This is a genomic window from Dysgonomonas sp. 216 (assembly GCF_010501065.1).
Classification (GTDB): domain Bacteria; phylum Bacteroidota; class Bacteroidia; order Bacteroidales; family Dysgonomonadaceae; genus QVMM01.
This window is the reverse complement of sequence record NZ_QVMM01000004.1, coordinates 1-57,671: the sequence shown is the minus strand read 5'-3', so window position 1 is coordinate 57,671 and position 57,671 is coordinate 1. Positions and strand designations below refer to the sequence as shown.

Here is a 57,671-nt window from a genome sequence, read left to right as displayed (position 1 = left end):
GATAAAGACGATGAGTTTGTGCCGAATGCAACAATAAGGGTTGTGGGTAAGGATGGAACGAATGAAAAATTTCAGGGTAAAGTTGATGGAACTTATCGTTTGCAGGTAGATAGAGGAGTAGATTATGTTTTATTGGCTAATGCTCCGGGATATTTGAACTCGAAAATGGATTTATCGACAATCGACTTAGAAAAAGATACCTTGTATTATGTCGATTTTGTGTTGTATTCGATAAATAAGCCGAATATAATTGAAAATATATTTTACGATTTCGACAAAGCTACTTTGCGCCCAGAATCAATGGTTGCTTTGGATGAATTAATAGAACTATTAAATCTTAATCCGAATGTAACAATTGAATTATCGGCTCATACCGACAGAAAAGGGTCGGACGAGTATAACCAGCGTTTATCTTTACGTCGGGCGCAGTCGGTGATTGATTATCTGATAAAAAAAGGTATAGCAACCGACCGTTTAGTTGCAGTAGGCTATGGGGAGTCTCAACCTAAGGTTGTTACAAAAAATTTGGTAAAAAAGAACGATTTCCTGAAGGAAGGAGATATTCTGAATGAAGAGTTTATAGATACCTTAACACCGGAACAACAAGAAATAGCCGATCAGATAAATCGGCGGACAGAGTTTAAGGTGTTAAGTGTTACGTATGGTCTAAAATAAAATGTGTATGCTAAAATATATTTTAATTATATTATTTTCCTTTTTTGTACTTTCGTCTCAGATTGTTAAGGCGCAGGAACTTAATGCAAAAGTTACAATTAATAGTGCTAAGATTCAGGGGGTAGATAAAGAGGTGTTTACATCGTTGGAAGGAGCTTTGATGCAATTGCTGAACGAAAAGCAGTGGACTAGCAACACCTTTAGTATGAACGAACGTATTGATTGCAACTTTGTTTTTACTTTGAATTCGGTTTCGGATGGTAGTACTTATCTTGCCGAATTGCAGGTTAACTCACGACGTCCGGTGTATAATGCTACTTATGCTACACCTATGTTTAATTACAAGGATGTAGATGTTGAATTTAGTTATACTCAGGGTGAACAATTGGAGTATAATGAAAATATGATAGAGAATAATCTGGTTGCAATTGTAGCATTTTATGCAAATATTATTCTTGGTATCGACTTCGATTCGTTTTCGTTGAATGGTGGCAAAACTTATTTTCAAACGGCTATGAATATCGTAAACATATCGCAGTCTCTAAACACTAAGGGTTGGACTCCATTCGAAAACGACCGTAACCGTTATGCTTTGGCGTTGGCCTTGAGTGAGGATGGCTCTGTTTTTCATCAGATGTGGTACGATTACCATCGGTTGGGTTTAGACGAAATGTCGTCGAATGTTAGCCGTGGGCGAACTAAAATATTGACATCGTTAGGCGAATTACAGAAAATATATTCGTCACGTCCATCTTCTCCCATATTTCTATTTTATGGAGATGCCAAATTAAAGGAAATAGTTGATATTTGCTCAGAGTCATCTAATGAAGAAAAAAAGACAGTATACGAACAACTTCGTAAGATATATCCAACCCGTACGTCAGAATTGAATAAATTAAAAAATTAGAACCTTTATTATCTGAATGGAAATGAAGAAGAAAAAAAGCCTTGTAAGTAATATTATTGTATTTATTGTTCCTGTATTATGTGTGTTCTTCGCATCTTATTTTACTTATATAATTTGGACTAATTTGGATAAAAAAGAATTTGACACTGACACATATAATCAACCGGATAATTCTGTTATTGAGCCGGAGGTAAATGAATATCCGGATTTAGAATCGTTATTGCCTGATGATGATTCTGTGATGCCTTATGTTCAAGTAGATGTAATGCCTCAGTTTCGGGGAGGACATGAGGCACTCCTTAAATTTATTGGTCGTAACCTTAAATATCCCCAAGAATCTATTGAAAAGGGTATTGAAGGGCGAGTGATTGTGAGGTTTGTTGTATCTGCCGAGGGTAAGGTTACTGATATCGTAGTTATGAGGGGTTTGGATAAGGCTTGCGATGCCGAAGCTATACGTGTAGTGGAAGCAATGCCCGACTGGATTCCGGGTATGCAAGATGGTAAGCCTGTGCCTGTATACTTTACGTTGCCTGTTTTGTACAAGCTAACAAAATAATTTGTTTCCTGCTTCAGAAAAGTATTTCAATAATATATTTAGTTTAAATAATAAAAAAAGTAATTATTTATTTGTAAATCTACGAAAGTTTCGTAGATTTGTGATGAAATAATAGTTTCGCTATGGAAAAGTTAACAAATCAGGAGGAAGGGATAATGTTGCACATCTGGCAACTAAAGGAATGCATTGTAAAAGATATTGTAAATATAATGGAAGAGCCCCGACCTCCATATACTACTGTGGCTTCGGTGGTTCGCAATTTGGAGAAAAAAGGCTACCTGAATGCGAAGCGGTATGCAAATGTTTATGTGTATTCGCCCAAGATAAAGGAAGACGATTATAAAAAAGCATTTATGTCGGGGGTGGTTAAGAGTTACTTCGAGAACTCGTATAAGGAGTTGGTTTCTTTTTTTGCCAAAGAACAAAAAATATCGACAGAAGAGCTTGAGGACATTATTAAAATGATTGAAAAGCAAAAATAAATTGTAATACCATGGAAACAACAATTATACTGTATGTACTGAAAGTGAATATGGCTATAATGCTTGTATATGGCTTTTATTATATATTTCTGCGAAAGGATACCTTTTTCAACTTGAAAAGAGCTTATTTTTTAGGAGGAATTACAATATCGTTAGTATATCCGTTTGTTATATTCGATTTGCCATCGAGTTATAGTCCGTCGGAAATTGTTCAGGCTTTAGTGTATCAGATAACATTGAGCCCGGTTGAAGTAGTTCATAATCAACAAGCTTCACAGTTGTTTGGTGTGCGGCAAATAATTTCAATGGTTTTACTTCTGGTTTCCGTTGTATTATTAATCAGGCTTATAATTCAATGCTTAAGTATAATATATCTGGTTATTAAATATAATAACCGAAGGCAGATTATTTCGGAGGTCGAATTTTTTGATCTAAACGATAGGGAAATAGCTCCATTTTCTTTTTTTAAATGGATTTTTATCAATAAGGAAAAACACGAACCAACAGAATTGGAAGAAATAGTTCTTCACGAGAAGGTTCATGCCAGACAATATCATTCTATGGACGTACTCATTTGTGAGATGTTATGTGTATTGTTTTGGTGGAACCCCATGGTTTGGATGTTAAGAAAAGATTTAAGATTGAATCTCGAATATGTTGTTGACAACAATATTTTGTTAAATGGCATAGATGCTAAACAGTATCAATATCATCTTGTAAAATTATCATTTGGAAAAAACACTGCAGTTGTAAATAATTTTAATGTATCACAATTAAAAAAGCGAATAACTATGATGAATAAAGAAAGGACCATAAGGTCTGGTGTTGCGAAATATATTTTCGTGTTTCCGGCAGTATTTTTATTGATAACAGCAAACTGTATTTTTACCGCATGTGGCGGATCGGATACTACAAGTATGATTGAAGAACAGGCTGTTGTGAAAGTAACAGGAGGCGAATCGAAGGAAGGCGCGGAAAGCCCCGTGTTGCCCGAGATAGAGGCTACGGCAAAAGGTGAAACAGAAGCCGATGCTGAAAAACAACCATTGACAGCCGTAGAAAAAATGCCGGAATTTAAAGGTGGGCAAAAAGAATTGATGATGTACATTGGCAATAACCTGAAATATCCAGAAGATGCTATTAAAAGGAATATAGAAGGACGAGTTATTGTAAGGTTTGTAGTGACAGCAACAGGAAAAGTAACGGACGTAAAAGTTGTCAGAAGTTTAGACGAGGCTTGCGATGCCGAAGCTATTCGTGTAGTGAAAGCAATGCCCGACTGGACGCCCGGTATGCAAGATGGCAAGGCTGTTCCTGTATTTTTCACTTTACCAATAGCGTATAAATTACAGCACAAATAATTTCTTCTTTAATTTAACTCAAAAAGGGCTTTCTGGTTTATCTGCCATGAAAGCCTCTTTTATATAAAAAAACGAAACCGCCCCTGATTACCCATCAGAAACGGCCTCAAACCAACCAACACTAATAATAAAACTTACTTATGAAAATAACCTTTATTAATATCTAAACTAAAAACCAAATTAACTCTTTTTCTTATGTCCTAAAAACTAAAAAAATCTTTTTACCTTAAAAGCTAATATCTGTTTTATTAAGATATATAATTGCACTTTCTACTATATAAGACAAATAAGTAGCATAAGTTGTTCACTCAATAAGTGAAATTTATTGATTTATTTTCTGACAAAATATGCAGTATGTGTGTAAATTGTTAATTAATAGCTTTTTAAATAAAACGCAGTACTTGTATACTGCGTTTTACCTACCAAACAAAAGCAAAGTTGTGTAATACAGGAGTTTGGTTAAACCTCGTAAAAAAGATAAAAACCAAGCATCCAATGACCTCTCAAATACATTGTAAATGTATCTAAATACTTGATAATTCTCTCATAAATATATGTCTGTGTAGGTTAACCCTAAACCCTGAAGTAACTATTTGTGGGTCAGTAACGGCATATCAATTGTGCGAACGGGTAATTTTTCCGTTTGCAATAAAGTCTCTGACTCTTATTGAAATGATGATTCTCTTTTTTTCGGTTTTCAGAAATAATGGTTTTCTGTTGTGTGTAATTTGTCAGTATAGGTTTTTTAGGAGCAGGGTTGTGTTTTCTTTAATTTTATGGAGATGGCTACAAATCTGAAATTCTCTTTTCCTTAGCTTTTGTTATTTGTTGATAATGAGGTGTGTTGTCGGTTTTGTCAGCATTTTATGTTGAGATCAATCAGCACTTTTCTTATTTGCTCGAAAGTTGTTATGCGTGTAGGGACAAGAGGTAAACGCAATTTGTTTTGTATGTATCCCATCATGCTGAGCATACTTTTTACACCTGCAGGATTGCCATCGACAAACAGGAGCTTGAACAATTCACTAAAACTGTGGTGTATAGTTAGCGAACTTTGATAATCGCCCTCAAGTGCCAGTCTTACCATCCGGCTAAATTCTTTAGGAAAGGCGTTGCCTATAACCGAAATAACACCGATAGCGCCTAATGTTATCAAGGGGAAAGTTACCCCGTCGTCACCCGATATAACATCAAAATTATCGGGTTTTCTTTTAATAATATCGTCCATCTGGGTTATATCGCCCGATGCCTCTTTTATTGCAATTACATTCTTAAATTCATTTGCTATACGAAGTGTGGTTTCGGCAGTCATATTAACCCCTGTCCGTCCCGGCACATTGTATAAAACAACAGGAAGAGGCGAAGCTTCGGCTATAGCTTTGTAATGCTGATACATACCTTCTTGCGAAGGTTTGTTATAATAAGGTACAACGGATAATATACCATCTATACCCCCGAAATCGTCGTTTTTAAGCTTATCGACAATAGAACGGGTGTTATTGCCTCCAACGCCCAATATAATTGGTACACGTCCTTGAACCCGGTCGATAGTCAGTTGCACTATCTTTTTTTTCTCATCTTCGGTCAGGGTAGGGGTTTCGGCTGTAGTTCCAAGAGCCACAATATAGTCTGTCCCATTCTGTATCTGATAATCGATGAGCTTGCCAAGAGCATCATAATCTACACTCTCGTCTTCATTAAATGGAGTTATCATTGCAACTCCCATTCCTTTAAGGTTCAGTCTTGGCATAAAAACATAATTTCAAGTGAATGCAAAAGTATAAATTATTGACGAATTTCAATCGGTTTTTGATACTAAAACTAACAATTTTATAAAGTTGTTACCCCAAATGTTTCAAAAATATTATTTACGGGCAAAATAGTTTACATATTAGAACGGAAATAATAGAGGCAATGCAATAATCATAACTATTCCCATTAATATTTGTAGCGGAAGCCCCACCTTTATGTAGTCCATAAAAGTATAGCGTCCGGCAGACATAACTAATGCATTGGGCGGTGTTGAAAAAGGACTGGCAAAACACATGCTGGCGGCAACTGCAACGGCAAATAAAAACGGATACGGACTAAGTCCCATTCCCATAGCTGCTTGCAAAGCAATAGGGGAGAATAATACGGCTGTAGCTGTGTTGCTTACAAACATAGTGAGTAATGAGGTCGCAAAATATATTCCGGCCAGAAGTATATATGGCCCATATCCCCCAAGTTTTCCAATCAATTGCCCGGAGATAAGAGTGTCTACTCCTGTGTTCTCAAATGCAGTAGCCATTGGTAACATTGCTGCAATAAGCACTACGCTTTCCCAATTAATCCTGCTATAAGCTTCTTCCACGTTTCGCAAACAGCCTGTCACAACCATTAATACTGCTGCTAAAAGTATTGCAATAACAGAGGGCACAATTTCGAACACCATAGCTATAATCATAAGTATCATGATAGCTGCGGCAACAGGTGCTTTTTGATCTAAAGTAACTTTTGCAGCCTCTTGCAGTGGTTGCCCAACCAGTACCATATCGTCCTGACTATCGGCCAGTTTTGCAATGTTATCCCACGAACCCTGAATGAGTAAGGCATCTCCCGAATGCAATTTTAAGTTTTTAAAGTTTTGCATACTGTATTCGTTTTGACGTTGAATGCCCAGTACGTTCACATTATATTCTTCTCTGAATAGTATTTCTTCTATTGTTCTGTTTATCAGTTTCGAGTTAGGCATGATAAAAACTTCGGCAATACCCGACTCCTGAAAATCGAAAAAGTGTTCAGCTTCTGTCTTTTTCTCCATAAAGAGATTATTTTCTTCAATAAACTTCTCTATATTCTCTTGTTCGCCATGACAATAAAGAGTATCGTCGAAAGAAATTACCGATTTTGGTCCAGCTATCTCTTCTGTCAATACCTTGCGGAATCTTACTTTTTCTTTTTTTACTATCTTGCTGATACTAACCCCGTAGTTTGTTGCGATCTTTAAATCGGCAAGAGTTTTTCCTATCAGGGGCGACGAACTGTTGTTTACTTCAACTTTATACGATTGTTGTAATAGCTGATATTCTTTGGCAAGCTCTTCGAGTGTTTTTCCATTTTTCTTTTTTGATGATGAAGAGTCTGTTTTCGACACTAAGAATTTGCTTAGGAAAAATAAAACAACAACTCCCACACTAAGGGCTATGGCTCCAACCGGTGCAAAAGAAAAAAATGATAGGGCTTCGTATCCGGCATTAACCAAGGTGTTTTGTATCACAAGGTTAGGTGGGGTACTTATCAATGTAAACATACCCATACTGCTGGCAAAGGCTAAAGGCATAAGATAACGGCGCGAATCGATGTTAGAACTGGCAGCCATACTCACAATAATAGGTAGCATCACAGCCACAGTTCCAGTATTACTCACAAAAGCTCCAATGCTGGCAGTTACAAGCATAACCAATATAAATAGTTTGTTTTCGCTATTTCCTGCCAAGGCTAGTATTTTACTACTTATCATTTTGGCTAATCCTGTACGGAAAATTCCACCACCTACAACAAATAAACCTACCATCATTATAACAACCGAGTTTGAAAAGCCTGCTAAAGCTTCGGTCGGGGTTAGGATTCCGGTCAAAGTGAGTGCAAGTAATGAACATACAGCAACAAGATCGGAGCGTACTTTTCCCTGCATGAAGAAAAATGCAGATACTACTAAGATAATGAGAGTAATGTTGGTGTCGGTAAGTAAATTTGATAACATAATTCCTTCTTTTTTTATTTTCCCTAACAAAGATAACCCTTACAAATATAGAATAGTTCATTTTTTTGGCAAAGTATTTGTATATATAGATATAAAAAATGTTTAAAAACACCTGCCATTAGTGGTGGAGGCTGTTTTATTGAAGGAAATATAGATAAACTAAGATATGGAAGAAAAGAAAAACGAAGAGGCATTTGTACCGGAAGAGGAAACTAAAGACAATAATCTGACAAATGAACAGACTGAAACAAAAGCTGAGGATTCTGCAAGTGACAATCTGTCTGAATCGGACGAAGTAAACTGGAAAGAGAAGTACGATGAGTTAAACGATTCGTATCTGCGGTTATATGCCGAATTCGATAATTTCAGGCGTCGGACATTAAAAGAAAAATCGGAACTGATGAAAACAGCCTCCGAAAAAGTGATGGTTGATATTTTGCCGGTTGTAGATGATTTTGAGCGTGCTTTGGAAAATATTGCAAAATCGACAGATGTTGATTCTGCAAAACAAGGGGTCGAGCTTATCTACGATAAGTTTGTGAATTTTCTTTTGAAAAACGGAGTGAAAAAAATGGATGTTTTAGGAGAAGTTTTCGACACCGAAAAGCATGAAGCTCTGACAACTATTCCGGCACAAAACGATGATATGAAAGACAAAATTATAGATTGCATTCAATCCGGATACGAACTTGGAGACAAAGTGATTCGTTTTCCTAAAGTTGTTGTTGCAAAATAAGAAGGGTATACAATGGCAGAAAAAAGAGATTATTATGAGGTTTTGGGAGTTGATAAAAGCGCCAGTGCCGACGAAATAAAAAAAGCTTATCGCAAAAAAGCTATTCAGTTTCATCCCGATAAAAATCCGGATGATAAGGAAGCTGAGGAAAAGTTTAAGGAAGCAGCCGAAGCTTATGAGGTGTTGAGTGATGAACAAAAAAGAGCTCAATACGACAGGTACGGGCATAATATACCCGGAGGCTTTGGTGGTTTTAGCAGTTCTCATGGCGATATAGACCTCGAAGATATATTCTCGCAATTTGGTGATATTTTCGGAGGGCATTTTGGTGGCTTTGGCGGTTTCGGAGGCTTTAGTGGTTTCGGAGGAGGTGGACGCCAGCGCGTAAACCGGGGATCTGACATAAAGGTGAGGGTTAAACTCAACCTGAAAGAGATAGCTAATGGAGCCGATAAAAAAATCAAAGTAAAAAAAGATGTGGCATGTACACACTGTAACGGAACAGGAGCCGATGAAGGAACGGCGTTTACCACATGTTCTACATGTAAGGGTGCCGGGGCTGTTACGCGCGTTGTGAATACAATGCTTGGCCAGATGCAGACTCAAACCACATGTCCGACATGTAACGGTGAAGGAAAAACCATAACTAAAAAATGTACATATTGTGGTGGCGAGGGCGTTAACAAGGAAGATGATGTTATTGAATTGAAAATTCCGGCAGGTGTTGCGCAAGGTATGCAACTGTCTGTAAGTGGAAAAGGAAATGCTGCTCATCATGGAGGGGTAAATGGCGATCTGATACTTGTTATTGAGGAAGAAAAACATCCCGAGTTATTTCGGGATCAGAACGATTTGATATATAATTTGTTATTGTCGTTTCCTACGGCAGCGATGGGTGGGAGTGCCGAAATACCAACTATAGAAGGCAAGGTAAAAGTTAAAATAGAACCGGGTACTCAACCGGGTAAGATCATGCGTTTAAAAGGTAAAGGATTGCCCAGCCTGCAAGGACGCGATATGGGCGACCTTGTTGTTAATGTAAGTATTTATGTTCCCGAAAACCTGACAGATGCTGAAAAATCGACATTGACAGGAATGGAAAATTCGCCAAGTTTTCAGCCAAGTAAATCAATAAAAGAAAAAATATTCAGGCATTTTCGTCGAATGTTCGACTAACTGAATATTTGATTATACAAAATAGGAGAGAAGCTGTTGAAAAAACAGCTTCTTTTTTTGTGTATATTCTTGGGTGCAATATTAGTTATTTATAATGTTTGGTTTATCTATATTACAGGGTACTATTTATTGGTACAGGATAGTATCAAATGTAAGTTTTCAGAAAAGTGAAAATATTGTCAGAAGTGTCAGGTTTTGCAATTTTAGTCTTTTTAGATAGTTTTCGACAAGGGGTAATTCTATGTTGGTAGAATTAATAAACGTACAAGTGTTCTTTAAAATTATACTACAATTGCGCCGAATCAAAAAAAAATAACTTGCAGTTAAAACTGCTCAAACAGCTTTTAATTTTTTAATGCCTTTGCTGCTTGTATGCCTTGTCTGTCGAAGCTAAGGCCGCTCCCGGAAAATGCTTCGCGAAAAAGTTTCTCCATTGGGAAGATATAGAATGCCGAGAAAAATCAAAAACCGTCAGGTATGTCAGGTTTTGCAAAAACATTCGTTTTGATATATTATAAGCGACCATTAATTCTACACAAGTAGAATTGGCAGTGAAAATAGACCATTTATAGCGAACAAGATTTAATACTCTAGTACGACTGAAAATATATTTATACCTTTACCTTTTCTAAAATAATAATCGCATGATTAACAATAAGGAGAAGGATATTGCCCGATGGGCTGTAGAATATGCATTGAAAAACGGATGCTCTGCCGCCAGAGTTGCGATACTTAAATCGGACAGTAATTCGTTCGAATACAGAGATAAACAATTAGATAGACTACATCAGAGTAGCGAAAATAAATTATATATAGAACTCTTTACTGATGGCAGATATGGATCTTTTTCGACCAATAGGTTGGAAAAAAATGAACTCCAGTATTTTATAAAAGAAGGAATATTGTCGACACAGTTTCTTGCGCAGGACTTATGTCGTCAATTACCTGACCCTAAAAGGTATTATAAATCGGCAGGAGAGGATTTAGATTTATACGATAATTCGTTTTACAATATTGATACTCAAAATAAAATTGAGTTAGCCCGACAGACGGTAGATGAAGTTTATGGTAAGCGAGCAGATATAATATCGGTAACAGCTTCGTACGGCGATGCTTGCTCTGATGAATATATGGTTGCGAGTAACGGATTTGAAGGAGAAAACCGGGACACTGCTTTTAGTATAACAGCCGAAGTAACATTAAAAACAGAGGGAGATGCCCGTCCCGAATCGTATTGGTACGATAGTTCTGTGTATTGGAACGATCTTATTAAAAAAGGAATTGCATCTGAAGCGTTAAACAGAGTTTTAAGGAAAGTTGGGCAAATAAAAATACAATCGGGCAAATACAATATGTTATTAGATAACAGTGTTTCGTCTCGTTTACTTTCGCCAATGTTGTCGGCGTTGAGAGGCAATGCGCTTCATCAAAAAAATAGTTTCCTGATAAATAAGATAGGACAAAAAATAACATCAGATAAATTCACTTTAATCGATAGTCCGCATATGCATCGTAGTTTTGGTGCCCGTTGGTTCGATGGCGAGGGTGTTGCAACTTCTGATCGGACAATAATTGAGAATGGAATACTTAAATTTTACTATATCGACACATATAGTTCGTTAAAGCTGAATATGCTTCCTACTGTTACTTCTCCTTCGATATTAGTGGCAAATACAGGGAGCTCGAATTTCGACAGCCTGCTTAAATCGATGGATAAAGGGATATGGGTTACGGGTTTTAACGGAGGAAATTGTAATCCAACAACGGGAGATTTCTCTTTCGGAGTTGAAGGTATATATGTCGAAAAAGGAGAATGTACTCAACCAATAGGCGAAATGAATATTACAGGAAATATTCTCGAATTGTGGGCAAACCTTATTGAAACAGGAAACGACCCCCGAAATAATTCTGCAGCACGTATTCCGTCACTTTTGTTTGGCGATGTAAATTTTAGTGGATTGTAAGAAAACAAAGAGGCTTTATCTTTGTCGATAAAGCCTCGAATTTTTTATATCACAATCTTGTTTAGTTCTTATTTTTCAACAAGTCTCTGATTTCTGTTAATAATTGTTCTTCTTTCGATGGAGCAGGAGGTGTAGCAGGTTCAGCCGGTTTTTCGTCCTCCTTCTTTTTAAATTTATTGATTCCTTTTATTACGAAGAATATAACAGTAGAAATTATAAGGAAATCGATTAATACTTGTATAAAATTACCATAGTTAACTGTTACTGCCGGGGTTACTTCTTGTCCTGCTTCAACAACAGCACTTTTCAGTACAAACTTAAGATCGGTAAAATCAACACCGCTCAATAACACTCCAACAGGAGGCATTATAACATCGCTTACCAACGAGGATACTATTTTACCAAATGCGCCACCAATTATAACCCCTACAGCCATGTCTACAACATTGCCACGGGTCATAAACTCTTTCAATTCTTTTACTACTGACATTTCTCTTATTTTTATTATTAATTATTCTTCCGATACTTGTTCCAACAACTCAAATATACGTATTGTTTAAAGATTTGTTAATATTTAATGGATAAACTTCGGCTAAAACCCTTTACCGCCGAAAAAGATTTATCTTTACATAAAAGCAACTATTTGAACGGTACAAATATATGAGAACTTTATTAAAAAAGGAATTAACAAATCTTTTCTGTTCTTCTTATTTTATATTTTTTTCTGTCATCTTTCTGCTGTCTGCCGGATTGATGAATTGGTATATTCCCGGTAGTTTCAATATTCCGGATGGAAGCTATGCAAACTTAAACAGTTTTTTTAGTTTAGCCGCCATTTTATTACTTATCCTTATTCCGGCATTAACAATGCGTTCGTTTTCGGAAGAAAAGAAAAATAAAACATTGGATGTATTGCGGACATATCCTGTAAAATTAAGTTCTGTTTATGTGTCTAAATTTATCGCTCTTAGCATTGTTGTATTCTTAACTCTTGTTTCTACTATTATATACATATATGTTTTATATGAACTAGCTAATACTGTAGGGAATATTAACTTTAACGAAATCATACTTTCTTATATAGTCCTTTGGTTTCTTTCCTTTATATTTATTGCTGTAGGGCTTTTTTCATCGTCAATAACTAACAATCAGGTAATATCACTTATATCTGCAATTGTTATAAACTTTGTTATATTCTTTGGCTTCGATTTAGTAAGTACTCTGTTCGATAGTGGCAGCCTGCAACTATTAATAGCTTCGTTTGGCATCGTCAAACATTACAACTTAATGCAAAAGGCAGTGGTCGGAATCGATGATGTTTTACTCATATTTAACTACATATCTATTTTTTCGATTCTAGCTATTTACTTTCTAAATTTTAAAGACAAACGAAATGCACGCTTTTTGGCTATATCTGCCATTACTGTTTTCTTGATAAACATTATAGTGGTATTTACTCCAAACACCCGATTCGATTTCACAGCCGACAAACGCTATACATTGAGCGATTATTCGATCGGACAACTGAAAACCATTGCAGATAAAAACGAACAATTAAACGTAAAAATATACCTTGAAGGCGATTTAAATTCAGGATTTCAACACTTGCAAAATTCAATAAAAGATCTTACTGACAATTTTAATCGGTATGCAAACGGAAATATAAAAGTCGAATATATAAATCCGAATACACTGGCTTCGCGCGAACGTTTATATGAATTGATGAGTGAGAAGAACATGAGGGGAATTACACTAAACGAAGTAAGTATTGATGGTAAAACCAGTCAGAAAATCATCTATCCTTATGCCGAAGTTATATCAGACAAAGATACCCTCAATGTTAGTCTTCTGAAAAGCATTGCTGGATATTCGGCAGAAGAAAACATTAATGCCTCTATCGAAAATCTCGAATTTGAATTCATGGATGCCATACGTATACTAAATGCGAATGAACCTACAGATATTGCGTTTATTGATGGACATGGCGAAATACCACGTGCATATGTTTTTGATGCCGAAGAATTATTATCGAAGTATTATTTTGTGAACAGGGGGCAGATAACAGATAATATTTCTATACTTGACTCTTTTAAAGCGGTTATTATTGCTGGAACAACCGAAAAATTTAACGAAAAAGAGAAGTATATCCTCGACCAATACATAATGTCAGGAGGCAAGGTACTTTGGCTTATTGACGGAGCTTATTTGTCGCATGAAATGATGGCTTCGGAAGGAGAATCGCCAAGTATGAAAAACGAAACAAATTTGGATAATTTATTATTCACATACGGAATACGTATAAATCCCGACTTATTACAGGATACACAATGTACATCTGTAATGCTTACTAGTGGAGATAATGAAAATAACAACTTTATTGAGGCACCTTTTTATTTCGCACCTTTATTGCTTCCATCAATATCGCATCCTGTAACAAAGGATATTTCGTTGGTGAAATCGAGATTTGTCAGTTCGATAGATGTCACGGGTAGCAATCCTGATGTGAATAAAACAGTGTTGTTAACAACATCTACACAGAGTCATATTGTTAAAGTCCCCGAAATGGTAGATTTTAGCAATTCTCAAATCCAAAATCCAAGAGAATATTTCAACTTATCTTTTATACCAACAGCCATAGCCTTAGAGGGTAAGTTTGTTTCTGCCTATAAAAATCGCACAGCTCCGGATGGTATAAATACAGAGAACAAATTGCAAAAGGATATTAGTGAACATACGAAAATGATAGTAATATCATCGTCCGATATAATTCGGAACGAAATAACTAGTCAAAACGGACAAAATGTGATGATTCCAATGGGGTTCGATAGATTATCGGGGCAACAATATGGAAATAGGGACTTTATAGTTAATGCTGTCAATTGGTTAGTTAACGACGACGAGTGGTTTTCGTTACGCTCGAAGCAACAACAAATAAGACTGCTAAATAAACAGATTGCTTATACAAAAAAGAATAGCTATGCATTTGTAAACATAGCTATTCCTCTAGTTTTTATATTTTTGATAACAGGCTCTTTTTATACCTTGCGTAAATTCAGATACGAAAAATAGCCTTTCTCTCTTCTTTATTACCAGATAGAAGCTCTTTTATCGACAGGAACGTATAATGAATCATTCTCTGTAATACCGAAAGCTTCGTACCATGCGTTAATATGAGGTAGAGCTCCATTAACACGCCAACGGCCTAAAGAGTGCGGATCGAGCTTTGTAAGGCGAAGTATCTCTTCATCTCTTATGTTACCCGCCCATAAGTTTGCATACGACAGGAAGAATCGTTGCTGAGGCGTAAGTCCGTCAATTGCTTCATTATCTTTAGCCTGAGCTGTTTTCAGGAAAGCATTGTACGACACTTGCAAACCTCCATGATCGGCAATGTTTTCGCCTAAAGTGAATGTTCCGTTTGCATGTATAGTATCTATTACAACAATATTATCAAAAAAGTCTATTAATACCTGAGCACGCTCTTCAAAACGCTTAGCATCATCTTCGGTCCACCAGTCGGTCATGTTTCCGTTTTTATCATATTTACGTCCCTGATCGTCAAAACCATGAGTCATTTCGTGACCTATAACTACTCCTATAGCTCCATAATTTAATGCATCATCAGCATCCATGTAAAAAAATGGAGGTTGCAATATTCCGGCTGGGAAACAAATTTCGTTAGTTGTAGGGTTATAATAAGCATTTACTGTTTGAGGAGACATTAACCATTCCGATTTATCGACTGTTTTGCCCAGCTTGTTCATCATATCGTTAAATTCAAACTCCATCGATCTTACTATATTTGCCCAATAATGGTCTTCCGGTTTAATCTTCAATTCGGAACAATCGCGCCATTTATCGGGGTATCCGATTTTCACGATAAACGAACTTAATTTCTCATGTGCCTTTCCTTTTGTTTCTTTGCTCATCCACCCCAGTTTGTTTATGCGCTCACCCAACGATACTTCCAGATTCTTAACCAAGTCGAGCATACGTTGTTTTGCTTGTGGTGGAAAGTATTTTTGAACATACATTTGTCCAACTTCCTCGCCCAGTGATCCGTTAATAGTGCTTACAGTGCGTTTCCATCGAGGTTGTAAAACCTTACGTCCACTCAGTTGTTTACCGTAAAAATCAAAATTGGCATTCACAAAGTCGTCACTCAAATAATTTGCCGCACTGTTTATCAAACACCATGACAGGTATACTTTGGAATCTTCAACAGGTGTTGACATTATTAATTTTGCTGCAGCAGCAACCGGTTCTACCTGAGCAACGTTAAGTTCTTTGATTCCTTTTGCTCCTACAGTATTGAAGAATAATGGCCAATCGAAACGGGCAACAGAATCGTTCAATTGACTAACTGGTAATTTATGATAGTTTAATTCCGGTATACGAGTTTTTTCCTTCTCGAAATGAGATTTAGCTAATTCAGTTTCCATCCTCAGAACTATTTTTGCTGCTTTTTCAGCTTTTTCCTGATTGTAGCCTGCATTTAAGAACTGAGTGACAATTAAACGAGCATAGCCATCTCTTAAATCTTTACTCTTCTCGTCATTTGCCAGATAGTAATCTTTTTCGCCAAGCCCTAAACCTGCCTGATAAATGTGGGCAATATTCATAGAGCTATTTGTGTCGTCTGCGCCTATGTACAACCCAAAGAATGGAGCCGATGCATAATAACGAAGACGGGCTGCAAGTTTTACGATATCGCTTACAGATGAAGCAGAGTCTATTTCAGCTAATTGTTTCGCAATAGGTTCAGCCTTGTCTGTATTAAGTTTAACACTGTCCATCCCTTGTTTATAGAGATCTCCAATTTTTTGAGCTACACTTCCCGCTTCATTTTCCTGCGAGCTCAAAGTCTCGATAAGTTCCCGTATTTGATCCTGATTGTTTTCGTACAATTTTTCAAATGCACCATATCTCCCGTATTCGTCCGGAATAGGGTTTGCATCAGACCAGCCTCCCGTTGCATAACGGTAGAAATCTGTTCCCGGAGCCATAGTCGTATCCATATTGGCTATATTCAAGCCCTTATCGGTTGGTTGATTTCCACCACTTTTTTCATTACAAGCCGATGTAAACATAAGCATAGCTATTGGCAAAAAGTAAATTTTTTTCATTTCGTTATATAATTAAAATACTGTAATCAAAAATCAGCCACAATCTTAAAATTGATTTGCCGTCCTGTTAAATAATTAGGAACAGCGTATTGGGTATTAAAAATGTCGGTAATCCAATAGTAAGAATTGGTGTTCTTTATATCGAACAGATTAAATAAATCGACTCCCAACCATATATTTTTAAAAGCTCCTACAAAAGAACTCCGATTGCGGATACTATAATCTTCGCCTAGCAATTCCCACGAAAAACCAAGGTCGACCCGTTTATAACTAGGCATACGGAAAACGTTGCTGTCGTATCCGGTATGGGGTGCTGTTGTTGGCAGTCCTTGCGACAAGTGTGCCATAAGGCTCATCTTTAAACGTTCGCGTCCGGGTAAATAATCCTGAAAATACAACGACAGATTATACCTCTGATCGGTTGGAAGTGGTGCACTTACCCCATTTATTTTTTGTTGGGCTTTCAGTATTGCAAAACTTATCCAGCTATCTGTTCCCGGCACAAACTCGCCGAATAATTTAGCTTCAATTCCTGTAACGTACCCCGAAGCCGAATTTTCGCCGGAATACCGTATTTTTACATTGTCAACTGTATAAGGAACTAAATCCGACAGTTTTTTATAATAAATTTCGCTTGTAAGCTTAAAGTTCCTATCGCCAATCGCCTTAAACTTATAATCACCACCGGCAACAAAATGTATCGATTTTTGAGACTTTATATCTTTGTTTAATTCTATAACTGTTGTTCCGCTTTTATCAACAGCCTTTTGGTATTCTTTATAGAATGGTGCCTGATAATAAATTCCTGTTGCAAAACGAAAGGTTAATCCTTTTTCTCCGGCAGGAATAAAACCTAGCGATACACGCGGGCTAAATATAAATTCCTTATTAAAAGACCAATAGCTGCCACGTACTCCTGCTGTCAGGGTAAATAAATTACCATTACGGTTAAAGCGATAAGTATCCTGCAAGTACCCTGATATTCGGGTCGTATTTGTGCTGTTATCTGAAACCAGACTCGAATATACACTAACTATTTCCCCAGTATTAGGTAACGAATATCCTGCCGAATCGCGCATCTCCCATTCTCTTATCTTGTCTTCTATCTTTTCCTTCTGGAACGACATACCCCACTTTACAAGATGGTTGTCGAGTTTTAAGGACCCAAAATGAGACAAATTCATCACATCCGAACTCAGCCTATTGCGAGCATAATCGTGATAAGTTCCTATACCTAACATATTTCCGGCTTCACCTTCACCTCCTTCACTTTCCAGATTTGAGTCGGTAAGTTCGTATTCTCCGTTTATATCATAACGTTCGCGTTCGTACGACGAAAAAGCCGATGCCTGAATACCAATATTAAGCTTATCGTTGACGCTGCCTTTCAGAGTAAAAGCACCAAAGCTTGTTAAAAATTTATCATGCTCCCATCCATCGAAATAAACTAAAAAACTTCGGGCTTCGGTCATCGTTCCGAAATTTGTTCTACGCGTAATGGGTGTGAACTTAAAATCGTTACTTTGAAAATTTCCTAAAAAGTTGATTTCCCATTTAGGAAACAGTTCGAAAGTCATAAATGTTTGAAGGTCTATAAAGGTAGGATCGTATTCTGCATCGGTATCCATTGTGCCTAACAACGATTTTGTTGTTTTATAACGAATACCTGTTATCTGAGTAAACTTTTTGGTAACACTTCCCACATATGCACTTGCTCCAAGCATACTGGCAGAAGTCGAGGCTTCGAACTCTGTCGGTTTCTTGTATGTAATGTCTAAAACCGAAGCCATTTTATCGCCATAAGCCGCATCAAATCCTCCTGATGAAAATCCTACCGATTCTGTCATATTAGGATTAATAACACTTAATCCTTCCTGCTGACCCGATCTGATAAGTAGAGGACGATATACCTCAACACCATTTATGTATACAATATTTTCGTCATAACTACCTCCCCTTACCGAGTATTGGTTACTAAGTTCGTTAGTCTTACTCACACTGGCTTCGGCCGATATTAATGTTTCTATGCTTCCTCCTGTAGGGTCGGCCAATAGCTTTGTTTTTCCGGCATCTATTTTGGTCATAGTTCCTGTTTGGGCTTTTTCGCCTACTACCACCGCTTGATCCAGCTCTGTGGCATTTTCGCGAAGCATAATGTTTAATACAATTTCTTTTCGACCTTCCGGCACGGAAATTGTTCGCTCCGCTGTTTGATAACTCATCAGTTTAAATTCAATAACTATCGAATCTCCGGCAGGAACAGTTAGCTGATACAAACCATTGCTATTAGTAAATGTTGCATTTATAGTTCCTTTTTGTGCTACAATAACACCACCCACCGGTTTGTTATCAAAATCGGAAACAGTACCCGAAACCTTTACACGCTGAGCATTCGCCGTTGCAGACACAAATAAAAAACAAAGAAGTATATATATATAATTTTTCGACATTTGCAGAAGTATAAGAAATACAAGAATTTAACCTTTTATATAACACTCCAAATTCATACCGGAAAAAGTTGACGAATTTACGCATTATTTTTACTAAACGGAAAAAGAACTATTATATTTCATGTTTACCCATCCTTTTTTAAGTAAACTATTCTGCAAATATCAACCGATTACATACATATAAAACAAACAAGAAATAAAGAGTGCAAGACTTAAACAGATTCTTATTACCTTTACAGAGTCAATTTATAGATAAAATAACATAAAAAAGCTTCGGAATTATGCAAATTGTAAAATATCCAGCAAAAAAAGATTGGTCCGAAATTTTAAAACGTCCAGAGTTTGACATTTCATCTTTACACCAAAAAGTAAACGATATTCTCATTAATATAAAAAAACATGGGGATAAAGCATTATTTGAATATTGCTCGCTTTTTGACAAAGTTGAATTAAAAAACCTGAAGGTTTCTGATGACGAAATAAACGAAGCCGAAAAGTATGTCTCAGACGAACTAAAAAACGCAATTGAAGAAGCAAAAAAGAATATAGAGATTTTCCATAAATCTCAGATTTTTGAATCGAAAAAAATAGAAACAACACAAGGTGTTGTGTGTTGGCAAAAAGCAGTTGCCATAGAAAAAGTAGGTTTATATGTACCGGGAGGAACAGCGCCTCTGTTTTCTACGGTACTTATGCTGGCTATTCCCGCAAAAATAGCTGGATGCAAAGAAATAGTACTTTGTTCGCCTCCCAACAAAGAAGGCAAAATACACCCGGCTATATTATATGCAGCCAAAATAGCGGGGGTGAATAAAATATTTAAAGCAGGAGGAGCACAAGCTATTGCAGCAATGGCGTACGGAACAGAATCGGTACCTAAAGTGTATAAAATATTCGGACCCGGAAACCAATATGTAACAGCAGCAAAACAGTTACTTAGTTTGCGTGATGTTGCTATAGATATGCCCGCCGGACCATCGGAAGTACAAGTTATTGCAGACGATACGGCAAATGCAGCATTTGTTGCCGCCGATCTGTTATCTCAAGCCGAGCATGGAGTCGACAGTCAAGCTATACTTACAACTACCAGCGACCGCTTAATATCGGAAGTCATTACCGAAATTGAAAAGCAATTGGAGAGGCTTCCCCGTAAAGAGATGACGGCAAAATCGTTATTGAACAGCAAATTGATTTTGCTGAAAAACGAGGATGAAATTATAGAAATAACAAATGAATATGCCCCCGAACACCTGATTATCGAAACCAATAATTACATGCAGATAGCAAACCGTATTGTTAATGCAGGTTCGGTATTTCTCGGTCATTATACACCGGAAAGTGCGGGCGATTATGCTTCGGGAACAAATCATACATTACCCACAAACGGTTATGCAAAAGCATATAGTGGAGTAAACCTCGATAGTTTTATCAAAAAAATTACGTTTCAGGAAATAACCGAACAAGGCATTCGTAATTTAGGACGTACAATTGAGGTTATGGCCGAAAACGAACAACTCGACGCCCATAAAAACGCAGTCACTCTCAGGAAAGGGTAGTACAAGATAAATGATTATAATTTTTAGTATCTTTGCATTTTAAAACCAAAGATAGAACCATGCCATTAACTTTACCTGATAATTTACCGGCTATTGAATTGCTGAAAAAGGAGAATATATTTGTAATGACACAGCTTCGTGCCAGTACTCAGGATATTCGCCCTTTGAAGGTATTGGTTTTAAATCTGATGCCAATGAAAATTGCAGCAGAAACAGATATTATTCGTCTTTTATCGAATAGCCCTTTGCAAATAGAACTGGATTTCTTGAAACTTTCGACACATCAGTCGAAAAATACGCCTCAGGAACATATGCAGGCTTTTTATAAAGAGTTTAGCGAAGTTAGCAAACACAACTATGACGGACTTATAGTTACAGGTGCTCCTGTAGAAATGTTGGACTACGAACAAGTTGATTATTGGGACGAAGTATCGGCTGTTTTCGATTGGGCACGTAAACATGTAACCTCTACCATATATATATGTTGGGCTGCGCAAGCTGCATTGTATCGTTTTTACGGTGTGCCCAAACATCCGTTACCCGATAAAATGTTTGGCGTTTTTCGTCATACTATAAACGATCGTAGTTTTCCTTTATTCAGAGGTTTCGATGATGAATTCTTTGCGCCTCACAGTCGACATACCGAAATAAGAAGAGAAGACATAGAAATACATCCCGAACTAAAATTACTATCAGAATCGGATGAAGCCGGTGTGTATATTGTTGTAGGACGAGGAGGACGCGAGTTTTATGTTACAGGGCATTCAGAATATTCGCTGTATACTTTACATCAAGAATATGTACGTGATGTAGAAAAAGGATTGCCAATAAATGTGCCTAAACATTATTATAAGCACGACGATCCTTTGCAAAAGCCAATATCGCGCTGGACAGGTCATGGAAACCTGCTATTTAATAACTGGATGAATTACTATCTATATCAGGAAACTCCTTTCGACTTATCGAAAATCGAAGAACTAGGTTCAATAAAACCAATATTGAACCAATAAGATTTTAGTCGAATATTTCATTCTACTAAAAACTCGGTGGAGTATAACTTTTCTACATCCCGAAATGGTGTTTCCTTTATAATATAGCATAACCTGCATAAACCATACGGCTTAATAATAAGGTTAAGTATATCCGAAAAAGGCTTTTCTATCAGCTTATCTTCCATTGGCAGCAAAACTCTCAGATTGCGGGCCTTATGCTTATCTATTCGGTGTTTAAATATATCAGGAAGAATAAGCACCCATTCGTCTCCGAGTTTCTCTTCCATCGATACCGAATAATACAATATACTGTCACACTTATTAGCCAAGTGTAAATATAGTGTATCCGATTCCGAAAAGACATCAGGAATATCGTCTATTAGCACCCTGCCAATAGAATCGCATGCTAAAGTATCCTTGTTTTGAGATATAAGCCCGGATACGAATAAAGGGATAAACAACAAGCAAATTAATGCCGTTGTTTTACTCATCATCTTCCTCTTCCTCGTATTTATCCAGTTCGCTTTCGTAAAAAGCTAAAGCCTGTTGAGTTAAGTCGTCAACAATATCATCCGCCTCAGGTTCGGGTCCGAACCATTTAATTTCTTCGCTGTCGACATCAATAACAAAACGGGGTTTTTGAGTATGCACAACATAAGCATTCTCAGGGAAGTCCGAATTATCGGCTATCAGAAATTTAGGTAAATCCATTTTCTTTTTTAAATTAACAATACTAAGTTCGCAAAGATTAAAATTATTCGTGAATTTTACAATACGTTAATAACAAAAATTGAAATGGTTTGTTCAAATTTTAGTCAAAAAAAATATTTGATAACCGATTCTAAGAAGCGCAGGACTTAACCAACCCAAATCAGAGATAGGGTACAGCTAAGTCCGCAACTTTTTTCTTATATAATAATTGTGTTAATCTTTAGTTTCGAGATATACAACATGAGTCTGTAAATACTCTTCTAAACCATGTTTGCCGTCTGCGCCTCCAATACCCGATTTACGCCATCCGGCATGGAAACCTTGCATAGCTTCAAAGTTTTCGCGGTTGATGTACGTTTCTCCAAACTTCAACCCACGAACCAATTTCACAGCTGTATCAAGATTTTGTGTATAAACCGAAGATGTCAATCCGAATTCCGAATCGTTAGCTAAAGCTAAAACTTCGTCTATCTCTGAAAATTCTACTACAGGCAATACCGGTCCAAATGTTTCTTCTTGTATTATATCCATTTTATTTGTCACATTTACAAGAACTGTAGGCTCGAAGAAATAACCTTTTGTCCCGATACGTTTACCACCACAAAGTAGTTTTGCCCCTTGTTTGAGAGCTTTCTCTACTTTCTCTTCAATTGAAGCAAGAGCTTTCGCCTCAACTAATGGCCCCATATCCAAGTCTTTCACCTCTGCCGGATTACCTACTTTAACAGCCTTCATTCCGGCTACCAGTTTTTCGATAAATATATCTTTTACTTTTTTGTGTACATAAACCCTTTCAGCACAGTTACATACCTGCCCTGTATTTATAACACGTGAAGCAACAATCGATTTTACAGCCAAATCTATATCAGCATCAGGCATAACAATTGCCGGAGCTTTTCCTCCAAGCTCAAGCGATACCTTTGTAATATTTGGAGCTGCTGCAGCCATTGTTTGTTGCCCGGCGGCAACGCTTCCGGTAAGGCTTACCATTCCTACTTTCGGGTTAGCAGCTAACTCATGCCCAATAACCGAACCTCGCCCATTAATCAGGTTAAATACACCTTTAGGCAAACCTGTTTCTTCCACTATCTGAGCAAACACATAGGCATTTATGGGTGTTATTTGACTAGGTTTTACTACTATTGTATTACCTGTAACTAATGCCGGTGCCGCTTTACGAGCAATTAGGAAAAACGGAAAATTCCAAGGGAGTATACCTGTTGTTACACCTATTGGTTTTTTGAATAAGAAAATGTTTTCGTTTGGACGGTCGCTTTGTATAATTTCTCCTTCATAGCGTCGAGCCCATCCTGCCATATACTCTAAATAATCGGCAGTAAACAGTACTTCTACATTTGCCAATCCCTGAGTTTTACCTCCTTCGCTGACAATAATGTCGGTCAATTCTTTTTCACGCTTTCTTATACCTTCTGCCATTTTTATAAGGTACGAAGCACGCTCTACAGCCGGAATCTTTTCCCATTTAGCCTGAGCTACTTCAGCTGCATCAATTGCTACTTTTGCATCATCTACAGAGCCGTCAGGCATTCGGGCTATAACTTCTTCGGTTGAAGGGTTTAATACATCAATCCATTTGCCCGACTTGTTTTCGACAAACTTACCATCAATAAACATTTTCAACTCTTTCATAGTGTACTCGTTTTAAGTTATTAAAATATTAGCTAAGATTATATTTTGCCAAAAGCAGATAACCTTCTTTCAAAACAGAAAGAATTGTGGGAAAGTTTTGGGAGAAACCAAATTTAAGAAAAAAAGATAAGGAAATAGCCTGATTGTTAATACAAAAAAACTGTTATTTAGCAGCTTTTTTCAATATGTAATATTTTACGCTTTCAATAAATACATCCATTATTTTTACTTTATATATATAAGCTGTATTCTATTTGTGTAGAATTAATGGTCGCTTATAATATGTCCAAACGAATGTTTTCGCAAAACCTGACACATCTGACGGTTTTTGATGTATTCTCGGCATTCTATGTCTCCCTAATGGAGAGGCTTTTTCGCGAAGCATTTTCCGGGAGCGGCCTTAGCTTCGACAGACAAGGCATACAGGCGACAAAAATTTAAAAGCTGTTTGAGCAGCTTTAGCTGCAAGCTATTTTTTTTTGATTCGGCGCAATTCGTAGTATAATTTTAAAGAACACTTGTATGTTTATTAATTCTATCAACGTAGAATTACCCCTTGTCGAAAACTATCTAAAAAGACTAAAACTGCAAAACCTGACACATCTGACAATATTTTCACTTTTCTGAAAACTTACAGTTAATGATAATCTATGTCAATAAATAATACCCTGTTGTATAGATAAATTATCAGGGTATTTTACCATAGTATCTGGTTAAAGATTCAATACTTTTTTCAACGCTTTATATCCTGTGATACTAACTTTTACCCGTACGTTATTTTTGAGGATAAGCATTTGTGTTTGTTTTTCGTACGATTCTATGCTGGCAATAAAGTCGATGTTTACAATTCCCGATCGGTGCACCCTGACAAATTTATTCGAAGGTAAGTGTGAATCGAAATACTTCATTGTTTGTTCTTTTAAAAATTTGCCTTTAGTACTATGTATCATCACATAGTCGCCTTCGGCTTTTAGATATATAATATCGGGGATGAGTATAACATCTATTTTTTGTCCGTTTTTAACTGCAATATGCTCCAAAATTTCAACAGGTGGTTCTTCTTCGCTTTTTGTATTGTTTTCGACTAGCGGAACTTCTTCTTCAATATCTTTTTCTTCAGACGTTTCGGACTCGTTATCTTTTTGTTTGATAGTCATATATTCGTAAAATATAACTGATATTCCGAAAAACAGTAAAGATATTATTATTCGTACAGCCAATGTAGGATATACTATATCGACTATATTTTCGATAGGGAAAACAATCTGTAATATGTAATATTCGGTAACAACAGTTCCTAAAATAAATAAAACCGATAGTGCAGTATAATTAATAACCTGTTGCATTATTGAGAAAGATCGATAATTGGCATATTTTACAATATCTTTTAAAAGGAGGCTTAATATGCCGAACAATATTCCAGACATTAGGCTGTCACAAATCTTTACATGCACAGGTAAATCCATTATCGGATTCATCGATATGTAAAACATTGCAGCAACAATTATGGCTATTATGGTGCAAATAATGTATTCGGGACTTTTCATCCGTAGTATATTCATTTAAACATTAATGAAAATTTAGTCTCTGATCTCTATACTTCCGAATAAACTGGAGCCTTTTATTTTGAACACTGGAGCATTCGGGTCGGTGCTGTTGGTTAAACCTATTCGTTTATCCTGAACAGAACCGAATAACGATTCGCGTTTTATGTGCAATTTCCAGTTTGCGGGTACATAAATAATTATTGAACCGAACAGCGAGTTTGCTTCGAGGTAAGGCAATGGCTCGTATGACAGAGAAGATCTGCGTAAATCTAGTTTTATTTCTCCAAACATAACGTTTATATCGCCACCTTCGAATTTGTCGGAAAATATGATTCGTTCGCTACTTCCAAATATAACATTCTCTTCAACTTTGTTGTTGCTGTTATATCCGCCTTGTATATCTTCGTATTCTCTTGTGTTTTTTTTACTATCAGATATTGTATCGTATTCATCATTGTAGTTGTGTCTGTTCGACGAGCGTTTTATTAATAAGGCTATCCCTATAGCTATAAGGATAATAGGCCACAATATAGAGATGTTGATATGTATGCCTCCTAAAAAGTCGGGAAATATCCGGCCTATTTTAGGTAGAAGAAATATACCTCCTATAAGTATGAGTACTAATCCGCCTGTAGGTTGTTTCTTTAAAAAGCTACCTATACCCAAAGCAATAAGTAACATTTGCCAGGATATTATTATGCTTTTTAGTATCGGAGGAATAATTCCCATATTAAAAGCGAGAAATATGCCTCCTATCAAAATCAGTAATAAAGCCATTCCGGTTTTATTATTGTTGTTATGTTTGCGGTGTTTTTTTAGATCTTTATTCATCGTTTTTGAATTTTATTGATAGTTCGTTGCTTTATACAAAGATAGTCTTGCAGATACCTAATGTACAAGTATTAATCGATAAAACTAATGTATTCCCCGATAAACGGATTGTTTTTTTACTTACTTTTGTTGTTTCGTAATATTAAGAAGGTTACAGTGTTGAAAGCGAGGATAAAATGGATTGATTGTGCAAGAGGGCTGGTTATTTGCTGGTTGTGATAGGGTACGTCAATTCGGGACTAATGCATTCGGCACGGTTTTGTCGATAATTTTCTATTAAAGTCTAAAAACATCTTATACATTGGAAATTTCATCGTTACAACAGCTTTTCGAGTTGCACAAAAATATAAATGCGTCAGTAGGTTTATTGGATAAATATCGCAATATCCAGATTAAGGGGCTTTTGGGTTCTTCGTCGGCAGTATATGCCGCTGCCTTATTCAATAAAACAAAACAAGCTTTTCTCTACATTTTGGATGATGCCGAGAGTGCAGGCTATTTTTATCACGATCTGACTCAGATTTTAGGTTCGGATAATGTTTTGTTCTTTCCGTCGGCTTATAAACGGGCGGTAAAATACGGGCAAATTGATGCGGCCAACGAAATACTGAGAACGGAGGTTCTGAGCCGTATGCAGACCGATGACGAGCACTTTGTTGTAGTTTCTTATCCCGAAGCTCTGGCAGAACGGGTAGTGTCGAAAGAAGCATTGAAAGATAATACTCTCCGCATAAATATAAACGAGCATATTAATCCTTCGTTTGTGTCGGAAGTTTTAGATTCGTATGGTTTCGAGTATGTCGACTATGTATATGAGCCGGGGCAGTATGCTATAAGGGGAAGTATTGTTGATGTATTTTCTTTTTCGAACGAATATCCGTACCGTATCGATTTCTTCGGCGATGAAGTGGAAACTATCCGTACGTTTGAAGTAGAAAGCCAGTTGTCGAAGGACAGATTGAAGTACATACAGATTATTCCCGAAATGAAAGCTTCGGGGTTGCAACGTGAGTCATTCCTGAATGTTTTGCCCGAATCGACCATTGTAGGTTATAACGATTACTCGTGGATACAAGGGCGAATGATTGCGATATACAACGATGTCCCCGTATTGGATAATCCCGAATATGAGTCGGATATACAAAGTAAACTTATCGACGAATCCACTTTTAGTACACAGCTGTTTGCATTCAGAAATATACAAATGGGAAACAAGGCGCATGGTACGCCTGCGGCTACACTCGAGTTCGGTATAAGTTTACAGCCTGTATTCCATAAAAATTTCGACTTGGTTAGTGAAGCCTTACACGACTATATAAATAAGGGATACACTATATACATACTAAGCGACAGCGAAAAACAAAATAAACGTATAAAAGCAATATTTGAGGATCGGGGGGACAATATATTATTTACCCCTGTAAATAAAACACTTCACGAAGGATTTTCGGATGATACGTTGAAAATATGTTGTTTTACCGATCATCAAATATTCGATCGTTTTCATAAATATAACCTGAAATCGGAAAAAGCCCGTTCGGGGAAGATAGCACTATCTCTGAAGGAATTAAATCAATTTCAAATTGGCGATTATGTAGTACATGTCGATCATGGGGTAGGTAAATTCGGTGGACTTGTCCGTTCCGATATGAACGGGAATATTCAAGAGCTTATAAAACTGACATACTCCAATAACGATGCAATATTTGTGTCGATTCACTCGCTGCATAAGATCTCGAAATACAGGGGCAAAGATGGTGAACCGCCTCGTATCAACAAGCTGGGAAGCGGTGCATGGGAACGGATGAAGGAGAAAACAAAATCGAAGGTAAAGGATATTGCCCGCGATTTAATTCTCTTATATTCGAAGCGTAAGGAAGAGAAAGGTTTTAAATTCTCGCCCGACTCTTTTTTGCAGAACGAGCTGGAAGCTTCTTTTATATATGAAGATACGCCCGATCAGGTAAAGGCAACGGCTGATGTTAAAGTTGATATGGAGAACGAAAAGCCAATGGACAGGCTTATTTGCGGCGATGTTGGTTTCGGTAAAACCGAAGTAGCCATACGTGCGGCGTTTAAAGCTGTGACCGATAATAAACAGGTTGCGGTATTGGTTCCAACAACCGTGTTGGCAGCACAACACTATCATACATTTAAAGAAAGGCTTAAGGGCTTTCCGTGCAGGGTCGAATATATAAGCCGTGCCCGAAAGGCTTCTGATATAAAGCAAGTATTAAAGGACTTGAGCGAACGAAAAGTAGATATACTTATTGGTACGCATCGTATAGTAAGTAAGGATGTGAAGTTTGCTGATTTGGGATTGCTTGTTATCGACGAAGAGCAGAAATTCGGTGTGTCGGTTAAAGAAAAACTAAAACAGATGCGGACAAATGTCGATACCCTGACTATGACGGCAACACCTATTCCCCGTACATTGCAATTTTCGTTGATGGGGGCTCGGGACTTATCGACAATAACTACGCCTCCTCCCAATCGTTACCCTATACAGACCGAAGTGCATACATTTGATGGCGAGATAATACGCGAAGCCATTAATTTCGAAATGAGCCGTAACGGTCAGGTATTTTTCATAAATAACCGTATAAACAGCATATACGAACTACAAAATCTTATACAAAGAGAAGTGCCCGATGCTCGTATAGCAGTTGGTCATGGGCAGATTGAACCTGCAAAGCTGGAAGAAATTATTACCGACTTTGTAAATCACGAATATGACGTGCTTATTGCAACATCAATTATAGAGTCGGGAATTGATATCCCCAATGCAAATACCATAATTGTAAACAATGCCCAGAATTTCGGGCTGAGCGATTTGCATCAGCTAAGGGGTAGGGTAGGGCGAAGCAACCGTAAGGCATTTTGCTATTTACTTGCTCCTCCGTTACATACGCTTAGTGCTGAGTCGAGGCGACGATTACAAGCAATAGAAAATTTCTCGGAGTTGGGGAGTGGTATACACATTGCTATGCAAGACTTGGATATTCGTGGGGCAGGAAATCTTTTGGGGGCCGAACAAAGTGGATTTATAGCCGATTTAGGTTACGAAACGTATCAAAAGATTTTGGCAGAGGCTGTAAACGAATTGAAAAACGATGAATTCGCCGATCTTTATCATGAAGCCGAAGATGGCAGTAAAATATCGGGCGACAACTTTGTTGACGATGTATTAGTAGAGAGCGACTTGGAGTTGCTTTTCCCTGCAACATATATTCCGAACGATTCGGAACGGATAACCTTATATCGCGAGCTGGATAACATGGAAGAAGAACGCGATATTGTTAAGTTTGTGGAACGGTTGGAAGATCGCTTCGGAAAAATACCCGACACAGGTATTGAACTAATTCGTGTTGTGCGTTTACGCCGCTTGGCGAAATCGTTGGGAATGGAAAAAATAGTATTGAAGAACGGACGAATGAATATATTTCTTATATCGAATGCCGAGTCGCCTTACTATCAGTCGCAAGCTTTTGATAAATTATTGTCTTTTGTGCAGACGTACCCCCGCCGTTGCGAATTAAAAGAGAAGAACGGTAAACGCTCAATAATGATAAAACAGGTTGAAGATGTAAAAACTGCCTATCAGGTTTTAGAAGAAATAGTAGCTTTATAATAAAAATACCGAATAACGGGGGGCTGTTGGCTTTTTGAGGTTACAGTCCTGTTATTCCCATTTTTTTCATAAGGAATGATGCATTCATGTTTTGGGCAACTCCTTCCCGTATTTTGTATGAAAAAGATAACCTATCGTTAACAATATCAGCCTCGAAACGATAATCCTTCACATATTCAGGAAACTCTTTTTCCAGATTGCCTAATACAAGGTCGTGTGTGGCAATCACTCCGTTGGCTTTTAATGATATAAGTTGACGAATTAAAGCAAGAGATCCTTTTTGTTTGTCTTCGGAGTTTGTTCCTTTCAATATTTCGTCAAGAATTATGAATAGTTCTTCGCCTGCGTTGAGGCGATCGATAATCATTTTGAGGCGTTTAAGCTCGGCAAAGAAGTACGATTCGTTATCAGCCAGCGAGTCGGCTGTCCGTAGGTTCGTAACCAGTTTACCCGGATAGAATTTCAACGATTTTGCACAAACGGGCATTCCAACACATGCCATTGTGTGGTTGAGTCCTATTGTTCGCAAATACGTACTTTTTCCGGCCATATTTGCCCCTGTAACAACAAGGAAGTAAGGTTTTGCAGGTATATGCACATCATTTCGCACACATACGTTCCTGTTTATAAGCGGATGTCCGAGTTCCTCTCCTTCAAAAGTAAATGTCTCGGCAACCGTAGGATAAGTGTAATCGGGGTGGTTGAATGCAAATACCGATAGCGAAACCAAAGCATCGAAATGGGCAATAGCATCGAACCATTCCTTAATATCGTTTTTATATGTTTGCATCCATTTTTCTACTTTTGCTGCATAACGTACGTTCCAAACCATTAGTGGATTAAATAGCAGAAATACAGGAAATGTTACCGACATTGCCAGATTATTGTGATGCGATTTTAATTTTGCAATAGCTTGTGATGCTTTTTGGATATCGCCTAATAATTTTTGATTATCCTTTAGTAAATCCGATTTAAATTCTTCTTTTTCGACAATACTGAAAAGCTGCATATATGTTTCGAGTACAGCCGTTTTTTTATCGAATATATTCAGTATTGTATTCGATTTTTTTATGGGCAAGGAACTTACAACCAAGGTAAGTGTATACAGAAAAATGAAAGTTTCGCCCGGTGCAATGTTAAGACCGAAAAGAATGAACCAGATAATGTAAAGTGCTGGGATTGCATATAGCATTGCCATCCAGAATTTGCTGTTCAGAAAACGTAAGGGCTGCGAAAATGCATCGGCAAAATCTTTGGTGTTTAGCGTGTCGGTCTCGGTCATACTGCCTATTGTGCGAAAATGCATTACCAGTTTAGGGTTATGGGCGAGTTCTTTAACAGCTTCTTGCCGAGATAAAATATTGCTTTTGTTTTCGAGTGGATTGAGTATTGCATCGGCTAAAGCATCTTTGCCGAATGAGGTTACAGTGCGATTGATGGATTGGAAAAAAGAACGATTGCCGAAAATATCCAAATCGAGGCTGAAACTGTGCTCTCCGTTCATTTTCTCTGGTGCTCCATCGAAAGCCGAAAAGTCGTAATCGATACCTTTCAGCTCATTCTCTGCGTTTTTAATTCGGTTTTCGGAATATAGCCTGCGACGGAAAAGCTTGTTGTGGAAGACGAGTAAACAGGCGAAAAATATTACTGAAGCAGCTATACCCCCTATAACAACAGGCGTATTGTGCCACATTAGGTAACATACAAGCAAACATGCTAAAACAATAACAAGCCTGAGGGTTCCAACTTTGAAGATGGTTTTATTGAGGGCTGAGTGTTTTGTCCGTTCTGTTTTTATTATTTCGTTGTAGAATGATTTTACTTCGTTCAAATCCATTTTGTTTGTTTTATCAGAATAATTCGTGTAATACGTCAAGCGATTTTATTGAAGGAAAATCGCCCAGATGTATGCGGTAATATTCTATTATTCGGTTTATAATATTTATCCTGTCGTTACGGCTGAATTTAAAAAGGTGCATGTTCTCGTAACTTATACGTGCCAGTTTCGACAGAGCAAAGCTATCGGCTGCATTGATATAATGTTTATGTAAGGGCTGACGGTCAACAAATACTCCGTTTAGCATGTCGAACATATCATAGCTTTTGTAATCTTCGAGATTAGGGTAGAATCCGAGAAAACGGGTTAAGTTTAGTATGAATACCAAATGATAATTAGCAATGTTTTTGTCGGCAAGTTCGAGAAGCTGAACAGATTGGATGAGGTATTGAAAAAGATTGTTGTTGTCGTTGACATCGCGTAAAACCCGGGTCAAAAATTCGGAGAGGAAGAAAACCATCGACGATTTTGCCATATCAGAGGGGATTGAAAAAAGAGGCAATAAGCTATGTGCCTCTTTTATTCGCTGTATATCGCGTGTGTCGCGGTGCTCAACTTGCAGATCGAGTAAAGCTAAGGGCATAAATAACGAACGGGGAACTTTCGATGTCTTGGTAGTTGCTTTAGGAACCATATAAGTAACCCGTCCCAAATTATTTGTGAATATTTGGGTAAGTATGTATTTATCGTTGTAATTTATAGTGTTTAAAACTATACCTTGAACTTTTTGCTGCACTATTTTAGCGAAATCTGGTAATTGTGCTTTCGATTAAGAAAGTATTTTCCCTCATACCTGTAATCAACCCCTGATATTTTATAATCGGAGCGTTAAAATCTCTTTTACTTCTTCGTACCCGATGTTTGCCTTTTCTCCCAATTTCCATCCTCTGGCTTTTATACGTTCGCTTACAGCTTCTACGGTTTCTTTACCTAATCCGTAGTCGCTCAATCGAGTTTTAACACCCATCTGATTGAAAAAGTCTTCAACAGCCTGAATAGAAAGATTTATTCGTTCTTCTTTCGGCATGTTATTATATATACCGAATACTTCTTCACCCATTCGCAATATCATTTCTTCTTTTTGAGCTTTTAGCAGAGTGAGCACTCCCGGTAATACTATAGCCAGCGTTTGTGCATGATCGAGCCCGTAAAGTGCTGTTATTTCGTGTCCGATCATGTGGGTAGACCAATCTTGTACAATTCCACATTTCAGCCATCCGTTCAACCCCCATGTCGAAGCCCACATCAAATTGGCTCTGACATCGTAATCGTCGGGGTTTTTCAAAGCTTTTGGGCCTTCTATAATTAAAGTGCGTAAAACCGATTCGGCAAACATGTTTTGCAATAATGCACCGGTAGGGTAGGTTAAATATTGTTCGGCTACATGTACAAAAGTGTCAACAACTCCGTTCCCTATCTGTCGCACAGGAAGTGTAAACGTAGTTTCAGGATCGAGTACCGAGAATTTTGGATATACCGCAGTCGAATCGAAAGCTAGCTTGTCTTTAGTCTCGGTCCGGGTAATTACTGCACCCGAATTCATTTCCGAACCTGTTGCCGGAAGCGTTAATATTGTACCAAAAGGCATAGCTGTATTTACAGGTAAATGTTTTAACAATATATTCCACGGGTCGGAATCTTCGATACAAGCGGCAGCGGCTATAAATTTGGTGGCATCAATAACCGATCCTCCGCCAACCGCCAACAGATAGCCAATTTTTTGCTCTTTTATAAAGGCAACCGCTTTCATGCAGGTTTCGTAATGCGGGTTAGGTTCTATACCGTCAAATTCGAATACCTTATAACCATTCAAGGCTGATATGACCTGATCGTAAACTCCGTTCTTTTTTATACTGCCACCTCCATATATAATAAGGACAGGGCTATTTTGGGGTATTTCGTTACTTATATTTTTTATTGTATCCTTTCCGAATATAATCTTTACAGGATTGGCAAAACTGAAGTTATTCATATTTTTATTTTTTTATGTAATAATGCCGACAAATATACCTAGAATTTACCGAATATATTATTGACGTAAAGTGAAGTTTATCTAAAATAACGTCTCTACTTTAGCATCTGTTATTTTTATTAAATCGGTAGGAGCAATCTTTATCTGCATCCCCCGCACACCTGCACTTATATAGATGAGATTGAATTTCAGGCCAGATTCGTGTATATAGGTTGGAAAATGTTTCTTCATCCCGATTGGCGAACAGGCACCTCGTATATAACCTGTAATACCAAGTAAATCTTTCATTGGTATCATGTTGCAGCTTTTATTTCCCGAAACTTTGGCAGCTAACTTCAAGTCCAATTCATCGGCTCCCGGTATTACGCAAACAAAATAGCCGCTTTTATCTCCTTTTAATACTAAGGTTTTAAAAACCTGATTAACATCTTGTCCTAATTGTTCGGCCACATGTATGGCACTTAAATCAGACTCGTCAACTTCGTAAATATTCAGCTCGTATTTTATGTTTGCTTTGTCGAGTAACCGAACCGCATTTGTTTTATTTATTTTCATTTACGTTTGTTTTAAACAAAAATACTGCATACTCAGTGGCTAGTGTTCAGTAAAAGTGTTAAAAATAACTTACAAATAACATTTCGTTTATAAAAGATACGTTTATCATTATTTTATGTTTACATTTGCAACGCATTGAACTTAATACAGATGCTTAATTGTTCTTCCCTCAATATTTGGTAAGCATCATTAATTTTTTCTGAATTACTTTCTAGTGCGAAAACACAACATTTTTATTTTTTTAATTACATTTTTACAATGAACATTTTTATTGCAGGACTAAGCTACAACATTACAGACAATGACTTAGTTGATTTATTTGGAGAGTATGGAGAAATTGCTTCGGCAAAGGTTATTATGGACAGAGAAAGTGGCCGTTCGAAAGGTTACGGATTTGTTGAAATGGAAGACAATACTTCAGCTCAAAAAGCTATAGAAGAACTAAATGGTGCTGAATACGATGGACGTGTTATTTCTGTATCAGAAGCTCGCCCTAGAACTGAAGGCCCTCGTCGCAACAATAACAACGGCGGAGGAAGAGGTGGATTCAGAAGCCGCGAAAGATATTAATAGTATTCTATACTATAACAGAAAAAGAGTGTCCCTTTAGGGTGGCACTCTTTTTTTTTGTTCGAAAGTTTTTTGTACGCTTTTGATATTTATATAGATTTTATTTATATAAACATTGACGGCTTTTTTTCGAAATCGATTATATTTGCCAAAGCAAACTTTTAAACAATTGAGGATTATGTTTTTATTTCTTCTTTTTTCGAATCAAAAGAAGTTAATAAAAGTAATTTGCGCACAAACGATTTACATATTACATGCAGTTTTTTATACTATTATATATTGTTAAGTAGGATTTACAGTAGCGGCAAAACCGTTATTGTAAGCATAGTGTTGTGATAACACTGCAAGTTTTAGATTAATAATTGATGGGATGCTTTCGCGAAGGAAAGCATCTCTTTTTTTGTTTAATAATTATAACTGAGTATAAAAAATGCGCATAGAATGCATTTTTTTGAGGTTTTTTTATTAAAGAAATGTATCTTTGTCTTTCCCAATGGTAAGAATATGAGGCGGTTTTAAAAGAATGGCAAAGAAAAAGTTTTATGTAGTTTGGAACGGTGTTGAGCCCGGGGTCTATGATTCGTGGGATAAAGCAAAGGTTCAGATAGCCGGTTATGATGGAGCTTTATATAAGTCGTTCGGGAACGAATCGGAAGCAATAAAGGCATTCGACGATAATCCTTATAAATACATAGGTCAAAAAGAAAAAAAAGCCTCAATCTCGTATAAAACAAATACCGAGATAGAGATGGATAGTCTGGCTGTTGATGCGGCATGTAGTGGAAATCCGGGTTTGATGGAGTATCGGGGTGTATATCTAAAAACAGGGGAGCAGATATTTCATAGTGGGCCATACGAGCAGGGAACAAACAATATAGGAGAGTTTTTGGCTTTGGTACATGGTTTGGCATTGTTGAAACAGAAAAGCATTACTATACCTATTTATTCCGATAGTGTGAATGCTATAAAATGGGTAAATCAGAAGAAATGCAAGACAAAGTTAGAACGTACTCCTGTAAATGAAATAATATTTGAATTGATAGAGCGCGCCGAAAAATGGTTGCAAAAGAATACCTACCCCAATAAAATTATAAAATGGCAAACCGATAAATGGGGAGAAATACCTGCCGATTTTGGACGGAAATAGAATGTTGATATGGCTAAGAATATAGAGTTTAAGGGATTTACACCAAATACTTTTCAGTTTCTTCGCGATTTAGGGGAGAATAACTATAAAGAATGGTTTGAAGCTAATAGGAGTGTGTACGAAACTGAACTTTTGCATCCTTTTAAGGCACTGGTTTTGGCTCTTACTCCTGTAATGTACAGTATTGATTCTAATTTCGAATTTCGTCCTCATAGGGTTTTGTCTCGTATTTACAGAGATACCCGTTTTTCGAAAAATAAGGAACCCTATAAAACATGTTTGTGGATAACCTTTCAGCAACCTGTTAGCGATTGGAAAGATTATCCCGGTTTTTATATGGAGCTAAGCCCGGAAGGATATAGGTATGGAATGGGACTTTTTATGCCCAAGAAAAAGATAATGGATAGTTTTCGCGAACGGATAGAATTCGATGCCGGAGAATTTAGCCAAAACACCAAGCATATTGTAACAGGGCTTGGCTTTGGTATAGGTGGAGACTTATATAAAAAGCCTATGCAAAACAATTTGGATGAATATTTTCAACCTTGGGTTCAACGAAAAAATGTTTACGTGCAAAAAAGTTTTCCTATAGGCGAGGAGTTGTTTAGTTGTAAAATAGCTGAAAATATGGAGTCCGATTTTAAAGCATTAGAGTGGCTATACAATTTTATGAAAGATGATGACTTAATATAATATTAACATTAAACTGAAAACAGAAACAATAATTTATGAAGAAAATCAGAGCAGCCGTAGTTGGCTATGGTAATATTGGTAAGTATGTTTTAGAAGCAATAAATTCTTCACCCGATTTAGAGGTGGCAGGAATTGTTCGCCGCGATGCAAGCAATGTGCCTGACGAGTTGAAGGCATACGTTGTTACTGATGATGTGAAAAAGCTGAAAGATGTGGATGTTGCTATATTGTGTACGCCTACCCGCAGTGTTGAAGCGTATGCAAAAGAATGCCTTTCAAATGGTATTAATACTGTAGATAGCTATGATATACATGGGGGGATTGTTAATTTACGTAGCGAACTGGATAAAGTGGCAAAGGCTAACGGAACAGTAGCTATAATATCGGCAGGATGGGACCCGGGAACAGATTCGATGGTGCGTTCTATGTTCGAGTTTATGGCTCCTAAAGGTGTTACTTATACAAACTTTGGTCCCGGTATGAGTATGGGGCACACAGTAGCGGTTAAAGCTATTAAAGGAGTAAAAGCAGCCCTTTCGATGACCATACCTTTGGGTACAAGCATTCATCGCCGTATGGTGTATATAGAGGTTGAAGCCGGATATGATTTTAAAGAAGTAGCTGCGGCTATTAAGGCTGACGATTATTTTGCTCACGACGAAACGCATGTTATGCAGGTCGAGAATGTTGATGATTTGAAAGATATGGGGCATGGAGTGTATATGGTTAGAAAAGGTGTATCGGGGGAAACACAAAACCAATTGCTCGAATTTAATATGAAAATCAACAATCCTGCGCTTACTGCGCAAGTGTTGGTTGCAGCGGCTCGCGCGTCAAAGAAACAGCAAGCGGGTGCTTATACAATGATTGAAGTGCCTATTATCGACTATATATATGGCGATAAAGAAGCTTTGATTAAAAAGTTGGTTTAAATTTAATAATAACAAAATACCGAGGGGCGATAACCTAGGATTGCTCCTCGTTTTTTTAGAGAAAAATTGCTGCTGTTATGATTAGTTTTCCAAATGCTAAAATTAATTTAGGGTTAAATATTATATCAAAAAGGGCTGATGGTTATCACAATCTTGAGACTGTTTTTTATCCGGTTAATATTCAGGATGCATTAGAGATTGTTCTTGCTAAAGACGGGAAAGATAGCTTTATTGAGGCTGGCATGAGGGTCGATTCGTCGCCTGATAATAATTTGGTAATGAAAGCCCTGAAGCTAATGCGCGAGTATTACGATATACCACCGGTAGAGGTTCATTTATTGAAGAAAATTCCGTTCGGAGCAGGTCTTGGGGGAGGCTCGTCCGATGCGTCATTTATGTTGAAGCTTCTTAATGAGGAATTTATGCTTAAACTATCGGATAACGATTTAGCCCGGTTAGCTGTGAGGTTAGGGGCCGATTGTCCGTTTTTTATTTATAACAGGCCGATGTTTGCAACAGGAATAGGCGAACAGTTGGAACCCATTCGGGTTTCGATCGAAAAGTATCACTTGGTACTAGTGAAACCTGATATTCATATTCCTACACGGGATGCTTTTGCTCTGATAAAGCCAAGAAAACCGGAATTGTCAATAAAAGATATTCTTATCTTTCCGGCTTCGGACTGGAAAGATTCGTTGTGGAATGATTTTGAGGATAGTATATTTCCGCAATATCCCGAAATAGCGAGAATAAAAAAACGACTTTACGATATGGGGGCAGTGTATGCATCAATGTCGGGTTCGGGTTCGTCTATATATGGATTGTTTGAAGAAGAAACCGATTTGGCCTCTTATTTTCCCGGATGCTATGTTTGGGAAGAACGTAAATACTAGTTTCATTTGTAATAGCTTGTTCTGCCTTTTTTTAGCTTAGGGGATAGTTGTTATTTAAACATTTTTTCGGTAATAATGGTTTTATTATCGGGGTTGACCTTTGGATTGAGTGTTTTATTCTTTTCCGTAATATAAGCTTCTATCATGCTGAAAATATTAAATGCCGAGCAGGTAAGAGTTGTAGATAAATGTACAGTTGAAGAACAAGAAATTCGTTCTGTCGATTTAATGGAGCGGGCAGCTTTGGCTGTTGCCGGGCGCTTACTAAATGTTTTGTCGCCAAGGCAGAGTGTTTATGTGTTTGCTGGAACAGGAAATAACGGAGGCGATGCTTTGGCTGTAGCCCGTATTTTGTTGTCTCGACAATTCGAAGTAAAGTCTTTTTTAGTAACAGGTAAAGGGAGGTTTTCGCCCGATTGTGCAGAGAATAAAAGATGTTTGGAGCGTATTTCTGAATTAAAAGAGATAAGTTCTTCGTCTGATATTCCATTAATACCCTCTAATAGTGTTGTTGTCGACGGGCTTTTCGGCTCGGGGCTAAATCGTCCAGTCGAAGGAGTTTATGCTGATGTTATTCGGGCAATAAATAAATCGGATTGTCGGGTTTTTTCTATAGATATACCTTCGGGGATGTTTACAGATGATAATTCGGGAGCCGAGTCGCGTCAGATTGTTAAGGCTGACGAGGTTTTTACTTTTCAGATGCCTAAATTGTCTTTATTATTACCCGAAAGCGATGGCTTTTGTAGAAAAATGACAATTGTTGATATTGGACTAGCTCAAAGGCCTGTAAATGCTGCATACACGGAGTATTTTTATTTGGAAAAGAAAGACCTTGCTCTAGTGCTTAAGCCCTTGAGCCGTTTTGCGCATAAGGGAAATAATGGCAGAGCTATATTATTTGCTGGTTCGTACGGAAAAGTAGGAGCTGCAGTGTTGGCAGCCAAGGCTTGTTTAAGAACAGGGATAGGGTTGCTTACTGTGCATTTGCCACGGTGTGGTGTAGATGTAATGCAAACGGCGGTTCCAGAGGCGATGGTTGAAGCCGATAAGTCGGATTGTGGTATAAGCGGATTTGTTGATAAATATTCCGATTATGCGATAGGTATAGGGTCTGGAATTGGAGTTGATGAAGATACGAAGAATTTTTTGTGTGATATCTTCAAAACTTATCCGTCTAAACCTCTGGTGTTGGATGCAGATGCATTGAATATTATTGCACGGGAAAGACATTTGCTTGATAAAATACCATTACATAGTATATTAACGCCTCATCCTGTTGAATTCGATCGTTTATCGGGAATGTCTCCGGTTTCGGGATATGAGAGATTACAACAGGCTCGTGTTTTTGCAGAAAGGTATGGCGTGTATGTTGTGTTGAAGGGTGCTTATACTGCGATTGTTACGCCTGAAAAGAACGTTTATTTCAATTCAACAGGAAATCCCGGAATGGCTACAGGTGGTAGTGGCGATGCGCTTACAGGAGTTGTTTTGTCGTTGTTAGCACAAAAATATACACCGTTAGATGCAGCTATGCTGGGGGTTTATTTACATGGTTTAGCAGGAGACTTGGCTGTGTTGAATTTGTCGCAACGAAGCCTTTTGCCATCAGATCTAATAGAGCACATAGGGATGGCATATAAATCGATAGAATTGTAGTGGAATTTATATTGTTGATATTTAAATAGTTTTGTGTTTTGATGAATATTTTTCGAAAAAAATATGTAGAAATATTTGCTTGTTACAAAATATGCACTACCTTTGCATCCGCAATCACGAAATAACTTCGAGTTGATAAAGCTAGAAAATAGCAAGTGATGGCCCATTCGTCTATCGGTTAGGACGCCAGATTTTCATTCTGGAAAGAGGGGTTCGACTCCCCTATGGGCTACAAAAAAAGAATTAAGATATAAAACATAACAAGACAGATTAGTCAAATATTATGGCAAATCATAAATCATCAATAAAGAGAATCAGACAGACACAAGCAAAACGCTTGCGTAACAGATATGTAGCTAAAACAACACGTAATGCTATTAAAAAATTGCGTTTAACAACAGATAAGGCTGAGGCACAAAAGCAGTATCCTTCGGTTTGTTCAATGTTGGATAGATTGGCTAAGAAAAACGTTATTCACAAGAATAAAGCAGGTAACTTAAAATCGAAATTAGCTGCTCACGTTAATTCTTTGTAAAAAAGACAATACGTTTAATTATATAATAATAAAACCGGACTAATTATTTTAGTCTGGTTTTTTGTATGCATACACGTGTTGTAAATGAAGTGGAATTATTCTGTATGAATATAGTAAGAATATGATTAAGCTATAAATCGGAAATGAAGCTTTTGTTTTTATTTTCTATACAGCATGAATCTATTTTAGATTCAATTGATATTAGCCATCGGAAAGTTCTTTCCAATCGTGTTCAATAGCCTTGAAATTATCTAGTAGGAGTTTTGTCTTGTTGATAATCTGTTTGGCTTATACCATTCCTAAATAGGCTTTTTTGCCATGTTTTTATAAGGTTAAATCTGTTCCTTCATTCAAATAAAAAGGATAAACTATATTACTGCGTCTGTTCTCAATAATGCCTAAGTCGTTACATCTATTTGTTTGATGTGTATACCTTCCAATACTGGTAGAAATTCCGATGTTGATGGAGAGACTACATTTGTTTCGTCTGTGATATTATTAGATGAAACACTCATGCCAACTTCTGTTATCCATTCATTGTCTTCTCGTCGTTTCATTAATTCCTGTCCCAATGGGCTAAGGCGTACTTGTATAGATCGACATGTGTTTTGTTTAAAATAGCCATGTTCTACAATAAAACGATATATAGGGCGGTAGTTTTCCATGTCAATGTTTTATTTATCTGCTTCTATATTACATATCTATTACAGTTTTTTGTGTTTCACGTATAGTTTTAGAGATTTCTCCAGCATCAAATGAAAGTCTCCTGATTTTGCATACAATCGAGGGGTGATACTGCCCTCCCAAAGTAGTCCAAATATTATTCAGCTCCTGAGAACTGGGGGTAATCATTTCTACGACATATGTAACGTCTTGATAAATAAAGGATCAATGCAATTGTATGAATAATAATGTCGCAGATAGTATTGATAATGCTTCTGTATATCTTTTTTCATCATATACAGCAGCCAAAATAATGTTCAAGTTAATTAGTATTGGAGGGGCGCTTTGTATGCTTACATTAGAGTGCTATTTGGGTTAGGAGTAATTCCCCCTGCTGTTTCACGCTCGATACTCAAATAGTGAAATTAACAGTTTGTTTTTCTTTCCTTCGGCACTATTCCCTATGAACGCAACCTCGACTACTCCCTCGGGTTGAGGAAAGTTGTTTTGAAGAAATTCATTTAATTTTTCAGAGTAATAAGTCAGTATCCTTTTTATCATATATGTAGGTTAGAGTATAGGTAACACTGATTATTAGCAATGTATATAGTCTCCTGTTGATATCAAGGACTATGATTTTATATCAAGTGATGCTAATAAAACACGATTGGCATTAGCATCACTTGATTGAAAGGTTATTTTTTTACTATTTTGAAAATAGTTCCATCAACAGCTATAAGATATATTCCGGCAGGAAGGTTGCCTACAGAGATATTTTCTTCTGCTTGTACATTACGCTGTAATACTGTTTTTCCATGCATGGTATAAACCGATACCATTGTCGATTGAGTTATTCCCTTTACACAGAAATAATCACTTATTGTATTAGGGTAGATTTGTATGCCGTTTTCCGAATTTGTGTTTTCGATACCTACACCTGTGCCTGCTGTTGTAAACGACCATACAACATCTAGTGTGTTTCTATTGGTAGCTCCTGCGGGAATGGTTACGGTATATTTCGTATTAGGTTCAAAGTTGTCGTGGGTTATGGTAATTGTGTTTCCTGTAAGGCTTGCACTTACATTTCCCGGATCGGGCGACAGGGTAATGCCGCTTAAATCATTTTCTGTGGCAATGAGGTAACTTGCCGAAACTGTTGCATCAATAGCAACATCTACTGCTTCGTCGGCAGGAGTCATTGTGGGTAAGCTTTCAAATTTAGCGTATATATTCATGTCTCTATCTACGGTTTTATTATTGAAGTCCCACTCTGTAGTGCATCCTTGATTAGCGTACCACCCGCCGGTAAAAGCGTATTTATAAGCTCCATAGGTTATTGGCGCCAGGTCAACGGGTTTTGCAATGGTAGTGTTTGCTCCCGTATCAATAAAACCGCATATATACCCTGTAAGATTACCTGCGGATGTTAAGGTTACTCTGTAGGAGGAACTGGTATAAGTATAACTGTCTGTCATACATGCAGCGCCTTCGGGCGTTTCTACTAAAATCCTTGCTGTGCCGGCTTCTGCCGGCGGTGTGGTAAATGTAAGCTGGCTGTCGCTATTTACTGTAAACGATTTTGTTGTTTTCCCATTTACGAAAACGTTTTTTGCCCCTGTAAGATTGCTGCCCGAAAGAACAACTTCTTCATTGTAAGTCCCGCTTGCCGGAAGCAGGGAAGAAAGTGTAGGAGGTGTTCCGCCGTTATAGATGACAATACCTCCCGTCATATTGAAGTTGCCATTCTGAAACTTATTATATATCATATTGATGGGGTTGTCATTGTTCGATAAATTTATTGTACCATTACTTATCGTTAAGTTACAATTGTTAGCTATATATATAGCATATCCTTTGCCGGTTGCATTGGCGGTAACAGTTCCGGTAGTAGAAATCTCCGAGTTGTTGATTTCTGTATAAATCCCGTGTGAACGAGCAGATGTAGTGTTTATAACTACACTTGCATCTCCCGTAATATGAAAACTTTTCCGTGCATAAACTGTACAAGCATTTGCGCCGTCACTACCTACGGCACTACCTACGGCATACACGTTTCCGCTACTGATTGTTAATAACTGCATACTTGTTATGGCGGAGTACATATAATTCTTTCCGGTATAGGCAAAGGATAATATTCCGCCACTTCCGTTGATAGTAAGCAAGCCATTGCAATAAAAGCCGTCTTCATCTACGCCAATGCTGTTACTGACAGAAACATTGCCGGTGTAATCCAGCTTGATTTCATCGGTGCTTTGGCAATTAATAGTAATGGCTTCTCCTGTGTAGGTATTTGTGAGAGAGAGTGTTTCAGTGGTTGCGTTCCATGTCCAGCCTGTGCCGTTGGCATTAATACTTAAATCGGGAACGGAAGTTCCGCCGATTGTCATGTTGCCGGTTGAGGCATGTGCACTGCCGATACATACTGCCATGAAAAGCAGCGGCAGAATTAGTTTTTTGAGTAATGTTTTTTTCATACTTTTTGATTTAATTAAAAGACCTAATTTTAACCAAATTTACATCAAAATGGTTTTAATCGTTTGACAAATCGTATATTTGTCAATTTTACGATTTGCTAAATGTTAAATATATGGTTAGTAGTGAAATATGAATAGTCTAGGCCTAGCTTGTTAGGCTTTGTTTTGCCATGCGGTTGGAGAAAGGTCGGTATACTTTTTAAATTGTCGGCAAAAAGAACTATGGTCTGCATAGCCTAAATTAGCTGCAATATCTGCCATCGAAAGCTCAGGATTGTCCTTCAGTAATATTTTAGCATCCTCAATGCGTAATATATTTATCCAGGCATTGAAATTTACATGCATATTGTTATTGATGTAAGCCGATAGGTAAGTGCGATTGGTACCTAAAGTATTCGCCACACTGATTATAGTAATATTGGGTTCTATATATGCTTTTGAATCAATCCATTGTTCAACTAATTGCGATAAATTCTTTTGTATTATATCTTCGTTAGTGTTAATAATAGGTACTTCTTTTGGTATTATTACCTTATTGAATATATAAGGGTAATTAATATATCTGACAAAAAAAACAAGCATAAAAGACGCCGCACAATATGGCTACGATTAAATCGAAAACTGGATTGGGAAAAATAATGAGTATTAAAGCTAAGATGCCTATGCTCAATGCCGAGAAAAAAGCAACAAATACCCAATTAAGATGTTTGGCTTCATCTCCCGAAAAATAGTTGCCGGTAGCAAAACAATATTGTTTATATTCTTTAAAAAAAGTATAGGTGTAATATATTAGTTGATATATATAAAACGATAGAAAAAAATAAAATACAGCTTTTAGAATATAATAATTCGGCAGGAATAATAATATGAAAGATAATATACTAAAACCAGAGATAGGAACTAACTGACGGCTTATCCACTGTCTTGTAACAAATGAAGGATTGATTAATATAACGAGTGTGTAAGTAAACAGAAATGATTGAAAAGAGGCTATTATCAATGTTATAACAGCAACAATAAACATATCAGACTCCGAAGTATTAGACCCATTCATTATAGCATTTATACCGCTGAATACTCCGAATATAAGATATGCGTAGGCCATTATTTTACGCGATGTACGGTAATTATTTAGTCCAGAAGTTGATGGAACTGCTAATAGTAGCATCAGTAGTGCTGAAAAAATAAGGACTAGAGGTATTGCCGCGTTTATAATAAAGAATAAGATTCCGAAATTTGGCATATTTAAACATTATCACGAAACAAATTTAACATAAAAATCCGAATAAAAAGTGGTTTTTTTTAACAAAATTAGGCAATTGACTAATAATGTTTAGATAAAGTTCTTTACTTTACTTGCCTTTTCTTTAAGATGCAACAATTATACCCTAATCAATATTCTAACATGCATAATCGGGGTGGTATTTATGAGCACGCCAAGGATAAAACGGTCGCTTTAACAAGGTTAGTCAAATGGTCTGAAGCTATTGAACAATCCGGATTTAAAACTTTTGCTTCAGTATTTTGTTTAGTCCCATAGTTCAGATTGGACAGATAGCTTTGAATTACCTTACATTATCACTATTGATAGGATTCTTACTAAAAGGGTAATAACTGTATTTAAGCAATTGGTTCTTTCTCGGTAGTTTCTAAAAGTATGTGAGAATTCTACCAACCGAATTTTCTACTTAACTCTCTTGTATCGTAGTATTATATCTAGTTATCTTTAGGGGATGTAATGTTGTACAAGCCACTAAAAATAAAACGCTAATCGGCTGATAAATCAATGATTAGCGTTTTGTTTAGTGATCCCGCTGGGGATATATATTATTCTATATCCATCACTTTACCAATGAATTAAAAGAGTGTCTCTTTCAAACTCCACCTATTTCGCAGTAATATTATTGCTTCATTCTGCCATCGTTTACAGACTATATTATATGTTTCAAATATACACAAATTATTCTTTCATAAGCAAAACAAAAAATGAGCATCCAACAAACAAATTTTCGTAGAACCTGAAAGGCTTTGAATTTGTGTAGTGTAAGATGCGAATTTAACTTTGTGATTGAAAGAATAATATTACAGGTTTAGATACTATAATTTAAATCAAATTTCTTTTTATTGGTTGTGTTTTAATAAGCAATTGTGAAAAATATATTGTGAAATTTAATAAAAATAGGTTTCGAAATAAAATGAAACCCTCTAGTTTTGTTATGTATATCTTTATTAATAAGTGTATTATGTTGAGAATTATTTCATTAAAATTTTATGGAACAAGTATCTGAAAATTAATATTATTAAATTTTCACAATTAAGGTAATTTTGGAAAATTTTAGCAGGTAATAAAACACAGAACATATATTTCAATTTTAAACCTTAAATGACTAATAAGAGTACAGAGATATTTATTAGAAGGCAAATTCTTATTCAAAAAACTTTCTTATACACCGTATTTGTTGTAACAGCATTTATATCATATATGCTGATGTTCAAATCTGATAAATTTATTTACAGGTTTCTATCTGATGTATATAATATCCACCTATACACACTTTTTATATTAATTCTCAGTATTCTTTTTCTGTTTTTTAGTAAGCGCTCCTTCGGGATTTCCATGTCAAGTATCATAATTACCTTAAGTCTTTGGTTGACATATATTGTTATACATGGCATATTAAATAAACAGACAGAAAGATATTTTCAAACTTATATTATTATCTGTTTAATCTTAATTTTTTTATTAAGTATATTATTTTACAATAACATTCTGAAAACTAATACTTTTTATTATTTCATCGCATTTTTAGGTGTAACCCAAACGATAATATCATTCCTCCAGTATACAACTTTAATACCAGTTTCTTCTGATATTTATAACATACCAGGTAGTATGGATAATCCCAATATCATGGCAATTATAATTTGTTTGTCTATTCCTGCATGTTTCCATATCTTCTCAAGAAGAAAAAAAAGAATCTTATATCTATCCCTTTATTCTGCATTAACAATCTTCGCTTTGATAATATTAGAGTGCCGTACGGCTTTTATCGGGTTACTATTTATTTCTATAATAGTAGCTGGCAAAGTTATTGGTTTGAATATAATTCCGAGATTTAGATATAAACTCTTTTTTGTTATTCCTGTATTTTTAATTTTCTGTGCTTTCCTCTTTTCGCTCCACCTTAAAAAACAAAATTCATCAGACAGCCGCCTCACAATTTGGAGTATTGCATCAAATATGATTTCCGCCAAACCTGTATTCGGGTATGGTTATGGACAATTCCAAAAAGAATATAATTTACAACAAGCTGAATATTTTAATACAGAAACACATACAGAACAAGAGCGTATAAATGCCGGTTTTACAACTACCTGCTACAATGAATATATACAACATGCCATAATGGGAGGTATCATTGGCTGTTCTTTATTATTGGCGTTAATGGTAAGCTTAATTCATGTAGGATGGAAAAACAGGAATAAACAATACATACCATTAGCCGGGATTGTTGCATTCGCTGTTATGAGTTTCTTCAACTTTACAATAGAATCACCTCCTATATTTTTCATGTTCGTCATTTATGCGTCAATCTTGATTGGAAATACAGCCGATCCTTCGAGGCCTATATATAATAGTTTGCATAAGAAAATAATAGTAGCAGGCCTATTTATAGCTTTTGCATTTATCGTAACCAGTCTACAGAAGTATAATGCCCAGAAAGAGTTGGCTTATATTAATGATCTAATTTTCAAAAAAGAACTTGAAAAAGCTGATTATCCGTTACATAGTATAGAACCTAAAATTTCCACATCCGAGGCCTTTTATCGAATTAAAGCAAGGCATTACATTCTAAAGCAGGATTATATAAATGCCTTAAAAGCAATTGAAACCTCTTTAAAATATACATCTGCACCATCTGTCCTTTTGGAAAAAGCGCAACTTGATGAAAAGACAGGAAATTTAGCTGCTGCTGAATCGTGCTATAAATTAGTCTGTGGAATTGAGCCTCATTTATTCAAGCCCAGAGTTATGCTTATGGAAATGTACCTGCGCAATAATAATATAGAAAATGCAAGGATAATAGCTCATGAAATCACGAGCATGAATCCGAAAGTTAATTCGGAAAAAGTAACTAAATACAAAGAATTTGCTTCTGAAATAGTAAAGCTTTCCAGTACAAACTAATAAAATATGAAGAAATACTTAACTATTACACTCGGAATGATCCTATTCCCTTTCACAGGGTTTGCTTTCCCGGTCCCTGAAAATGTCACTAAAATACTTGAACAATCAGGGAAAAATCGTACTGAATTAGAAAAGGTTCTGGGTTATTACCAAAATGATTCTCTTAAATACGCGGCAGCATGTTTTCTGATTGAGAATATGGATATTCATAATTCTGTCACTTATTATTGGGTGGACAGCCTGAATAACAAAGTTGAATTTAATGAACTGGATTATCCGGATTGGGATTCTTCAATTTCTGCATTCGAAGAGATAAAAGGACAAACTCAGGGAATTCATCCTGTACCGGTAATTATCCAGGACATGCATGTAATAAAAAGTGATTTCCTTATTGAAAATATTGACCTTGCTTTTTCCGAGTGGAAAACCGAACACAATAAGATAGCATTTAATGACTTTTGTGAGTATATCCTTCCTTATAGAATAGCTAGCGAACCGTTACAGGATTGGAGAAAATTGTATAGGAGTAAATTTTCGGGGTTTAATAACCCCAATCTCTCTCAAAACTCTTTATACCCGGTAAAAAAACTTCTGAAATATACTTTCGAACACTTCAGGAATACATTTAATCATGAACAACGCAAAGAACCTTTACCATGACTCGGCGCTTTACATCTGCTCCACCGCATGAAAGCACCATGTGAAGATTTTACGGCATTTGAAACATTTATCTTACGTTCACAAGGATATATGTCATCACAAGAACTTATCCCTTATTGGGCAACATCATCAGGCAATCATCTAATTTCAAGTGTCTTCTGTGATTCGTTAAATAAGATGATATCCCTTGAAACGATTGAGACATATAAAGATACATTTCCTGAAAAGCAATTTACTCGCGAACCATCTAAAGTAATTCGTTTCACTTATTCAAAACAACCGGAGGTTCTCGCCGTACAAGAAGCCCCGGAAAACATTCCGAACAACTTCTTAAGGCTATTGAATTATAAGGATGTGACTGAAGAATATTGGCCAACGGGAGATCTATCATGTCAATTATTTTCGATGTCCGCTGATCAAATAGCATATGCCTGTGTCCTTAATTATCAGTTTTGGCAACCAACATGGTGGGGTAGAGCTAATACAGGAAATGTACTGTTTTCTAATATGACTAAAGGCGTGGTATATCTTCCTGCTTATTATAATGAAGGAAAAATTGTCCCGGCGGGAGACCCGGTAGCTTTTGGATATAATAATATTCAGGTATTAAAGCCTGATACCCTGAATTTAAGAAGTGTAGTTGTTGAAGAACAAGAGAAGTATTTAAAATTCAGGCCATTCAAACAGTATAAGCTATTTTATTGGGATAAAGAATGGATATTAATTGCCGAAAAAACAACCGGGGAAAGTACCAAAGAATTAGTATATGATCAGGTTCCTCAAAATGCTTTACTACTGCTTATCCCTGAATATTCACAAAGAAAAGAACGCCCTTTTATTATAACAGAAGAAAAGCAACGGGTATGGTTTTAAGTTAAACTATTTATTATAAATAAATTAAATTATTGCTTATGAGAAAGAAAATTCTATTTACAGCTATCCTTATTTTGCAATTCACATTCCCTGTCTTGAAGTGCCAGGAAATTTCTCGGGATGTCTTGGATAAATTCAATCCCTCGATAATTTCGAGAATCTATAAGATAACTTCTCAATTAAACTTATCCAATGAAGAGCAGTTGCAACTTGCTAAAGCTTTTGAAGTTAATGATAGTATTATAGCAGCTATTGTTAAGGATAAGCAAACATTTACGGATTTGGAGTATACCGAATCTTTTGCGTTGGTTGCTCTTTATGATTCTTTGATAACCGAGAATAACCTGAAAGCGAAAAGTGTATCTTTTATAAATGAAAAGATAGAATATCTTGACCAGATAAAGCCGCTATCCCAATCCCAAAAGCAAAAGTTGGCAAAACTTTTCTTAGACAAATGCAAGGACAACAGGCTTAGCTACGGGGATGCTTTAAGATTAGTCCTGCCCAAAATTGTAAACGATACAATTTATTATGCAAGATTATACGCCCCTGAAATTAAGCTGCAGATGCTGGCAGAAGTAAATGCCTATCCTTTAAAGAACGATTTTCCTTTTGAAGCATTACGCACTTTACGGCCTATATTGCAAAAATACATACATCAACTGGTAACGGTAGATTATGCTTCACCGGGCGCAGATAGAGACAAGATTGCATTAGTAAAGTCTATTAACGAACATTATATGCCTATAATTGACAGTCTGAAAGTAAGATATGGTTTTTTTAAGCCCGTAACGCTTTTTACTTCAGCTGTAAGATTAAGAAAAACACTCAAGTTGGACGAAAACCAGATTGATAAGTTATTGGTTAAAGCAGCCGAATTAGAGAAGATAAAAACAGATTATACGATGAAAAATCCCGATGACGTATATAATTCAGCTGATTACAGTCATAAAAATCTTTCATCTATATTGACAGAGGAGCAATACCGCACATTACTACAACTTAGATTTCAGAAAAAAGCCGAAGCCAACTGTGTACAATCCTGGCACGAAATAAAACAATATGGAGTAACTACACAGGCGGATAGCGTACAAGTTAACAATAGCTTATATTTCTATCATCTGGACAAATTTGTAATTAATACCTTATACCAGGACAAACCAGAGATGAAGACCGAGAAACTAAGGCAAAATGAATTCTTCAGGCCTGAAATTATAAAGGCCCTTGATCTGGCCCGTAAAGAAGCTAAAGAAAAAGGTTCAGCAAAAAATATGAATAAAAATAATTTTGTATGGTAGCCGGTATGAGAAATATAATAAGCATATTAATAATAGCATTGTGTGCATTTTCTGCTTATGCACAACCTAACAATCCGGGAAAAAGAATTGATGAGATAAGCCTTTTGTTGAATCCCAACTATCCTTATTACAATCCGGCAAAAGCACTTGCTTTATGCAAAGAAGCAGCAGAAAACGGCGATACAAAAGCCATGAATGCTATCGGAGTGATTTACAGTAAGGGATTGGTTAACGACACTGTTGATCATAATACAGCCAGAGAATGGTTCGAAAAATCGGCAGAAAATGGCTATGCCAATGCCTACACAAATCTTGGAGTAATTTATAAAGACGGTTCGGGTGTGCCTCAGGATTTTGTCCGGGCTTATGAATGCTTCAGTAAAGGGGCTGGTCTGAATTCCTCTTCTTCCCTTTACTCTTATGGGTATATGCATTTCAAAGGATTAGGATGCGAACAGGACTATGAAAAAGCAGTAGAATCTTTTAGGAAAAGTATTTCGAAGAATGAACTGGGTGCAATGTATATGTTGGGGATCTGTCTTCGTAACGGTTATGGCATAGCTCAAAATACCGATAGTGCACGTTATTGGCTGGCACGTGCATCGGAAGGTGGTTATAAGTGGGCTACAGATGAATTAATGTCTGAAGACCCTGAGAACATATCGCTTAAAACAAAAAATACATTACGTTCTGCCGGAAGTATAACAGAAGAAAAGCAATATGAAATAGTACAACACAAAGTCATGTCTGACGCCATAGGAGGTGATTATGCTGGTTATGCAATAAAATACGATTGGAGTGGACAAAAAATAATTGGACAATCATCATTAAAGCTTTCATTAGAAAACAATGGTAATAAGATAACAGGTATATGGGTTGAAAATGATACCCTGATAGCTGCAATTGATGCCACATTATCGGATACTATAATGGTATTTTCAAATACAGGATATAGCCTGAATGACCATTACTACAAGAATGTAGCTAATCATTTGGAGTTTAAGGATGCAAAACTACAGTTGGTCCAGATCGGGGATTCAATTTATATGGCGGGTAATATCCGGCTTTATTCAAAGACTTCGATGGAACCTGAAAAACCAATGTATGTCTCCCTGATAAAAGATATGAATGAATTAAAAAACGCTACGGATATATCAATAAGCGAAGGTTTATCCACAACGGATAGTTTTAACCTTATTGTATACCCTAATCCTGTTAAAAGTATCTGTACTGTCGCATTTAACCTTATGGAAAATGCTGCTGCTACAATAAGGATAATTGATCTGTCCGGGAAGGTAATATATCTCAAAGTTATTGATGCTGTAAAAGGAGAAAATGCAGTAGTGTTGGATGATTTTTTATCAACAGGAAATTATATACTACAGTTGTCGTCAAAGGGAAAGACAAAACAAACTGTCATTATTAAACAATAACACGAAAAAAAGAGACGATAATATGAAGAAAATAGTATTTTTGTTAGTAATGATTATGTGTTTTTCATTTTTTCAAAACGGATCAGTGCTTTTTGCCCAAAGCTATGGGTATGAACTCCCTGAGGTTTCTGTATGTGGGCGAACTACAGAAATGTATATAGGGACAGATACCGAAACATGCAAAGATAGCTATCTGAAATGTACAGAAACTTATGACTGCGACACCGACTATGTATATACCAGTGATTGTAGGAATGAGACAAAGATTGCTCAGAATTGTGAAGAGAAAGTAGATGATTGTAATGGAGACAAAGGTGGAAGTGCTTATATAGATGGATGTGGGGATTGTGTTGGTGGGAATACGAATAAAATTACCTGTAGAGATACTCCTAACCCAAATCCTAACCCAAATCCTAACCCAAATCCTAACCCTAATCCCACTCCTAATCCAGACCCAGAAAGTGAGAATCCCGAATTAGGATATAAATTAGCAAATAAGGCTAAATCCTATCCTGGAAAGGATAATCGTATTTATGGAGCAACTCCTCCTAAGGTAGATTGCTCAATGTTTACTCAAGAAGTCGCTGCATCACAAGGAAAAACTATTCCAAGAGGAACAAATGGACAAATTGATTGGTTTAAAGAGAATGGTACTTTTGTAACAACTTTATCAGAAGTGAAAGTCGGCGATTTTATATATTGGTCCCGTGGAGTAAATAAATATCATACAGGTGTTATTGTGGAAACCAGTCCTCAAATAAAAGTAGTTCATGCAACAGTTTACAAATATAAACCAGGTTCTATAAAAGAAAATGTAGTCCAAAGTGATGGTGAGATTAAATATTTCAATCAACCATTCGTCGGAGCAGGAAGATTTAAATAAATTGTCAATATGAAAAAAATTATTACAACAGTTATACTTGCGATAGGCTATTTAACAGTTTTCGCCCAATCATATCAATTGGAGTTTAAAGGGCAATTATCAAATACAGTGCTAGGAGGATATATAAGAGATATATCGATTTATAATGACACTTGTTATATATTGAGTGGGGGTGGTAAAATAATCGTAACAGACACAAGTGGTAAATTGATTAAAAACAATTTTTCTTCTTTAGTTTTTAATACTTCTACTCATATTTATGCTGATAACCAATATTTATTAGTAGTTGAGGATGGAGAACTAAGTTATTATAATAAAGATGGTCAATTTATTAGAAAGACAAAATTATACTATGATCTAATTCCCGAATGTATATGGGTAAAAGACAATACAAGCATATTGGTCGTAACTTATGATGCACAAACATCCGTAACAACCGTGAGTGCTTACAACTATAACACAGGGGAAAGATTAAAATCCTCATCTCTTTCAAATAACGATAAAAACGGCTCATATGTTTGCAATCAAAATAATTTATACATATGGGGGCGTAATATTTTAAGATATGACTGGATATATAATCGTATTTTCTCCAATGATTTAACCACATCTAAGTATCTAGATTTATATAATAGTGATTATTACTTAGCTTGTTTTCTTGCTAATGGGTTTTCATTTTGGTTTAAATATGAAGAGAGAGACAAATTATACCTCATGGATAAATCATTTAACTTAATGGCAACATATCCATTACTACCCTCCTCTAAAAAACCAACGAATGAAGATCTTTATATTGAATCTGGCGAGCCTAATCTGAAATTTATATTAGATAACAACATGATAAATGTAATTAATATTAATAATAATATAGTTGAGTTTTATGTTTTGAAATAGAGACGACGTTAAATCATAATTTTTTCATCTAAATGAAAATTATACAAGCTCAGCTATTTTCTAATAATAAATTGAAACTACATATTTATTAACCGAGTAAGTGAAAATAGTATAAGTATAATATGAAACAGAATATAATTAATCATTCCATAAGAATAGTATTGTTTATGTTATTTTCAGTATCACCAATACTAGCACAAGATGTCAATATTGAGAATATGACAGAAGAAAAACGAAACATACTTCTAATAAATACAGCGAAGGAAATCTGTAAGACGTATCCTGATTTTTATAGGGAAAATGCACCTGTTAAAATTGATGAAAAACGTACTGTTTATTTAACAGGAGAAGAAGTTAAAGAAGTTTACCTCAATCCTGATAGTCCATGGTATGGGATGAAATCAGGGCAAATTTATTACAGTGTCACTTTTCTTCAAGATGAGGAAAAAGATAATTTTGAACAAGGTTATTTAGCTCGCATATATATCAGAGCAGATACAGGGAAAGCCTTTAGGATAATGTTAGGGTGTAATATAGCATATCCAGTAAAATGATAGCATAATTAAATCTAAATTGTAAGTTTGTACTACTTAGATAGGGTTCAGATATTTCTGAACCCTATTAATTTACAGAATGCAATATTACCCATATTCGTCCCAATGATGGAGATTATACAGGAGCAACAACTTGTTGATAATAAACAATTTAGACAATGATGAAAACAATAGTATTAATATTTTTATTTATATCTATTTCTTATAGTACAGTATATTGCCAATCAGTTTCATTTCCGAGCAATATCTCAATTTCGAAAAGAAATGAATTTCTAAGTAATGAAACTAAAATAGAAAATCTTCCTATCTACTTTGATAATGTCCACGCTTTACCTGAAGGAAAAAATCCCCAATTAATTGGGGTAGAGTATTATGGGTTTAATCTTCAAAATAAAGTTCCAATGATTTCAACTGATGATTTCAGGTATGGACATAAATTTGAAAATCCATGGATCAGTGGAGATGCTACAGGGTTCTTATCTGTTTTGTATTGGCTTCCTTCAAATGGAAATTATACTCTTTTATATTGTATACTTGAAAGTGGAAGAGATGATTATAGATGTTTCTTAATTACAACCACGACATCAGGGTTATATATCGACCATAAATTGGTTCATGATGGTTGGGATAATATTAATTTCACTCAGGCTGAGCTAAGTTCTGATTTGACTCTAAAAATAACGGAAATAAGAATGAATGGACCTTCATATATTTCAAGAGGGGAATTCTCTACCTTTAATGGTCAGAAGGCAAATTTAGTTTATAAAATAACACCGGAAGGCAAATTTGTATTACAGTCTGAAAATATAGGAATTATGAAAACTTATAATGTAGAAAGTTTAGAGTCTTTATTATCACCCTTGCCCTAAAAATATTACTATTAAATTCTGATTTATAAATTCATATTACTCAATAGGGTTCAGGTATTTCTGAGCCTTATTGATGTTTTATAGTAGGCGCATATTTCAATAGGTTATAGTCATTTAAAAACAACATTAATATGCAGAATCGGAGAGGCGGACAGCTTTTGTCTCTCTTCTATTATTATTTCCTAATTTATTTATTCATTTATTCATTTATTCATTTATTTTTCAAACTATCCGATTATAATTTTACTGTTAACTAAATATGCGTCATCGTTTCGGCGTTACATGCTATGTCCCTTTGGCTTTATCATGCAGTGTTCGAAACGTCAAATTTTTAGTAGGAAATACGACCCTTTAGGGTGGAGATTTCCTGTCTAAACCTGAAAAGGCTTGAATTTGACCGGAGAAGAACACAAATATACCTTTGCCAAAGAACAGGACATAGCGTAACGTTGAAACGAGCAGATTTAGGAATTAGAAAAGGATAGTAAATCATATCCCATATGATATTAATATTCTGTTCAATATTCTGTCTGGTATTTATACTTAATTTATAGTCCACAATAGCATTAGATATTTAAATTATTTTGACCATTTTTCAAAACGAATTCACTGTTTAATATGATCAAAACCCTATCCCGATTTTCGACTTTGGAGAAAATCAGTCTCCGAACTCTTCAGAGGGAGGAGCAAGTTTGTTTTTGCTGCAAATTTTAATTTTGCAGCAAAAAACATAACTTGCCATGTACCCGTGTACATGAAATCCACCTGTCATTGATCATATTGTGACTGATTTTTATAATTTGATGGTTATGATACATTTAAAACCGATAAAATTCTGTTTATTAATAGAATATAGAATGTCTAATCATTGAGTCATTTGATAATCCGGTAAGTTAACGAACATATAATGAAATAAATTGATCATTTAATTAATAAATCGACCCATCATGGAGTAATGAGGTTATAAAGTAACATCATTATTTAGTGATTAAGTTAATGACATAAATGATTGTTATCTAAATAAATGACTTGATTATTTAATCACCCAATTATTCCACAGATTGTTGCATTATTGCCTCATTACATTATAAAATTATTGGATTATTGGATTATTGGATTATTGGATTATTGGATTATCAACTTATATATAATCTTTCTATCTTGATTATGACCAAATAGCTTCTATGGAGAAATATTTGTTTTTCACATAATAACCCATAGACAAATTATGTAAACGAAGGACATGTTATGACAAAAGACTGATTAAGCCCTCCAATCTATTGATTTCTATTTTTATTTGCCTGAAACTCCAAAGTGTAAATATTATGGAAATAAAGGTTATCGAAGAAAAAACATTTGAATATATCAAACAAAAGATGGAAGAATTCTCCCAACGGATAAAGTCAATCTGCAAAAACAAGTCTTTTAAAGATTCTTGGCTGGATAATCAGGACGTTTGCAGGCTCTTGGATATATCACTTCGTACACTACAAAACTATCGAGATAAAGGGATACTCCCTTATTCACAGATCGGTTATAAATGCTATTATAAATCATCGGATATTAAAGCATTTATTGAAAAGTCAAAAAAATCAACATCAAAATAAGTAAGGTATGGATATATTAGACAGAAATTCCGAGGAAGTACAATCTTTCACAAACCAATTAGCTGAGATAATGGAAAGTATCGAGTTTTCGTTAAAGAATTCAAAGCCTCTTCTTGACGGAGAACATTATCTAGGTAATAAAGAGGTTTGCCGGATACTTAACATTAGCCAGCGTACTTTACAGGATTATCGGGATAAGGGTGTCATATCCTTTTATAAACTTGAAGGTAAAATTCTATTCAAAGAATCCGATATATTAAAACTACTGGAAGATAATTATTATGAGGCGTGGAATGAAGATCATAAAAAACGACACTGTCCATAATTTTGTGTAAATAGCTAACGGAGGGTTTGACTATCTTTATAGTTGAACCCTTTTTGC

49 protein-coding genes and 1 tRNA gene (1 of these 50 running past the window's edge) are annotated in these 57,671 nt (G+C 36.2%); 32 read left to right on the top strand and 18 right to left on the bottom strand.

Annotated features, from left to right (window positions below; all coding sequences use genetic code 11):
• From D0T53_RS03635 to D0T53_RS03615, 5 genes are all read left to right on the top strand, one after another.
• Nucleotides 1-675: the 3' end of an OmpA family protein gene (locus tag D0T53_RS03635; protein ID WP_255489381.1), read on the top strand. Its footprint begins 1,299 nt before the window's first position; the window shows 675 of its 1,974 coding nt (coding positions 1,300-1,974); the start codon falls outside the window, past its left edge; it ends in the stop codon at nt 673-675.
• A 7-nt stretch (nt 676-682) separates the two neighbouring features.
• Nucleotides 683-1,582, top strand: a complete 900-nt coding sequence (locus tag D0T53_RS03630; RefSeq protein ID WP_163265176.1) for a DUF4835 family protein — start codon at nt 683-685, stop codon at nt 1,580-1,582.
• 22 nt (nt 1,583-1,604) lie between these two features.
• The gene (locus D0T53_RS03625) at nt 1,605-2,141 is read left to right on the top strand and encodes an energy transducer TonB (protein ID WP_163265174.1); all 537 of its coding nucleotides are present in this window, start codon (nt 1,605-1,607) and stop codon (nt 2,139-2,141) included.
• Nucleotides 2,142-2,263: 122 nt separating this feature from the next.
• A complete protein-coding gene (locus tag D0T53_RS03620; protein WP_163265172.1) occupies nt 2,264-2,623 on the top strand; it encodes a BlaI/MecI/CopY family transcriptional regulator in 360 nt (119 codons plus the stop codon).
• A gap of 11 nt (nt 2,624-2,634) precedes the next feature.
• Nucleotides 2,635-3,984, top strand: coding sequence for a M56 family metallopeptidase (locus tag D0T53_RS03615; protein WP_163265170.1), 1,350 nt, complete (start codon nt 2,635-2,637; stop codon nt 3,982-3,984).
• An 856-nt stretch (nt 3,985-4,840) separates the two neighbouring features.
• Here D0T53_RS03615 and dapA read toward each other — a convergent pair.
• Both dapA and D0T53_RS03605 read right to left on the bottom strand, forming a co-directional pair.
• The gene (gene dapA / locus D0T53_RS03610) at nt 4,841-5,734 is read right to left on the bottom strand and encodes a 4-hydroxy-tetrahydrodipicolinate synthase (RefSeq protein ID WP_163265168.1); all 894 of its coding nucleotides are present in this window, start codon (nt 5,732-5,734) and stop codon (nt 4,841-4,843) included.
• Nucleotides 5,735-5,875: 141 nt separating this feature from the next.
• Nucleotides 5,876-7,729 carry an SLC13 family permease gene (locus D0T53_RS03605; protein WP_163265166.1) on the bottom strand — a complete coding sequence of 618 codons (1,854 nt, stop codon included), beginning with the start codon at nt 7,727-7,729 and terminating at the stop codon, nt 5,876-5,878.
• A gap of 166 nt (nt 7,730-7,895) precedes the next feature.
• Here D0T53_RS03605 and D0T53_RS03600 point away from each other — a divergent pair, with 166 nt between their 5' ends.
• The 3 genes from D0T53_RS03600 to D0T53_RS03590 all read left to right on the top strand — a co-directional run bounded on the left by D0T53_RS03600 (nt 7,896) and on the right by D0T53_RS03590 (nt 11,605).
• Nucleotides 7,896-8,465, top strand: a complete 570-nt coding sequence (locus D0T53_RS03600; RefSeq protein ID WP_163265164.1) for a nucleotide exchange factor GrpE — start codon at nt 7,896-7,898, stop codon at nt 8,463-8,465.
• Nucleotides 8,466-8,477: 12 nt separating this feature from the next.
• Nucleotides 8,478-9,641 carry a molecular chaperone DnaJ gene (gene dnaJ / locus D0T53_RS03595; protein ID WP_163265162.1) on the top strand — a complete coding sequence of 388 codons (1,164 nt, stop codon included), beginning with the start codon at nt 8,478-8,480 and terminating at the stop codon, nt 9,639-9,641.
• 644 nt (nt 9,642-10,285) lie between these two features.
• A complete protein-coding gene (locus D0T53_RS03590) occupies nt 10,286-11,605 on the top strand; it encodes a TldD/PmbA family protein (protein ID WP_163265160.1) in 1,320 nt (439 codons plus the stop codon).
• A 61-nt stretch (nt 11,606-11,666) separates the two neighbouring features.
• Here the strand turns inward: D0T53_RS03590 and mscL are convergent, their stop codons facing one another.
• A complete protein-coding gene (gene mscL, locus D0T53_RS03585; protein WP_163265158.1) occupies nt 11,667-12,095 on the bottom strand; it encodes a large-conductance mechanosensitive channel protein MscL in 429 nt (142 codons plus the stop codon).
• 170 nt (nt 12,096-12,265) lie between these two features.
• On the opposite strand from mscL, the gene gldG reads away from it, so the two are divergent.
• Complete coding sequence (gldG, locus tag D0T53_RS03580) at nt 12,266-14,674, top strand: gliding motility-associated ABC transporter substrate-binding protein GldG (RefSeq protein WP_163265156.1); 2,409 nt, start codon at nt 12,266-12,268, stop codon at nt 14,672-14,674.
• Between the two features lie 17 nt (nt 14,675-14,691).
• On the opposite strand, the gene D0T53_RS03575 is transcribed toward gldG, so the two are convergent.
• Both D0T53_RS03575 and D0T53_RS03570 read right to left on the bottom strand, forming a co-directional pair.
• Nucleotides 14,692-16,731 (bottom strand): M13 family metallopeptidase, encoded by a 2,040-nt coding sequence (locus D0T53_RS03575; RefSeq protein WP_163265154.1) that lies wholly within the window; start codon nt 16,729-16,731, stop codon nt 14,692-14,694.
• 26 nt (nt 16,732-16,757) lie between these two features.
• Nucleotides 16,758-19,181: a TonB-dependent receptor gene (locus D0T53_RS03570; RefSeq protein WP_163265152.1), complete on the bottom strand. Its 2,424-nt coding sequence runs from the start codon at nt 19,179-19,181 to the stop codon at nt 16,758-16,760.
• Between the two features lie 281 nt (nt 19,182-19,462).
• On the opposite strand from D0T53_RS03570, the gene hisD reads away from it, so the two are divergent.
• Together hisD and metA are read left to right on the top strand one after the other, a co-directional pair.
• Entirely contained in the window at nt 19,463-20,737 is a 1,275-nt protein-coding gene (gene hisD / locus D0T53_RS03565; RefSeq protein ID WP_163265150.1) for a histidinol dehydrogenase, read from the top strand.
• Between the two features lie 59 nt (nt 20,738-20,796).
• Nucleotides 20,797-21,747: a homoserine O-succinyltransferase gene (gene metA / locus D0T53_RS03560; protein WP_163265148.1), complete on the top strand. Its 951-nt coding sequence runs from the start codon at nt 20,797-20,799 to the stop codon at nt 21,745-21,747.
• 17 nt (nt 21,748-21,764) lie between these two features.
• Here metA and D0T53_RS03555 read toward each other — a convergent pair whose 3' ends face one another.
• The 5 genes from D0T53_RS03555 to D0T53_RS03535 form a co-directional block, all read right to left on the bottom strand.
• A complete protein-coding gene (locus D0T53_RS03555; protein WP_163265146.1) occupies nt 21,765-22,223 on the bottom strand; it encodes a hypothetical protein in 459 nt (152 codons plus the stop codon).
• Complete coding sequence (locus D0T53_RS03550) at nt 22,213-22,440, bottom strand: hypothetical protein (protein ID WP_163265144.1); 228 nt, start codon at nt 22,438-22,440, stop codon at nt 22,213-22,215. Before D0T53_RS03550 ends, D0T53_RS03555 begins: the two co-directional genes overlap by 11 nt.
• A 213-nt stretch (nt 22,441-22,653) precedes the next feature.
• Nucleotides 22,654-24,090: an aldehyde dehydrogenase gene (gene aldA / locus D0T53_RS03545; protein WP_163265142.1), complete on the bottom strand. Its 1,437-nt coding sequence runs from the start codon at nt 24,088-24,090 to the stop codon at nt 22,654-22,656.
• A gap of 713 nt (nt 24,091-24,803) precedes the next feature.
• A complete protein-coding gene (locus tag D0T53_RS03540; RefSeq protein ID WP_163265140.1) occupies nt 24,804-25,637 on the bottom strand; it encodes a LytTR family DNA-binding domain-containing protein in 834 nt (277 codons plus the stop codon).
• 33 nt (nt 25,638-25,670) lie between these two features.
• Nucleotides 25,671-26,468, bottom strand: a complete 798-nt coding sequence (locus D0T53_RS03535) for a LiaI-LiaF-like domain-containing protein (RefSeq protein WP_163265138.1) — start codon at nt 26,466-26,468, stop codon at nt 25,671-25,673.
• A gap of 301 nt (nt 26,469-26,769) precedes the next feature.
• Between D0T53_RS03535 and mfd the strand changes: the two genes are divergently transcribed.
• The gene (gene mfd / locus D0T53_RS03530) at nt 26,770-30,099 is read left to right on the top strand and encodes a transcription-repair coupling factor (RefSeq protein WP_163265136.1); all 3,330 of its coding nucleotides are present in this window, start codon (nt 26,770-26,772) and stop codon (nt 30,097-30,099) included.
• Nucleotides 30,100-30,139: 40 nt separating this feature from the next.
• On the opposite strand, the gene D0T53_RS03525 is transcribed toward mfd, so the two are convergent.
• The 4 genes from D0T53_RS03525 to ybaK all read right to left on the bottom strand — a co-directional run bounded on the left by D0T53_RS03525 (nt 30,140) and on the right by ybaK (nt 34,463).
• A complete protein-coding gene (locus D0T53_RS03525; protein ID WP_163265134.1) occupies nt 30,140-31,936 on the bottom strand; it encodes a hypothetical protein in 1,797 nt (598 codons plus the stop codon).
• A gap of 13 nt (nt 31,937-31,949) precedes the next feature.
• On the bottom strand, nt 31,950-32,672 hold the full coding sequence (gene recO / locus D0T53_RS03520; protein ID WP_163265132.1) for a DNA repair protein RecO: 723 nt from the start codon (nt 32,670-32,672) through the stop codon (nt 31,950-31,952).
• A 78-nt stretch (nt 32,673-32,750) separates the two neighbouring features.
• Nucleotides 32,751-33,908, bottom strand: coding sequence for an iron-containing alcohol dehydrogenase (locus tag D0T53_RS03515; RefSeq protein ID WP_163265131.1), 1,158 nt, complete (start codon nt 33,906-33,908; stop codon nt 32,751-32,753).
• A gap of 81 nt (nt 33,909-33,989) precedes the next feature.
• The gene (gene ybaK / locus D0T53_RS03510; RefSeq protein ID WP_163265129.1) at nt 33,990-34,463 is read right to left on the bottom strand and encodes a Cys-tRNA(Pro) deacylase; all 474 of its coding nucleotides are present in this window, start codon (nt 34,461-34,463) and stop codon (nt 33,990-33,992) included.
• Between the two features lie 258 nt (nt 34,464-34,721).
• On the opposite strand from ybaK, the gene D0T53_RS03505 reads away from it, so the two are divergent.
• The 8 genes from D0T53_RS03505 (at nt 34,722) to rpsT (ending at nt 40,892) form a co-directional block, all read left to right on the top strand.
• The gene (locus tag D0T53_RS03505; RefSeq protein ID WP_163265127.1) at nt 34,722-35,033 is read left to right on the top strand and encodes an RNA-binding protein; all 312 of its coding nucleotides are present in this window, start codon (nt 34,722-34,724) and stop codon (nt 35,031-35,033) included.
• A gap of 523 nt (nt 35,034-35,556) precedes the next feature.
• Nucleotides 35,557-36,180 carry a viroplasmin family protein gene (locus D0T53_RS03500; RefSeq protein WP_163265125.1) on the top strand — a complete coding sequence of 208 codons (624 nt, stop codon included), beginning with the start codon at nt 35,557-35,559 and terminating at the stop codon, nt 36,178-36,180.
• A gap of 9 nt (nt 36,181-36,189) precedes the next feature.
• Complete coding sequence (locus D0T53_RS03495; protein ID WP_163265123.1) at nt 36,190-36,873, top strand: DUF2461 domain-containing protein; 684 nt, start codon at nt 36,190-36,192, stop codon at nt 36,871-36,873.
• A 35-nt stretch (nt 36,874-36,908) separates the two neighbouring features.
• The gene (locus D0T53_RS03490) at nt 36,909-37,805 is read left to right on the top strand and encodes a diaminopimelate dehydrogenase (RefSeq protein ID WP_163265121.1); all 897 of its coding nucleotides are present in this window, start codon (nt 36,909-36,911) and stop codon (nt 37,803-37,805) included.
• Nucleotides 37,806-37,882: 77 nt separating this feature from the next.
• Nucleotides 37,883-38,698 carry a 4-(cytidine 5'-diphospho)-2-C-methyl-D-erythritol kinase gene (gene ispE, locus D0T53_RS03485; RefSeq protein ID WP_163265119.1) on the top strand — a complete coding sequence of 272 codons (816 nt, stop codon included), beginning with the start codon at nt 37,883-37,885 and terminating at the stop codon, nt 38,696-38,698.
• A gap of 144 nt (nt 38,699-38,842) precedes the next feature.
• On the top strand, nt 38,843-40,357 hold the full coding sequence (locus tag D0T53_RS03480) for an NAD(P)H-hydrate dehydratase (RefSeq protein ID WP_163265117.1): 1,515 nt from the start codon (nt 38,843-38,845) through the stop codon (nt 40,355-40,357).
• A gap of 160 nt (nt 40,358-40,517) precedes the next feature.
• A tRNA-Glu gene (locus D0T53_RS03475) sits at nt 40,518-40,589 on the top strand.
• A 51-nt stretch (nt 40,590-40,640) separates the two neighbouring features.
• Nucleotides 40,641-40,892, top strand: a complete 252-nt coding sequence (rpsT, locus tag D0T53_RS03470; protein ID WP_163265115.1) for a 30S ribosomal protein S20 — start codon at nt 40,641-40,643, stop codon at nt 40,890-40,892.
• Nucleotides 40,893-41,290: 398 nt separating this feature from the next.
• Here rpsT and D0T53_RS03465 read toward each other — a convergent pair whose 3' ends face one another.
• From D0T53_RS03465 to D0T53_RS03450, 4 genes are all read right to left on the bottom strand, one after another.
• On the bottom strand, nt 41,291-41,557 hold the full coding sequence (locus D0T53_RS03465) for a hypothetical protein (protein ID WP_163265113.1): 267 nt from the start codon (nt 41,555-41,557) through the stop codon (nt 41,291-41,293).
• 28 nt (nt 41,558-41,585) lie between these two features.
• A complete protein-coding gene (locus D0T53_RS13535) occupies nt 41,586-41,774 on the bottom strand; it encodes a Pvc16 family protein (RefSeq protein ID WP_370457784.1) in 189 nt (62 codons plus the stop codon).
• A 476-nt stretch (nt 41,775-42,250) separates the two neighbouring features.
• Nucleotides 42,251-44,029: an Ig-like domain-containing protein gene (locus D0T53_RS03455; RefSeq protein WP_163265111.1), complete on the bottom strand. Its 1,779-nt coding sequence runs from the start codon at nt 44,027-44,029 to the stop codon at nt 42,251-42,253.
• 153 nt (nt 44,030-44,182) lie between these two features.
• Nucleotides 44,183-44,611 carry an AraC family transcriptional regulator gene (locus D0T53_RS03450; RefSeq protein ID WP_163265109.1) on the bottom strand — a complete coding sequence of 143 codons (429 nt, stop codon included), beginning with the start codon at nt 44,609-44,611 and terminating at the stop codon, nt 44,183-44,185.
• Nucleotides 44,612-44,628: 17 nt separating this feature from the next.
• Between D0T53_RS03450 and D0T53_RS13530 the strand changes: the two genes are divergently transcribed.
• From D0T53_RS13530 to D0T53_RS03395, 12 genes are all read left to right on the top strand, one after another.
• Nucleotides 44,629-44,760, top strand: coding sequence for a hypothetical protein (locus D0T53_RS13530; RefSeq protein ID WP_255489380.1), 132 nt, complete (start codon nt 44,629-44,631; stop codon nt 44,758-44,760).
• A 2,162-nt stretch (nt 44,761-46,922) separates the two neighbouring features.
• Nucleotides 46,923-48,218 carry an O-antigen ligase family protein gene (locus D0T53_RS03445; RefSeq protein ID WP_163265107.1) on the top strand — a complete coding sequence of 432 codons (1,296 nt, stop codon included), beginning with the start codon at nt 46,923-46,925 and terminating at the stop codon, nt 48,216-48,218.
• Between the two features lie 6 nt (nt 48,219-48,224).
• Nucleotides 48,225-48,878 carry a hypothetical protein gene (locus D0T53_RS03440; RefSeq protein WP_163265105.1) on the top strand — a complete coding sequence of 218 codons (654 nt, stop codon included), beginning with the start codon at nt 48,225-48,227 and terminating at the stop codon, nt 48,876-48,878.
• 27 nt (nt 48,879-48,905) lie between these two features.
• On the top strand, nt 48,906-49,751 hold the full coding sequence (locus D0T53_RS03435) for a hypothetical protein (RefSeq protein ID WP_163265103.1): 846 nt from the start codon (nt 48,906-48,908) through the stop codon (nt 49,749-49,751).
• 38 nt (nt 49,752-49,789) lie between these two features.
• Nucleotides 49,790-51,049, top strand: coding sequence for a hypothetical protein (locus tag D0T53_RS03430; RefSeq protein WP_163265101.1), 1,260 nt, complete (start codon nt 49,790-49,792; stop codon nt 51,047-51,049).
• Entirely contained in the window at nt 51,043-52,482 is a 1,440-nt protein-coding gene (locus tag D0T53_RS03425) for a T9SS type A sorting domain-containing protein (RefSeq protein WP_221411488.1), read from the top strand. Before D0T53_RS03430 ends, D0T53_RS03425 begins: the two co-directional genes overlap by 7 nt.
• A gap of 22 nt (nt 52,483-52,504) precedes the next feature.
• Nucleotides 52,505-53,365, top strand: a complete 861-nt coding sequence (locus tag D0T53_RS03420; RefSeq protein ID WP_163265097.1) for an NlpC/P60 family protein — start codon at nt 52,505-52,507, stop codon at nt 53,363-53,365.
• Between the two features lie 9 nt (nt 53,366-53,374).
• Nucleotides 53,375-54,259 (top strand): hypothetical protein, encoded by an 885-nt coding sequence (locus D0T53_RS03415; RefSeq protein ID WP_163265095.1) that lies wholly within the window; start codon nt 53,375-53,377, stop codon nt 54,257-54,259.
• Between the two features lie 122 nt (nt 54,260-54,381).
• Entirely contained in the window at nt 54,382-54,813 is a 432-nt protein-coding gene (locus D0T53_RS03410) for a hypothetical protein (protein WP_163265094.1), read from the top strand.
• A 158-nt stretch (nt 54,814-54,971) separates the two neighbouring features.
• On the top strand, nt 54,972-55,682 hold the full coding sequence (locus D0T53_RS03405; protein WP_163265092.1) for a hypothetical protein: 711 nt from the start codon (nt 54,972-54,974) through the stop codon (nt 55,680-55,682).
• 1,325 nt (nt 55,683-57,007) lie between these two features.
• Nucleotides 57,008-57,289, top strand: a complete 282-nt coding sequence (locus tag D0T53_RS03400; RefSeq protein WP_163265090.1) for a helix-turn-helix domain-containing protein — start codon at nt 57,008-57,010, stop codon at nt 57,287-57,289.
• Between the two features lie 7 nt (nt 57,290-57,296).
• Nucleotides 57,297-57,614, top strand: a complete 318-nt coding sequence (locus D0T53_RS03395) for a helix-turn-helix domain-containing protein (protein ID WP_163265088.1) — start codon at nt 57,297-57,299, stop codon at nt 57,612-57,614.
• Nucleotides 57,615-57,671: the final 57 nt, after the last annotated feature.

Bases quoted from the DNA above. Each gene is read 5' to 3' on its own strand.
- D0T53_RS03415 (WP_163265095.1), top strand. From the start codon at position 53,375: ATGAAAAAAATTATTACAACAGTTATACTTGCGATAGGCTATTTAACA.
- D0T53_RS03395 (WP_163265088.1), top strand. From the start codon at position 57,297: ATGGATATATTAGACAGAAATTCCGAGGAAGTACAATCTTTCACAAAC.
- metA (WP_163265148.1), top strand. From the start codon at position 20,797: ATGCCATTAACTTTACCTGATAATTTACCGGCTATTGAATTGCTGAAA.
- hisD (WP_163265150.1), top strand. From the start codon at position 19,463: ATGCAAATTGTAAAATATCCAGCAAAAAAAGATTGGTCCGAAATTTTA.
- D0T53_RS13530 (WP_255489380.1), top strand. From the start codon at position 44,629: ATGGCTACGATTAAATCGAAAACTGGATTGGGAAAAATAATGAGTATT.
- D0T53_RS03625 (WP_163265174.1), top strand. From the start codon at position 1,605: ATGAAGAAGAAAAAAAGCCTTGTAAGTAATATTATTGTATTTATTGTT.
- D0T53_RS03570 (WP_163265152.1), bottom strand. From the start codon at position 19,181: ATGTCGAAAAATTATATATATATACTTCTTTGTTTTTTATTTGTGTCT.
- D0T53_RS03400 (WP_163265090.1), top strand. From the start codon at position 57,008: ATGGAAATAAAGGTTATCGAAGAAAAAACATTTGAATATATCAAACAA.
- D0T53_RS03440 (WP_163265105.1), top strand. From the start codon at position 48,225: ATGAAGAAATACTTAACTATTACACTCGGAATGATCCTATTCCCTTTC.
- D0T53_RS03420 (WP_163265097.1), top strand. From the start codon at position 52,505: ATGAAGAAAATAGTATTTTTGTTAGTAATGATTATGTGTTTTTCATTT.
- D0T53_RS03500 (WP_163265125.1), top strand. From the start codon at position 35,557: ATGGCAAAGAAAAAGTTTTATGTAGTTTGGAACGGTGTTGAGCCCGGG.
- ybaK (WP_163265129.1), bottom strand. From the start codon at position 34,463: ATGAAAATAAATAAAACAAATGCGGTTCGGTTACTCGACAAAGCAAAC.
- D0T53_RS03540 (WP_163265140.1), bottom strand. From the start codon at position 25,637: ATGAAAAGTCCCGAATACATTATTTGCACCATAATAGCCATAATTGTT.
- D0T53_RS03465 (WP_163265113.1), bottom strand. From the start codon at position 41,557: ATGGAAAACTACCGCCCTATATATCGTTTTATTGTAGAACATGGCTAT.
- D0T53_RS03630 (WP_163265176.1), top strand. From the start codon at position 683: ATGCTAAAATATATTTTAATTATATTATTTTCCTTTTTTGTACTTTCG.
- D0T53_RS03505 (WP_163265127.1), top strand. From the start codon at position 34,722: ATGAACATTTTTATTGCAGGACTAAGCTACAACATTACAGACAATGAC.
- D0T53_RS03490 (WP_163265121.1), top strand. From the start codon at position 36,909: ATGAAGAAAATCAGAGCAGCCGTAGTTGGCTATGGTAATATTGGTAAG.
- D0T53_RS03525 (WP_163265134.1), bottom strand. From the start codon at position 31,936: ATGGATTTGAACGAAGTAAAATCATTCTACAACGAAATAATAAAAACA.
- D0T53_RS03455 (WP_163265111.1), bottom strand. From the start codon at position 44,029: ATGAAAAAAACATTACTCAAAAAACTAATTCTGCCGCTGCTTTTCATG.
- ispE (WP_163265119.1), top strand. From the start codon at position 37,883: ATGATTAGTTTTCCAAATGCTAAAATTAATTTAGGGTTAAATATTATA.
- D0T53_RS03425 (WP_221411488.1), top strand. From the start codon at position 51,043: ATGGTAGCCGGTATGAGAAATATAATAAGCATATTAATAATAGCATTG.
- D0T53_RS03435 (WP_163265103.1), top strand. From the start codon at position 48,906: ATGAAAGCACCATGTGAAGATTTTACGGCATTTGAAACATTTATCTTA.
- D0T53_RS03450 (WP_163265109.1), bottom strand. From the start codon at position 44,611: ATGCTTGTTTTTTTTGTCAGATATATTAATTACCCTTATATATTCAAT.
- D0T53_RS03615 (WP_163265170.1), top strand. From the start codon at position 2,635: ATGGAAACAACAATTATACTGTATGTACTGAAAGTGAATATGGCTATA.
- D0T53_RS03555 (WP_163265146.1), bottom strand. From the start codon at position 22,223: ATGATGAGTAAAACAACGGCATTAATTTGCTTGTTGTTTATCCCTTTA.
- D0T53_RS03445 (WP_163265107.1), top strand. From the start codon at position 46,923: ATGGATAATCCCAATATCATGGCAATTATAATTTGTTTGTCTATTCCT.
- aldA (WP_163265142.1), bottom strand. From the start codon at position 24,090: ATGAAAGAGTTGAAAATGTTTATTGATGGTAAGTTTGTCGAAAACAAG.
- D0T53_RS03495 (WP_163265123.1), top strand. From the start codon at position 36,190: ATGGCTAAGAATATAGAGTTTAAGGGATTTACACCAAATACTTTTCAG.
- D0T53_RS03620 (WP_163265172.1), top strand. From the start codon at position 2,264: ATGGAAAAGTTAACAAATCAGGAGGAAGGGATAATGTTGCACATCTGG.
- D0T53_RS03535 (WP_163265138.1), bottom strand. From the start codon at position 26,468: ATGAATAAAGATCTAAAAAAACACCGCAAACATAACAACAATAATAAA.
- D0T53_RS03550 (WP_163265144.1), bottom strand. From the start codon at position 22,440: ATGGATTTACCTAAATTTCTGATAGCCGATAATTCGGACTTCCCTGAG.
- D0T53_RS03605 (WP_163265166.1), bottom strand. From the start codon at position 7,729: ATGTTATCAAATTTACTTACCGACACCAACATTACTCTCATTATCTTA.
- mscL (WP_163265158.1), bottom strand. From the start codon at position 12,095: ATGTCAGTAGTAAAAGAATTGAAAGAGTTTATGACCCGTGGCAATGTT.
- D0T53_RS03600 (WP_163265164.1), top strand. From the start codon at position 7,896: ATGGAAGAAAAGAAAAACGAAGAGGCATTTGTACCGGAAGAGGAAACT.
- gldG (WP_163265156.1), top strand. From the start codon at position 12,266: ATGAGAACTTTATTAAAAAAGGAATTAACAAATCTTTTCTGTTCTTCT.
- D0T53_RS03515 (WP_163265131.1), bottom strand. From the start codon at position 33,908: ATGAATAACTTCAGTTTTGCCAATCCTGTAAAGATTATATTCGGAAAG.
- rpsT (WP_163265115.1), top strand. From the start codon at position 40,641: ATGGCAAATCATAAATCATCAATAAAGAGAATCAGACAGACACAAGCA.
- D0T53_RS03575 (WP_163265154.1), bottom strand. From the start codon at position 16,731: ATGAAAAAAATTTACTTTTTGCCAATAGCTATGCTTATGTTTACATCG.
- dapA (WP_163265168.1), bottom strand. From the start codon at position 5,734: ATGCCAAGACTGAACCTTAAAGGAATGGGAGTTGCAATGATAACTCCA.
- D0T53_RS03410 (WP_163265094.1), top strand. From the start codon at position 54,382: ATGAAACAGAATATAATTAATCATTCCATAAGAATAGTATTGTTTATG.
- D0T53_RS03405 (WP_163265092.1), top strand. From the start codon at position 54,972: ATGATGAAAACAATAGTATTAATATTTTTATTTATATCTATTTCTTAT.
- D0T53_RS03430 (WP_163265101.1), top strand. From the start codon at position 49,790: ATGAGAAAGAAAATTCTATTTACAGCTATCCTTATTTTGCAATTCACA.
- D0T53_RS03590 (WP_163265160.1), top strand. From the start codon at position 10,286: ATGATTAACAATAAGGAGAAGGATATTGCCCGATGGGCTGTAGAATAT.
- dnaJ (WP_163265162.1), top strand. From the start codon at position 8,478: ATGGCAGAAAAAAGAGATTATTATGAGGTTTTGGGAGTTGATAAAAGC.
- D0T53_RS03480 (WP_163265117.1), top strand. From the start codon at position 38,843: ATGCTGAAAATATTAAATGCCGAGCAGGTAAGAGTTGTAGATAAATGT.